General features: G+C 60.2%; 52 protein-coding genes, 1 tRNA gene and 4 pseudogenes (1 of these 57 running past the window's edge). 25 read left to right on the forward strand and 32 right to left on the reverse strand.

The window, feature by feature from the left end; translation table 11 throughout:
- Together AC0L37_RS16795 and AC0L37_RS16800 are read left to right on the forward strand one after the other, a co-directional pair.
- Positions 1–860, forward strand: the 3' portion of a protein-coding gene (locus tag AC0L37_RS16795) for a glycosyltransferase family 4 protein (protein WP_473315447.1). It extends 262 nt beyond the left edge of the window; 860 of the gene's 1,122 nt are visible here — the last part of the coding sequence; its start codon lies off the left edge, out of view; its stop codon occupies positions 858–860.
- Between the two features lie 189 nt (positions 861–1,049).
- On the forward strand, positions 1,050–2,075 hold the full coding sequence (locus tag AC0L37_RS16800) for an MraY family glycosyltransferase (RefSeq protein WP_282222557.1): 1,026 nt from the start codon (positions 1,050–1,052) through the stop codon (positions 2,073–2,075).
- On the opposite strand, the gene AC0L37_RS16805 is transcribed toward AC0L37_RS16800, so the two are convergent.
- The gene (locus AC0L37_RS16805) at positions 2,034–3,968 is read right to left on the reverse strand and encodes a polysaccharide biosynthesis protein (RefSeq protein ID WP_282222556.1); all 1,935 of its coding nucleotides are present in this window, start codon (positions 3,966–3,968) and stop codon (positions 2,034–2,036) included. The two genes, AC0L37_RS16800 and AC0L37_RS16805, sit on opposite strands and share 42 nt — an antisense overlap.
- A gap of 331 nt (positions 3,969–4,299) precedes the next feature.
- Here AC0L37_RS16805 and AC0L37_RS16810 point away from each other — a divergent pair, with 331 nt between their 5' ends.
- Positions 4,300–5,514, forward strand: coding sequence for an O-antigen ligase family protein (locus AC0L37_RS16810; RefSeq protein WP_282222555.1), 1,215 nt, complete (start codon positions 4,300–4,302; stop codon positions 5,512–5,514).
- An 80-nt stretch (positions 5,515–5,594) separates the two neighbouring features.
- Here AC0L37_RS16810 and AC0L37_RS16815 read toward each other — a convergent pair.
- The 3 genes and pseudogenes from AC0L37_RS16815 to gntA form a co-directional block, all read right to left on the reverse strand.
- A tRNA-Arg gene (locus AC0L37_RS16815) sits at positions 5,595–5,671 on the reverse strand.
- Between the two features lie 368 nt (positions 5,672–6,039).
- A complete protein-coding gene (locus tag AC0L37_RS16820) occupies positions 6,040–6,654 on the reverse strand; it encodes an urea carboxylase-associated family protein (protein ID WP_282222554.1) in 615 nt (204 codons plus the stop codon).
- Positions 6,654–7,384 (reverse strand): annotated as a pseudogene (gene gntA, locus AC0L37_RS16825) (guanitoxin biosynthesis heme-dependent pre-guanitoxin N-hydroxylase GntA). Before gntA ends, AC0L37_RS16820 begins: the two are co-directional and overlap by 1 nt.
- Positions 7,385–7,541: 157 nt before the next feature.
- Between gntA and AC0L37_RS16830 the strand changes: the two are divergent.
- Both AC0L37_RS16830 and AC0L37_RS16835 read left to right on the forward strand, forming a co-directional pair.
- A complete protein-coding gene (locus AC0L37_RS16830) occupies positions 7,542–7,778 on the forward strand; it encodes a hypothetical protein (RefSeq protein WP_282222553.1) in 237 nt (78 codons plus the stop codon).
- A 334-nt stretch (positions 7,779–8,112) separates the two neighbouring features.
- Positions 8,113–8,454: pseudogene (locus AC0L37_RS16835) on the forward strand (transglycosylase SLT domain-containing protein); the annotation flags it as partial.
- Here the strand turns inward: AC0L37_RS16835 and AC0L37_RS16840 are convergent.
- Positions 8,440–8,880 (reverse strand): response regulator, encoded by a 441-nt coding sequence (locus AC0L37_RS16840; protein WP_435905162.1) that lies wholly within the window; start codon positions 8,878–8,880, stop codon positions 8,440–8,442. The pseudogene AC0L37_RS16835 and the gene AC0L37_RS16840 sit on opposite strands and share 15 nt — an antisense overlap.
- Before the next feature lie 200 nt (positions 8,881–9,080).
- On the opposite strand from AC0L37_RS16840, the gene polA reads away from it, so the two are divergent.
- Positions 9,081–12,002, forward strand: a complete 2,922-nt coding sequence (gene polA / locus AC0L37_RS16845; RefSeq protein ID WP_282222552.1) for a DNA polymerase I — start codon at positions 9,081–9,083, stop codon at positions 12,000–12,002.
- Between the two features lie 5 nt (positions 12,003–12,007).
- Here polA and AC0L37_RS16850 read toward each other — a convergent pair whose 3' ends face one another.
- The 3 genes from AC0L37_RS16850 to AC0L37_RS16860 are packed head-to-tail and all read right to left on the reverse strand — an operon-like array spanning position 12,008 to position 13,773.
- Positions 12,008–12,454 carry a DUF488 domain-containing protein gene (locus AC0L37_RS16850; RefSeq protein ID WP_282222551.1) on the reverse strand — a complete coding sequence of 149 codons (447 nt, stop codon included), beginning with the start codon at positions 12,452–12,454 and terminating at the stop codon, positions 12,008–12,010.
- Positions 12,442–13,047: a DUF488 domain-containing protein gene (locus tag AC0L37_RS16855; protein ID WP_473313472.1), complete on the reverse strand. Its 606-nt coding sequence runs from the start codon at positions 13,045–13,047 to the stop codon at positions 12,442–12,444. Before AC0L37_RS16855 ends, AC0L37_RS16850 begins: the two co-directional genes overlap by 13 nt.
- Entirely contained in the window at positions 13,048–13,773 is a 726-nt protein-coding gene (locus AC0L37_RS16860; RefSeq protein WP_473313474.1) for a dual OB domain-containing protein, read from the reverse strand.
- Between the two features lie 130 nt (positions 13,774–13,903).
- Between AC0L37_RS16860 and AC0L37_RS16865 the strand changes: the two genes are divergently transcribed.
- Both AC0L37_RS16865 and AC0L37_RS16870 read left to right on the forward strand, forming a co-directional pair.
- Entirely contained in the window at positions 13,904–14,305 is a 402-nt protein-coding gene (locus AC0L37_RS16865; protein WP_282222549.1) for an OsmC family protein, read from the forward strand.
- Between the two features lie 756 nt (positions 14,306–15,061).
- On the forward strand, positions 15,062–15,880 hold the full coding sequence (locus AC0L37_RS16870) for a DUF1206 domain-containing protein (RefSeq protein ID WP_212659333.1): 819 nt from the start codon (positions 15,062–15,064) through the stop codon (positions 15,878–15,880).
- On the opposite strand, the gene tsaE is transcribed toward AC0L37_RS16870, so the two are convergent.
- The 9 genes from tsaE to AC0L37_RS16915 form a co-directional block, all read right to left on the reverse strand.
- Positions 15,877–16,299, reverse strand: a complete 423-nt coding sequence (gene tsaE / locus AC0L37_RS16875; protein WP_282222548.1) for a tRNA (adenosine(37)-N6)-threonylcarbamoyltransferase complex ATPase subunit type 1 TsaE — start codon at positions 16,297–16,299, stop codon at positions 15,877–15,879. The two genes, AC0L37_RS16870 and tsaE, sit on opposite strands and share 4 nt — an antisense overlap.
- Positions 16,299–18,656, reverse strand: coding sequence for a sensor histidine kinase (locus AC0L37_RS16880; protein WP_212659331.1), 2,358 nt, complete (start codon positions 18,654–18,656; stop codon positions 16,299–16,301). Before AC0L37_RS16880 ends, tsaE begins: the two co-directional genes overlap by 1 nt.
- A gap of 421 nt (positions 18,657–19,077) precedes the next feature.
- A complete protein-coding gene (gene ahcY, locus AC0L37_RS16885) occupies positions 19,078–20,478 on the reverse strand; it encodes an adenosylhomocysteinase (RefSeq protein WP_212659330.1) in 1,401 nt (466 codons plus the stop codon).
- 93 nt (positions 20,479–20,571) lie between these two features.
- Positions 20,572–21,084, reverse strand: a complete 513-nt coding sequence (locus AC0L37_RS16890; protein ID WP_282222547.1) for a DUF2937 family protein — start codon at positions 21,082–21,084, stop codon at positions 20,572–20,574.
- Positions 21,085–21,161: 77 nt separating this feature from the next.
- The gene (locus AC0L37_RS16895; protein ID WP_212659328.1) at positions 21,162–21,461 is read right to left on the reverse strand and encodes an HPr family phosphocarrier protein; all 300 of its coding nucleotides are present in this window, start codon (positions 21,459–21,461) and stop codon (positions 21,162–21,164) included.
- A 49-nt stretch (positions 21,462–21,510) separates the two neighbouring features.
- Positions 21,511–21,912, reverse strand: a complete 402-nt coding sequence (locus AC0L37_RS16900) for a PTS sugar transporter subunit IIA (protein ID WP_212659327.1) — start codon at positions 21,910–21,912, stop codon at positions 21,511–21,513.
- A 178-nt stretch (positions 21,913–22,090) separates the two neighbouring features.
- A complete protein-coding gene (locus tag AC0L37_RS16905) occupies positions 22,091–22,561 on the reverse strand; it encodes an HPr kinase/phosphorylase (protein ID WP_212659326.1) in 471 nt (156 codons plus the stop codon).
- A gap of 9 nt (positions 22,562–22,570) precedes the next feature.
- Entirely contained in the window at positions 22,571–24,259 is a 1,689-nt protein-coding gene (locus AC0L37_RS16910; protein WP_282222546.1) for a sensor histidine kinase, read from the reverse strand.
- 134 nt (positions 24,260–24,393) lie between these two features.
- Entirely contained in the window at positions 24,394–25,110 is a 717-nt protein-coding gene (locus AC0L37_RS16915; RefSeq protein WP_212659325.1) for a response regulator transcription factor, read from the reverse strand.
- A gap of 255 nt (positions 25,111–25,365) precedes the next feature.
- On the opposite strand from AC0L37_RS16915, the gene pckA reads away from it, so the two are divergent.
- The gene (pckA, locus tag AC0L37_RS16920) at positions 25,366–26,952 is read left to right on the forward strand and encodes a phosphoenolpyruvate carboxykinase (ATP) (RefSeq protein WP_282222545.1); all 1,587 of its coding nucleotides are present in this window, start codon (positions 25,366–25,368) and stop codon (positions 26,950–26,952) included.
- 354 nt (positions 26,953–27,306) lie between these two features.
- Here pckA and AC0L37_RS16925 read toward each other — a convergent pair whose 3' ends face one another.
- Both AC0L37_RS16925 and AC0L37_RS16930 read right to left on the reverse strand, forming a co-directional pair.
- Entirely contained in the window at positions 27,307–28,206 is a 900-nt protein-coding gene (locus AC0L37_RS16925) for a cell wall hydrolase (protein WP_282222544.1), read from the reverse strand.
- A gap of 351 nt (positions 28,207–28,557) precedes the next feature.
- A complete protein-coding gene (locus tag AC0L37_RS16930) occupies positions 28,558–29,253 on the reverse strand; it encodes an HAD family hydrolase (RefSeq protein WP_282222543.1) in 696 nt (231 codons plus the stop codon).
- 104 nt (positions 29,254–29,357) lie between these two features.
- Here AC0L37_RS16930 and AC0L37_RS16935 point away from each other — a divergent pair.
- From AC0L37_RS16935 to AC0L37_RS16955, 5 genes and pseudogenes are all read left to right on the forward strand, one after another.
- Positions 29,358–30,763 (forward strand): annotated as a pseudogene (locus AC0L37_RS16935) (protein adenylyltransferase SelO).
- 11 nt (positions 30,764–30,774) lie between these two features.
- Positions 30,775–31,329, forward strand: coding sequence for a gamma carbonic anhydrase family protein (locus AC0L37_RS16940; protein WP_282222542.1), 555 nt, complete (start codon positions 30,775–30,777; stop codon positions 31,327–31,329).
- Positions 31,329–32,105 (forward strand): DeoR/GlpR family DNA-binding transcription regulator, encoded by a 777-nt coding sequence (locus AC0L37_RS16945; RefSeq protein ID WP_473313481.1) that lies wholly within the window; start codon positions 31,329–31,331, stop codon positions 32,103–32,105. The genes AC0L37_RS16940 and AC0L37_RS16945 overlap by 1 nt, the downstream gene beginning before the upstream one ends.
- Before the next feature lie 82 nt (positions 32,106–32,187).
- Complete coding sequence (locus tag AC0L37_RS16950) at positions 32,188–34,884, forward strand: bifunctional diguanylate cyclase/phosphodiesterase (RefSeq protein ID WP_282222541.1); 2,697 nt, start codon at positions 32,188–32,190, stop codon at positions 34,882–34,884.
- 66 nt (positions 34,885–34,950) lie between these two features.
- Entirely contained in the window at positions 34,951–35,985 is a 1,035-nt protein-coding gene (locus AC0L37_RS16955; protein ID WP_282222540.1) for a Gfo/Idh/MocA family protein, read from the forward strand.
- Positions 35,986–35,992: 7 nt separating this feature from the next.
- On the opposite strand, the gene AC0L37_RS16960 is transcribed toward AC0L37_RS16955, so the two are convergent.
- The 6 genes from AC0L37_RS16960 to AC0L37_RS16985 form a co-directional block, all read right to left on the reverse strand.
- A complete protein-coding gene (locus AC0L37_RS16960) occupies positions 35,993–37,027 on the reverse strand; it encodes a YihY/virulence factor BrkB family protein (RefSeq protein WP_282222539.1) in 1,035 nt (344 codons plus the stop codon).
- 53 nt (positions 37,028–37,080) lie between these two features.
- Positions 37,081–37,911 carry a dipeptide ABC transporter ATP-binding protein gene (locus AC0L37_RS16965; protein ID WP_212659316.1) on the reverse strand — a complete coding sequence of 277 codons (831 nt, stop codon included), beginning with the start codon at positions 37,909–37,911 and terminating at the stop codon, positions 37,081–37,083.
- A complete protein-coding gene (locus tag AC0L37_RS16970) occupies positions 37,911–38,756 on the reverse strand; it encodes an ABC transporter ATP-binding protein (protein WP_212659315.1) in 846 nt (281 codons plus the stop codon). The genes AC0L37_RS16965 and AC0L37_RS16970 overlap by 1 nt, the downstream gene beginning before the upstream one ends.
- Before the next feature lie 3 nt (positions 38,757–38,759).
- Positions 38,760–39,665, reverse strand: coding sequence for an ABC transporter permease subunit (locus AC0L37_RS16975; protein ID WP_212659314.1), 906 nt, complete (start codon positions 39,663–39,665; stop codon positions 38,760–38,762).
- A 1-nt stretch (position 39,666) separates the two neighbouring features.
- Positions 39,667–40,674 carry an ABC transporter permease subunit gene (locus AC0L37_RS16980; protein ID WP_282222538.1) on the reverse strand — a complete coding sequence of 336 codons (1,008 nt, stop codon included), beginning with the start codon at positions 40,672–40,674 and terminating at the stop codon, positions 39,667–39,669.
- Between the two features lie 178 nt (positions 40,675–40,852).
- Positions 40,853–42,448: an ABC transporter substrate-binding protein gene (locus AC0L37_RS16985; protein WP_212659312.1), complete on the reverse strand. Its 1,596-nt coding sequence runs from the start codon at positions 42,446–42,448 to the stop codon at positions 40,853–40,855.
- Between the two features lie 222 nt (positions 42,449–42,670).
- Here AC0L37_RS16985 and AC0L37_RS16990 point away from each other — a divergent pair.
- From AC0L37_RS16990 to AC0L37_RS17000, 3 genes and pseudogenes are all read left to right on the forward strand, one after another.
- Positions 42,671–43,062, forward strand: a pseudogene (locus AC0L37_RS16990) (VOC family protein).
- Between the two features lie 29 nt (positions 43,063–43,091).
- A complete protein-coding gene (locus AC0L37_RS16995) occupies positions 43,092–43,565 on the forward strand; it encodes a hypothetical protein (protein WP_269372014.1) in 474 nt (157 codons plus the stop codon).
- 12 nt (positions 43,566–43,577) lie between these two features.
- Positions 43,578–44,516: an aldo/keto reductase gene (locus tag AC0L37_RS17000; protein WP_282222537.1), complete on the forward strand. Its 939-nt coding sequence runs from the start codon at positions 43,578–43,580 to the stop codon at positions 44,514–44,516.
- Positions 44,517–44,564: 48 nt separating this feature from the next.
- Here the strand turns inward: AC0L37_RS17000 and AC0L37_RS17005 are convergent, their stop codons facing one another.
- The 3 genes from AC0L37_RS17005 to AC0L37_RS17015 form a co-directional block, all read right to left on the reverse strand.
- The gene (locus AC0L37_RS17005; protein ID WP_282222536.1) at positions 44,565–45,503 is read right to left on the reverse strand and encodes a Gfo/Idh/MocA family protein; all 939 of its coding nucleotides are present in this window, start codon (positions 45,501–45,503) and stop codon (positions 44,565–44,567) included.
- A 72-nt stretch (positions 45,504–45,575) separates the two neighbouring features.
- On the reverse strand, positions 45,576–45,923 hold the full coding sequence (locus AC0L37_RS17010) for a VOC family protein (protein WP_212659307.1): 348 nt from the start codon (positions 45,921–45,923) through the stop codon (positions 45,576–45,578).
- A gap of 34 nt (positions 45,924–45,957) precedes the next feature.
- Positions 45,958–47,211 (reverse strand): glycerate kinase type-2 family protein, encoded by a 1,254-nt coding sequence (locus AC0L37_RS17015; protein ID WP_473313490.1) that lies wholly within the window; start codon positions 47,209–47,211, stop codon positions 45,958–45,960.
- A gap of 111 nt (positions 47,212–47,322) precedes the next feature.
- Between AC0L37_RS17015 and AC0L37_RS17020 the strand changes: the two genes are divergently transcribed.
- The 5 genes from AC0L37_RS17020 (at position 47,323) to AC0L37_RS17040 (ending at position 50,117) form a co-directional block, all read left to right on the forward strand.
- Positions 47,323–48,015 carry a DUF1045 domain-containing protein gene (locus AC0L37_RS17020; RefSeq protein ID WP_282222535.1) on the forward strand — a complete coding sequence of 231 codons (693 nt, stop codon included), beginning with the start codon at positions 47,323–47,325 and terminating at the stop codon, positions 48,013–48,015.
- On the forward strand, positions 48,012–49,142 hold the full coding sequence (locus AC0L37_RS17025) for an alpha-D-ribose 1-methylphosphonate 5-triphosphate diphosphatase (RefSeq protein WP_282222534.1): 1,131 nt from the start codon (positions 48,012–48,014) through the stop codon (positions 49,140–49,142). Before AC0L37_RS17020 ends, AC0L37_RS17025 begins: the two co-directional genes overlap by 4 nt.
- 3 nt (positions 49,143–49,145) lie before the next feature.
- Positions 49,146–49,712: a phosphonate metabolism protein/1,5-bisphosphokinase (PRPP-forming) PhnN gene (gene phnN / locus AC0L37_RS17030; protein WP_282222533.1), complete on the forward strand. Its 567-nt coding sequence runs from the start codon at positions 49,146–49,148 to the stop codon at positions 49,710–49,712.
- Positions 49,713–49,777: 65 nt separating this feature from the next.
- Entirely contained in the window at positions 49,778–49,927 is a 150-nt protein-coding gene (locus AC0L37_RS17035; protein WP_212659302.1) for a hypothetical protein, read from the forward strand.
- On the forward strand, positions 49,914–50,117 hold the full coding sequence (locus AC0L37_RS17040; RefSeq protein ID WP_269372000.1) for a hypothetical protein: 204 nt from the start codon (positions 49,914–49,916) through the stop codon (positions 50,115–50,117). Before AC0L37_RS17035 ends, AC0L37_RS17040 begins: the two co-directional genes overlap by 14 nt.
- Positions 50,118–50,190: 73 nt before the next feature.
- On the opposite strand, the gene AC0L37_RS17045 is transcribed toward AC0L37_RS17040, so the two are convergent.
- Complete coding sequence (locus tag AC0L37_RS17045) at positions 50,191–50,412, reverse strand: hypothetical protein (protein ID WP_212659300.1); 222 nt, start codon at positions 50,410–50,412, stop codon at positions 50,191–50,193.
- 522 nt (positions 50,413–50,934) lie between these two features.
- On the opposite strand from AC0L37_RS17045, the gene AC0L37_RS17050 reads away from it, so the two are divergent.
- Positions 50,935–51,240, forward strand: coding sequence for a LacI family DNA-binding transcriptional regulator (locus AC0L37_RS17050; RefSeq protein WP_282222532.1), 306 nt, complete (start codon positions 50,935–50,937; stop codon positions 51,238–51,240).
- Between the two features lie 8 nt (positions 51,241–51,248).
- Entirely contained in the window at positions 51,249–51,983 is a 735-nt protein-coding gene (locus tag AC0L37_RS17055; protein ID WP_282222531.1) for a substrate-binding domain-containing protein, read from the forward strand.
- Here AC0L37_RS17055 and AC0L37_RS17060 read toward each other — a convergent pair.
- Positions 51,980–53,797, reverse strand: coding sequence for an ABC-F family ATP-binding cassette domain-containing protein (locus AC0L37_RS17060; RefSeq protein ID WP_282222530.1), 1,818 nt, complete (start codon positions 53,795–53,797; stop codon positions 51,980–51,982). The genes AC0L37_RS17055 and AC0L37_RS17060 overlap by 4 nt on opposite strands.
- A gap of 240 nt (positions 53,798–54,037) precedes the next feature.
- Positions 54,038–54,499, reverse strand: coding sequence for an iron-responsive transcriptional regulator RirA (gene rirA, locus AC0L37_RS17065; protein WP_282222964.1), 462 nt, complete (start codon positions 54,497–54,499; stop codon positions 54,038–54,040).
- Positions 54,500–54,715: 216 nt separating this feature from the next.
- On the opposite strand from rirA, the gene AC0L37_RS17070 reads away from it, so the two are divergent.
- On the forward strand, positions 54,716–55,054 hold the full coding sequence (locus tag AC0L37_RS17070; RefSeq protein ID WP_282222529.1) for an HU family DNA-binding protein: 339 nt from the start codon (positions 54,716–54,718) through the stop codon (positions 55,052–55,054).
- Here AC0L37_RS17070 and AC0L37_RS17075 read toward each other — a convergent pair.
- Positions 55,025–56,239: an ROK family transcriptional regulator gene (locus AC0L37_RS17075; RefSeq protein WP_282222528.1), complete on the reverse strand. Its 1,215-nt coding sequence runs from the start codon at positions 56,237–56,239 to the stop codon at positions 55,025–55,027. The genes AC0L37_RS17070 and AC0L37_RS17075 overlap by 30 nt on opposite strands.
- Positions 56,240–56,473: the final 234 nt, after the last annotated feature.

A 56,473-nucleotide genomic window follows, 5' to 3' on the forward strand; every position in this document is an offset into this window, starting at 1 on the left:
TCGTCATGAAGTGGCGGACAGGTGCTCCGATAGCGCTATGGGTGCTTGATCTCTGGCCCCAGTCTCTCGAAGCTGTCGGCGCAGTCCGATCACCATTGGTCTTGGGCCTCGTGGATCGAATGGTGACCTACATCTACCGCCAATGCGATATGGTGTGGGGCCAGTCGCGGGCATTCCTGGCGGAGATCAACAGGCATGTCGTTGACAGCAACAAGGTGGATTATCTACCAAGCTGGTCGGACAGTCCCATTATGGACGCAGACGTGCTACCCGCTTCGGAGGTGCCGTTGCGCCCCGATTTGTTCAATATTGTCTTTACCGGGAATATCGGGGAGGCGCAAAATTTCCCCGCCGTGCTTGATGCAGCGGCAGAACTGCGTGACGAACCGATACGCTGGGTTATCGTCGGTGACGGTCGGCAGCGCGACTGGCTCATTGAAGAGGTGCAGCGCCGGGGATTGCAGGATCAAGTGCTTTTGCCGGGTCGATTTCCTTTGGAGCGTATGCACTCGTTCTTCTCGCATGCGGATGCGCTGTTGGTTTCGTTGAAGACTGCTCCAGCTTTTGCCATGACCATCCCCGGAAAAGTTCAATCCTATCTCGCTGCTGGCAAGCCCGTCATCGCCATGCTTGATGGCGAAGGCGCCGCGCTGATAGAGCGCTCGGGCGCAGGTATTGCTGTCCCCTCGGGAGACTCGCAGGGACTGGCGAACGCGGTACGCAAATTGAAAGCACTGTCCCCAAGCGAAAGATCAGGCATGGGAAAATTGGGGCCGGAGGTTCTAGCGCGAGAATTTGACCGCCAGAGCATATTGGACATGGTCGAGAACACCCTTGTCAGACTTGCTGGTCGACGCTAGCCGCTTATTGGACAAGCTGCGCGACGCCCGCCCAGCAGAGAAAGAAACCACTGGTGATGGCATCAGGGCTGCTATGGGTCCCCCTCAATTGCGGTCGGCACCAGCTTGGTGCCATACAACTGACGACATGAACTTGATCGACACGCTGCCCTGCGTGTCCGTGATTGAAACGTTTCTCCAGGCGCCGGAGTGAGCACCTTGATTCCCAGCCTTCTCAGCATTCTTTTAGCTGCCTTGACGTCTTACATTCTGAGCATCGTGGTTGAAAGGAATGCGCTGCGTCTGGGGCTCGTGAAGGCACCCAACGAACGCTCATCCCACGTAATTCCGACGGCACGTGGCGGTGGCGCAGGCCTCGCCCTTGTGGGTGTGGTGGGGTGCGGCCTGTTGGCCCTAAACGACGCTCCGCTTCTTGCTGTGGTCAGCGGTTTAGGCGCGATTATCGCCGTTATGGGTTTTATCGATGACCTGCGCGACGTATCCGTTACCATTCGCCTTGGCGTGCAGGCGGCGTCGGTCATCGTTTTTGTGGTGAGCGCTGCATTGCTCATTGGCGACACAGGGGATGCCGTCACCGCTTATGGCATTGCCATACTGTGCCTGACGTCCGTCGCCGGGATCTGGTGGATAAACGCATTCAACTTCATGGACGGCATTGATGGTATCGCAGCCAGCCAAGCCGGGCTCGTCTTGGTCGGCGCTGCACTGCTTTGGCTCTATGCCGATTCAAACGCGTTTGAGACACCTGTGTTCGGGGCGATGATGACCATCGCAGCAGGCACTGGTGGTCTGTTGCTCAGGAATTGGCCCCCTGCCAAGATCTTCATGGGCGACGTAGGCTCGACATTCCTGGGTTTTGTGCTGTTCGCCGTTGTGTTGATCACTGTGACGACCGATGCAATTCCGATGGCGTCATGGATTATCTTGCTCAGTGTGTTTGTCACCGACAGCACCATAACGATCATGCGTCGGACCTGCAGAGGTGAACGGCCATGGCATGCACACCGTCGACATGCCTACCAGCAACTGTCACGCCGCTGGGGACATCAGACCGTAACGTTGCTCTACGCCTCGCTGACAGCGCTGTGGGCATTTCCCCTGGCAGTAGCGTCCCTTGCTAACCCGTCCAGCGCAGTCTGGCTGGTGCTTGCATCGTACATCCCCCTCAGTGGGCTAGCCGTGTGGGCTGGTGCTGGTGCTCGCGACGAGCGTTGAGCGCGCCGGGCTCTTGCTTTCCGCAAACCGCCCGATCATGGCAAACAACACCCGGCGAAGAGCATCTTCGTCGTGATTTTGCGTGTGCTCTTGGAGTTGAGACAGGCCCTCCAGCAATTCTGAGCCTTCTACATAGCCACCGGTCCGCAGGATTTTTGAGTGTTTGGTCGGCTCCGCGCTCGTGGCGTCGTAGAACAGTTCCTCGAACATTTTCTCACCGGGACGCGCACCCACTGTGGTTATCTCAATACTGCCCTCTGGGTTTTCAGCGTCTCGCACCTTGTGCCCAGCCAATTGGATCATGTTCTTTGCCAGATCCTTGATGAGGATGGGGCTTCCCATTTCCAGCAAGAAGATATCTCCGCCATGTGAAAGCGCGCCGGCCTGCACGATGAGTTCTGCAGCCTCATGGATAGACATGAAGTACCGGGTCATTCGCTCGTCGGTTATGGTCACTGGCCCGCCCGCGACGATCTGCTCTTTAAACAGAGGAACCACCGAGCCATTGGACCCAAGAACATTGCCGAACCGCACGGCACAGAATTTCTGCCCTGAACCGGCCTGAGCAGCGCGCAAGGCGTAGTCATGGACGATGAGTTCAGCCCAACGTTTGGTGGCGCCCATCACATTGGTTGGCCGAACCGCCTTGTCGGATGAGATCAGGACGAAATTCTTGACCCCGCATTCATAGGCAACGCGCGTTGTCGTCAGGCTGCCGAATACGTTGTTGCGAACCCCCTCAAACACATTGGCCTCCACCAACGGGACATGTTTATGGGCTGCTGCATGAAAAACCACGTCGACTTGGTTTTCGAGCATCGTCCGCCGCAGCCTGTGCTCGTCGGTCACGGAAGCAAGAACAGCCTTCACATTCCTGACATTGAGCGCCTTCAACGCGCGATCAATATTGTAAAGGGCGAACTCATTCTGTTCATAGAGAACAACCTGGCGCGGCTTCCATTCCAGAACAAGACGACAGAGCTCGGACCCGATCGATCCGCCCGCACCTGTCACCAGAATCGAGCGTCCCTCGATCATGCCCGACAGCAAATTTTGGTCCGCGGGGACAGAAGAACGTCCGAGCAGTTCGTCGATATCGATTTCCCGTATCTGGTTGACCATGTAGTTGCCCGAAAGCAGGTCGGAAATCGGGGGAAGAGTGCGTATTTTTACGGAGTGCCCCGTGAGCTTCTGAACGATCTCCCGGCGCCGCTCTCCGGCCACCGAGGGAATAGACAGGATGACTTCGCGAATACCGAAATTTGCGACCAAGGTCGGAAAATATTCTGGGTCGTAGACGCGGATCCCTGCGACGTCTCGCCCATGGAGCGAGGCGTCATCGTCAAGAAACCCCGCTATGAGCCGGCGGCCTTGCGCTCGCATCGCAGCCGCCAGTTGCACACCTGCGTCGCCTGCTCCGTAAATGAGTATCTGCCCCTCATGAAGCTGATCATCACGAGGTGCCCATATCAGATACTTAGCGGCAAATCGGCTTCCTACAACGACCAGGCCACCGACCAACCAGTAGAGAAACGGAACCGATCTCGGCACCACTCCCCTTCCGGCCAGTTCTGCAACGAATACCAAGGTCACCCAACCCAATGCGGCCAGACTCATGGCTTGCAGCATGGTCCAAATTGCTCGCTCCGGCATATAACGGATAACTGCGCGATAAAGCCCCATCCGAACAAAAATCGGAATGGCGATCACTGGTCCGGCAAATATCAGCAAGAGCTGGCGGATATCCGGGATAAAAATGGCGCTGTACCGGAGACAGTAGCTAAGCCAGATCGCCATCCCCAGACCGACAAAATCAAAGCTGATCAGGGCTATTCGCTTATGTGTCCGCGGAAGCTGGACCAGAACCGTACGCAATAAATTGATGATGAACATATTTGTCAGACCTTGCCACTTCATCCGTCCGCAAAGCGAATTTCAAAGACGATCCCTCTGTAGCGGGGGGGATGCGGATGCAAAAGCCCTTGGAACTCAGAATCATTGGGCGCACCCAGTTATAAGAACCGAGCTGCTGCAAAATGGCATCGCTTGGTCACGATGTTCAAGGTTTGGTCTTCTGATCGATGATCTGTTCCGGGCGAGTACAGGTGACTATTTGCTGGCCGGCACCCGACTGGTGAACTGGCTGAATTGTGGCCGGGCTTGCTTGCTGTGACCGCCATCACATGCCATGAAAAGCCCGTCATCAGAACGGACGCTTGGCTCTATGCGATATTATCTTCTACTTTCCGCATTGGTCGCGGCGCTGGTGATGGCTCCCGTTTCGCCAGAGGCGGGCAACATACTATTTCTGCTCGCTGGTGGCTTGGGACTTTTGCTGTTGCGGACGGCAGACCTTGCTGTCTGGACACGCCCCATCGTCTGGATGCCGCTGTGCGGGCTAGTGCTTCTGTGCATTTCGTTCATTGCCGGCGCTGGGTCAATTGGCGGGCTGGAAGGTGTTCTGGCCTTTGCACCGGTGCTGGCGATCTGGCCTTTGGTTTCCTTGTCGCGCGACAGTACCCCTCCCGATCCGAGTTTGCTGGTCGCCTTTGGACTTCTCGGCACCGCCGGCACAGTAGCGATCGCCCTGAACGACTATCTGCTAACCGGGTCGACACGAGCTGGGGCCTCGGTTGCCAATCCGATACATTTTGCCGACGTGGCACTGCTATCGGGGTATTTTTGCCTTATCGGCATGGTCTACGTAAGGACTTCCTACTGGTATTTGTTTTTGGCCGGGCCCTTGCTTGCAGGTGTATCCGTAACGTTTTCCGGCACGCGCGGTGCTGTTGTTGCTTTCGTCGTGATGGCAACTGTCAGCGTGGCGACTGCCGCATTGATGCGAATGATTAAACTACGAACCCTTGCGGTTGCGGGCGTGTTTGTGGTCCTCGCCATACTGATGGGGTTCGCCGCCGGTTTGGGCCAGATCTCTGGCGTAGAGCGCGTCATGCTCGACTTGGCTGATGTCCTGCAGACCGGCCTGCCCACAGATGAGGCAACATCAATACGCCTGAGCATGTATCAGGGCGGCCTGAACGCTTTCATGGCCTCGCCTATCTTTGGGCATGGACCTCTCGGCTTTGTCGAAGCTGCAGCCGCCAGCATGGAGGCGCCGCTATTTGTCGGGGCGCCCCATCTGCACAATGACATATTCGATTTCGCGGCCAGCGCAGGCATTCTGGGGCTGGTAGCCTACGGCCTTTTCATGCTCGCGCCGCTTGCTGAAGTCATGCGCGCACCACCTTCTGCTACGCGCAACGGCCTGCTTGTGGTGGTGGGCACGCTGATTGCCGGCCACTTCGTGATGGGCCTGACCAATGCCATGTTTGGCATTCTGACGGTCACCGTCTACTTCGCCGCCATCTGCGCGATCGTCGGCGTGCTCGTAGCGCCGTTACGCAGCAGCGCCAAAGTGAGGCTTGGCGCTCAGGCATAAGCGGTCGAGATGCTGCTATTTAGTCAGGATAGCGGCCCCAAGCTAGGAGCGCAGGCGAAGAACAAAAGTTACAGATAATTTGGCGCACCCGACACGATTCGAACGTGTGGCCTCTGCCTTCGGAGGGCAGCGCTCTATCCAGCTGAGCTACGGGTGCATCCGTGAGGCGGGGCAGTGCCCCGGCTGAACGGGCGCAAACTATCCAAAGCTGGCGATCGGCGCAACGGGGTTGGTCGGTTTTGTTTTGCCCGGCTTGAAGGACCATCTGGTGGCTCAAGCGGTGCGCTCCTTGGCAACGGGCTAGCTGTTGACTGAACGAGTAAATCAGCTTTCGGTTCAGGAGCGGATTCCCCTCGGCGCTCACAACCAGTTCTCATCCACCAGCCCCAGCTCTGCCCCTCAGCCACCGGCTCTCTACCCACGGGGCACCCGCACAACTACAGCCCAAGAGCGTACCTTACTGCCGGATTCGGAGCCATCAGACCCAACGCGTTGACCGGGAATTGGGCAGAGCTTGGTGCTCAGTCAGCCCTCCACCCGATAGTGGATGGGCTTGAAGCTGCCGCCATTGCTGGCGGGGGCCGAGCAGGCGGTCAGGGCGATGATCAGGTCGGTGGCGGCGCGGAAGCGGATGAAATCGCCTGCCTTGCTGAGCGGCGGCAGCACTTTGAAGCGCCCGGTGGCGCCGTCCACCGGCACATTCATGAAGCAGTTGAAGGCGACCGGAATGGCGTCCTCGGCAATGCCCCATGGAGCGAGCGCTGCATGCAGATTGCCATGGCAGCCGCGATGGGGCGGCTCATTGTCGTAGCAGAGACGGAAGGTGGCTTCGCTGCACGGGGTGAGCAGGAAATCGTGCCGCCCCACGGTATCCTCGATGATCTCGAGCAGCACATTGGAGCGGTTGGAATAGAGCTTGTGGCCGGTGCTGAGATAGATGGTCTCGGCATAATCGAGTGTGCGCCCCGAAGAGAGCATTTCGTGCGTATCGGCCCTGGCGATCGCCAGCAGATCAGCGACCTGGCCACCCTCGGGGTCGATCACCGTCAGGGTCTGGCCCGCATTGAGCGTAAAGGCGGCGCCCGAGCGGGGCGGGATGATCTGGGTGGTGTCAGGGCGTGTTGCGGTCTCGGTGAGCATTACTTGGCGCCCTCGCTATCGGTTGCCGGGCGGGCCAGCGGATCGGTCGCGCCGGCGCGGTGATAGGGGCAGGACCAGCCATCGGCGACCGCACGGCCGCTATATTGGCGCGCCTCGGAAACGCTGCCATGGCGGGCCAGCATCGGGTTGGGCGTACCCGCCAGAGCCACGTCGCGATCGATAATGGCGCTGCGCAGCTTTTCGTAGCGTCCCAGGGCGCGCAGTGTTTCAAACTGGTCATGCAGATTAAACACCATCACTGGATGGGCAAAGCGGCGCGCCGGGCGGCTGGCGCGCGGGTGCAGGCCGACCACGAAAAACGCCTCCCCCCAAAGCTGAGCGAGAAATGGGGATCATCGGGATCGGCACTGACGCGAGCGTCATGGGGCTGGCCGCGCCAGCTGTCCTTGGCGGTCAGTGACTGGATGCGCGCCCACATATGGCGCTCAAACGCGTCTTCGCCCAGCCCGTCAGGACCCTCGAAAATCACAGCGAAGCTGGTGAACAGGGTGGGCTGATCATGATAGTCCCAGGCGAACTGCATCAGCCGATCCTGAATTTCGACATCGTTCCAGGCACTGTCGATCGAACGCGCCACATAGGTGGTCAACCGCCCCTGCTTGAGCGCCGATTTGGCCCCGACGCAGGGGAATTGCCGGTCATTGATGAAGTGCTGCAGCTGCTGCTCGGGACTGGTTGGTTCGGTGACGACGGTGTCGATTACGGACATGGCACGGCCCTTACTGTTGGGTCAGGACAACCGCGGCAGACGCTGAAGGGTTCCGCCGGTGCGCGTTCCGGCGCGATCACATCGCACCCCCGACACGTTTACTGATCCGGGCCGGGGGCGGATGCGTAAAGACATGGCCCGGCAATGGAGACTGATCATGCGGCGAATTCTACTCAGTGCGGGCGCGGTTCTGGCGCTGACCGGCATGGCCCAGGCCGTGTCGGTGGGTGAGCTGATTGGCAAATGCGGCGATGACGGCAAGGCGTGGTGCGCCGGGGTCGGCTATGGCGATCCGATGCAGGCATGCCTTGAGGACAATTACGCCCAGCTCAGCGCCGACTGCCAGGCAGTGATGGAACGGCTTCGCGGTGGCGAGGGCGTTTATCTGTTCTGAGCGGCCGCAGCTGCTACGGCTTTGCCGTTAACTGCCTTCAAGCTGCCCTGATTGGGCCCTATCGCCGCAAAAGGTGAAATGGGCTAAGGGTGGCCACATGACAAATTCAACCACATGGCGTCGCAGCGCTGGCCTGATGGGCGCGAGTATCGCGCTGGGCCTGCTGGTGGCGGGCTGCTCGATGAGCGGGTTCAAGCCGGCCAGCGGCAGCGTGCGCGCTCCGGCCACCGCGGCGCTTGAGGTCTTTGCTGCCCCCAGCACGCCGGCGGGGCATGTGCCCAAGGCCGCTGACGTGCCGATGGCCACCTCCGCCCTGGGTTATACCGAGGGCTCGCTGGATGGGCTGATCGGCCATTACGCGGCCCAGTATGCGGTGCCCGAGGATCTGGTGCGCCGGGTGATCGTGCGCGAGAGCAATTACAATGCGGGGGCGCGCAACGGGCCCTATTACGGGCTGATGCAGATCAGCCACGCCACCGCGAGTGGCCAGGGCTATCGCGGGGCACCGGCGGGCCTGCTCGATGCCGAGACCAATCTGCGCTTCGCCGTGCGCTATCTGGCCGGCGCCTATGTCACCGCGCAGGGCAATTACGACCGCGCGGTGCAGTTCTATGCGCGGGGCTATTATTACGATGCCAAGAGGCTTGGCCTGTTGCAGAAATCAGGCCTGCGCTGAGCCGGCATTGGCGGGTGCGCGCTCATTGAGCAGCACCATAAGGTGATTGGCCAGATCGGATTGCTGATAGGGCTTGGGCAGCCGCGGCAGGTCGATCTCGATGCCTTCGGGCAGTTCTGAATAGCCCGTAGCGAGCACGATGGGCAGGTCAGGACGCAGCTGGCGCGCCTGATTGGCCAGTTCCACCCCGTTCATGCCGGGCATGGCATAGTCGGTGATCAACAGATCCACGGTCTGCTGGCTGCCCAGAATGGTCAGGGCCTCGGCGCCCGAATAGGCTTCGAGCGCTGTGTGACCAAGCTGCTCGACCATGTCGACCGCGTTCATATTGATCAGCGCATCATCGTCCACCACCAGGATGACGGCAGCCTTGCTGGCCTGATTGTGCATTTTCGAACCCTCTGATGTGCCGGAAATATCGGCCACATTGCCCTCCATGCGTCGCGCGCGCTGCCCATAGCGCGCAAAAACGGCTCAAATGCGTTGTCGCAACATGCCATTTGTCGCCGACAACGGCAATTGTCGCTAACGCGCAAGGTTGTGCCCCGGTTCCCGCCGCGCGACCCTTTTGGCGGACGGCGATCTGGCCTAAAGTCAGCGCGATCTCACCTTCGGAATCGCTTGATATGCATCTGCTGCTCGTCGACGGCTCGGCTTATATTTTCCGCGCCTTCCATGCCCTGCCCCAGCTCAACCGCAAGTCGGACGGGCTCCCCGTGGGCTGTGTGCAGGGGTTCTGCAACATGCTCTACAAGCTCACCGAGGACCTCAAGGGCGAGGATGCGCCCACCCATATGGCGGTGATCTTTGATCATTCGGGCAAGACGTTCCGCGACGATATCTATACCGAATACAAGGCGCAGCGTCCCCCCGCCCCGGTTGAACTGGTGCCACAGTTTCCGCTGACCCGGGCGGCCACCCGCGCGTTTTCGATCCCCTCGATCGAGATGGAGGGCTGGGAGGCCGACGACATCATCGCCACCTATGCACGTCTGGCGCGCGAGGCGGGCGGCAAGGCCACCATCGTTTCGTCCGACAAGGACATGATGCAGCTGATCGAACCCGATGGCTCGGTCCGCATGCTGGACACCATTGCCCGCCCCGGCCAGCCGCCGCTGCGCTGGATCGGCATGGATGAGGTGTTCAAGAAATTCGGCGTCACCCCGGACAAGGTGATCGAGGTGCAGGCGCTGTGCGGCGACAGCGTGGACAATGTCCCCGGCGTGCCCGGCATTGGCGTGAAAACCGCCGCCGAGCTGATCAATACCTATGGCACGGTGGAAAACCTGCTCGAGCATGCCGACGAGATCAAGCAGAACGCGCGGCGCGAAAAACTCAAGGCCAATGCCGATCTGGCGCTGGTCTCCAAGCGTCTGGTGACGCTGAGCCAGGATGTGCCGGTCGAGCTCGATATCGACGCGCTGATCCGCCAACCGATGGAGCCATCCAATCTGTTCCCGTTCCTCAAGGCGATGGAATTTGCCACCATCACCAAGCGGCTGTCGGGCAAGCTTGAGGCCAATCCCGATGATTTCGAGGCCGACCCGGAATATGCCGCGACGGCGGCGCCGGGCGCGGTGGGGTTTGACAATGCGGCGCGGGCGGAAAGCCGGGCAGCACGGCATGAGGCGACCGGGCGCAGCAATGCCGCCACCGTCGCCCATGCAGCGGCCGAGCATGCGCGCGTGCGCGCCATCCCGTTCAAGCCCGAAGACTATGAGATCATCCGCGATGCGGCTGCGCTGCAGCGCTGGATCGACGCCATCGAAATGACGGGCCATGTCGCCACCGATACCGAGACCACCGGGCTCGACAATCAGACCGCCGATCTGGTGGGGCTGTCGTTTTCCATCGCCCCGGGCACGGGCGCCTATCTGCCGCTGGGCCACACCGATGGCGAGGCCGATATTTTTGGCGGCGGCGGGCTGGTCGAGGGGCAGATGGATGTCCGGCTCGCACTGGACATGGTCAAGCCGCTGTTTGCCGACCCCTCGATCCTGAAAATCTTCCACAATGCCAAATACGATATCGGCATTCTGGCGCGCTATGATGTGGCGGTGAAATCGGTCGATGACACGCTGCTGCTCAGCTATGCGCTCGATGGACCGCAGTTCAATACCATGGGCGAATTGGGTGAACACTGGCTGGGCTTTGCCGGCCAGTCGATCAAGGACCTGATCGGCTCGGGCAAAAAGCAGATCACCTTCGCCCAGGTCAAACTCGAAGACGGCGCGCGCTATGCCGCCGAAGATGCCGATATGACCATGCGGCTGTGGCAGGTGCTCAAGCCACGTCTCGTGGCCGAGAACATGACCACGCTGTACGAAACCATCGACCGCCCGCTCGCGCCGGTGCTGGCGCGCATGGAGGGCCGTGGCGTCAATATCGACCGCGCCATTCTCTCGCGCCTGTCAGGCGAGTTCGCCCAGCGCGCCGCCGCCTTTGAGGCGCAGGCCTATGAGCTGGCCGAGCAGACCTTCAATCTGGGCTCGCCCAAGCAGCTGGGCGAAATCCTGTTCGACAAGATGGGGCTTGAGGGCGGCACCAAGACCAAGACCGGCGCCTGGTCGACCGGGGCCGATGTGCTCGAGGATCTGGCGCTCAAGGGCGTGCCGCTGGCGCGCACCATTGTCGACTGGCGCCAGCTCAACAAGCTGCGCAGCACCTATACCGACGCCCTGCCCGCCTACATCAATGAGCGCACCGGGCGCGTCCACACCACCTATTCCCAGCATTCGGTGCTGACCGGACGGCTGAGCTCAAACGATCCGAACCTGCAGAACATTCCGGTGCGCACCGAGGATGGCCGCAAGATCCGCTCCGCCTTCGTCGCCGCGCCGGGCAAAATCCTGGTCAGCGCCGATTACAGCCAGATCGAATTGCGCGTGCTGGCCCACATCGCCGATATCCAGGCGCTCAAGGATGCGTTTGAAGAGGGGCTGGATATTCACGCCATGACCGCCAGCGAGATGTTCGGCGTGCCCGTCGAAGGCATGCCCAGCGATATTCGCCGCCGTGCCAAGGCGATCAATTTCGGCATTATTTACGGCATTTCCGCCTTTGGCCTGGCCAATCAGCTGGGCATTGGCCGCGGCGAGGCCGGGGACTACATCAAGACCTATTTCGAGCGTTTCCCCGGCATCAAGGACTATATGGAAGAGCAGCGCCGCAAGGTGAAGGAAGATGGCCACGTCACCACCATCTTTGGCCGCCGCATCAACTTCCCCAATGCCAAATCGCACAATCCGAGCGAACGCGCCTTTGTCGAACGCGCCTCGATCAACGCCCCCATCCAGGGCTCAGCCGCCGACATCATCCGCCGCGCCATGATCCGCATGGAGCCCGAGCTGAACAAGGCCAGGATCGACGCCGACATGCTGCTGCAGGTGCATGACGAGTTGATCTTCGAAGTGCCACTAGGCACCGAGAGCGCCGCAATCCCGGTGATCAAGCGCGTGATGGAAGGCGCGGCAGAACCCGCCGTGCGGCTGACGGTGCCGATCCAGGTGGATGCCAATGCGGCAGGGAACTGGGACGAGGCGCATTAGGAGGACTAGATATGGCGAATATCTAGCGCGCCCTTCCATTTGTCATTCAGGTACTCGACGACCAAGCGCCTGTGACAGTGATGTGCTTGGTCTTCAGAGCATAAGAGACAAGAATCGGCAAAAGATTCAGGGTTGAGCTTTGATTCAATACGCCTAGTCTCCATAAGCTCGAGAAATCTGTCACTGTACGCCGCCCAAGTCGCTGCGCCATTCCTATAATCTTTCAACATAGAATTTTCTGGAGCGAGAATTGGCAGATGTTCATAACTTATGCCGGATATCTCCTTCAAGAAAAACTTAAGGTCAACAGCCTTAGCAAATCCAGAAAGTTGAGATGTATTATTCAATCGAACATCAATCAACTTTTTTACACCAGCATTTCCAAGTCTTTTGAAGAATTCATGTGCGCTTGTTTTCGTAAACCCTATAGTATTTACTTTTAGCTTCTCCATTTCTTCACTTCCATCCCTGCCCGAGAGTAGGCATATCGTTGGTTTCGACGGCGATATGCCTCCTCCAGTCTGTCTTCTTCACTAGCGAGAAGGTCTTGGACATCGAGTTTGTCCTCTTTTAGCATGCGGTCTTCTGCGTCTGACTGAGTCTCAATGCGTCCGTCGTGTAAGATATGACATATCTTGTGGCCGCAGTCCTTCAACGCTCTACCAACAAGCAAACATCGATGGCAATGTAGAGGATCTCGCTCCGAGCACATTAGGGCTATTTTGTACTCTCTGGCGCCACCAACAACCCTATCTATGCCGCTTAAAAATCCAAGTGTTTTAGACATTCTCTCATAGTTGGCAGTTCCCGCCTCAAAAAGGTCGTCACTTGCTGGTCGCCCGCCCAGTTCGCGACCCAAAAATACATACTTAATTGAGTTAAGCGCCAGCTCGGCTCTCAATTCGTCTTGACTGAACCAAGGTGAGCGCCTTGAGAACGGCGAGGATCTCACATCAGCTATCGCTGATATTTCCCAAAGGCGCAGTAGCTCTATGAACCTTCCGATCTCCAGATCGGAATGCCCTATCGAGAATATTTCAAGCATCTAACTAATATAGGCTCCATTCAATTGGACGTAGCACCTGCCTTCTGGAAAAGGGCGCGCTAGGCCAGCCCTGATATGAACGAGACTAGCTTGCGCGCACATCTCGTTTAGAGACGCCACACCCGAGGTCCGCCACAACGATCTAAGCTCGTCCGACGTTACTCCCAAATCGTAGCTTGCGACATCGTCTTGAATTTTCACTCGGAGTTTTTTGCTGCCGTTGAATTCATTCACAAAGAACTTCACCCTAGACGAATCCAGTTCTATCGCCCCCAAAGAACTACCAAGCGTACCGCCCGGCACAAAGGCCTTTCCATTTGCCTGCCGTTGAAAACCATTGAACATAGCCGGCAAAGAAGTGCTCACGCTACCCGCGACTGCACTTATCATTTTTTTGGCTGATACCTGCGCTTCAACTGTTACCCCCGCTGCGGTGACGACGCGGTCCTCCGTCGCGTGCGGATACGCGAAAGTCGCCGGTGGTGAGTCGGCGTCAAACCTAACGATGTTGCCAACCGCTAGAATCCGGTCCGGGCCGGCCATCTCAGCACTCCAAAATCGAGATGCCTCTTGATGAGCATTGGATCCCTGTGGCTCAGGCCTTATCATTTCAGAACGACCAATATCCCACCCAGCGACACAGAATAGAGTTCCATAATTGGTCACTTCGGTGACCAAAACTCTGTAGGTCATCATCCCCTCCAGTCTATCTTTTTCTTTTACCACAGACAGATAACGCCTTTTTGCCGGCAATTAACAGTGGTTTGGCCCCACCACGCTCCCCAAAATTGCGCTCGATCAAAGCCCCCCCGCAATCTCCCCTACACTCCCCCCAACAATCCGGGAGACCCACGCCATGCGCACCTACACCATCACCGCCCGCCGCGATGACGAGCACGGTAGTCATGCCGGGGTGCGTGAGGGATTGGTGGTGCTTGATACCTCGCTGGCGGGGCGCGCGAATGCGCTCAATCCGGTGGAACTGCTGCTAGCCTCTCTGGCCGCCTGCATGATCAAGGGCGTGGAACGCTCGGCGCCGATGCTGAAATTCGGATTTTCCGGCGTAACGGTATCGCTGAGCGCCGAGCGCCAGGATGCCCCGCCCAAGCTGACCGCCATCACCTATGAGCTGGTGGTCGACACCGATGAGAGCGATCATCGGCTTGAGCTGCTGCACACCAATGTGCGCAAATATGGCACCATCTCCAACACGCTGGCCGATAGCGTCGCCCTGACTGGCACGGTCCGTCGGGGCTAGTTCTTTCTCGCGCGCGCTGCGCCAATGCGACAACCGGTATCACAGCGAAATGCGCCCTGTTGCGCGCCCCAGTGCCGCTCGATGTGCACAGTCTGTCAGCCGATAGTCCTGTCGCGGTGCCTCAAGACTGCCGATCAGCCAGCGCAAATCCGTTCATCAATGTGCAGATCCGTTCATACAGCCCCCAAAAGGCCGTCAGAAATGGCGGCGCGGCGTTCATCGGCTTGAACGGATTTGCCCCGATTTATCCCCGCACGCGCCCGGGCGCCCATAATGGCGCCATCCCGCTGGCAGGACGCGATCATGACGAGTGATGCCAGTGGGGGCCGGGTGGCAGAACGGGTCGCCGTCTGCCGGACCGTGCCGGATGGGGTCTGCTGTTCCAAGGGTGGGCAGCGGGCTGAAATGACCGCCATGCGGTGCTGTTGCGCTGCGTGATCTTGACGGGCCCGACTTCCCCTCTCGCCAGGTGCGGTGGGGAGCGTCAGCAAACAGGGGCCTTTGCGGCGATGGGCGATCCTTGATGATAAGCCCGCCCCATGCGTGCGCGGTGCGCCACACCCGGCGTGTGGGCGAGGCGTGACCTCACCTTTTGTGCTGCGGACGACCCGCGCGAGGAAGCCCTCGCCCACGCAGCGTCGCCTTGGGAAAACCGGACGCCAGCGCGGCGGGCCGGGACTTTGGCGCGGGCTTTGCACCCTGCGGCGGGAACGCAGGCGCGTCCTGTCTCGTTGCTGTGCACACAGGAGCGTCACCATGGATAATTCATTCGAGACCCTTGCCCGCGCCGGCTACATCGCGCGCGGCGTCGTTTACCTGCTGCTGGGCGGGCTGGCGCTGAGCTCGGCCATCTGGGGTGGCGAGGATGCCGAGGGCTCCTCGGATGCGCTCTCAAGCCTGTTGGGCCTGCCCTTTGGGCGGGTGTTGCTGGCGCTGGTGGCCGTGGGACTGCTGGGCTATGTGCTGTGGAAACTGGCGCAGAGCCTGCTCAATGCCGATGATCGCGATCATGACCTCAATGACTGGGCGACACGGGCGGGGCAGTTGATCAGCGCAGTGGCCAATCTGTTCCTGATGTTCACCGCAGCCCGCATGGCCCTGGCCATGGGGGGCGGCGAGGGTGGCGGCAATGGCGAGGAGACCGCCTCGGCCTGGTTGCTGCAACAGCCCTTCGGGCCCTATCTGCTGGGCGCCGTGGGCGCTGGGGTGATCGGCTTTGCCGGGGCGCAGTTCTGGTATGGCGCCACAGGTGGTTATCGCAAGCATCTGAGCCTGCCATCCGGGCATGGGCCGTGGCTTGATCGCATCTGCGCCTTCGGGCTGATGGCGCGCGGCGCGGTGTTTGCCATTATTGGTGGCTTTGTGCTCTACGCCGCCTTCACCGTTTCGGCTGAACAGGCTGGCGGCACGGCCGACGCGCTCGATTATGTGCGCCGCCTGCCCTTCGGCGCCTGGCTCTATGGCCTTGGCGCGCTGGGGCTGGCCGCCTTTGGCGCCTATGGCGTCATTCAGGGGCTGTATCGGCATGTCGATGCGCCCGATATGGGCGATGTGCGCGCGGCCTCGCCGCTCTAGCGGTGGGTCAGCGTGGCGCTGCGGCCATCGCCGCCGGGCGGAATGGCAAGGCTGACCACCAGCGTGGCGGCGGCAGTGATATCGGGGCTGCGCTCAGCCCATTCGACCAGCACGATGGCGGCCAGATTGTCGCTCAGCCCCAGTTCGTCGACCTCGCGCGGATCGCCCAGCCGATAAAGATCGGCATGCAATACGGGCGCCTTGGGCGTGTCATAGGGCTGCACCAGCGCAAAGGTGGGTGAGGGTACATCAAGCGCCGGATCGCCTGCCAGCGCGCGGATAATGGCGCGCGCCAGTGCAGTCTTGCCGGCGCCCAGATCGCCCTCAAGCAATACGACATCGCCGGGCTGGAGTTCCTCGGCCAGGGCTGCGCCCAGCGCAGCGGTGGCGTCGTCATCGGGCAGGAACAGCCCGGGCATTATTCGGCGACAGCGGCCATGGCGCTGTCCCGCGGCAGGTTGACAATGATCTTGGAGCCGCGCGGTTCGCGGCGCTCGGCGCTGATGGTGCCGCCATGCAGGTTGACGAAAGTCTTGACGATGGCCAGCCCCAACCCAGCCCCGCGCTGGCGTCCGCCGCCGGGATTGTCGAGCCGGGTCAGGATGGCCGATTTCATCTCATCGGTCAGGCCGGGGCCTTCATCCTCGATGACAAACAGCATGCGTTCGCCGCGATGGGCAATGGTCAGCTTGATCTCGCCGCCGGGCGGGGAGAAGCGCGCCGCGTTGGAGAGCAGGTTATAAAGCACCTGCACGATGCGGGTGCCATCGGCGATGAAGGGGGGCAGTGCGGGATCGATGTCGACCACCAGATTGATCGGCTTTTCGCCCGAGATCTCGGGGAAGCTGGCCGACAGACCGGCGCGGGCCTTTTCGACCAGCTTGTGCACGTCGAGCTGTTCGGGCCGTAGTTCGGCAATGCCGGCATCGACCGAGGCGAGGTCCAGAATATTGTCGATCAGAACACCCAGCGTCACCGAAGAGGCGCGGATATAATCGATATAGGATTTCTGACGTTCATTGAGCGGGCCGGCATCGCTGGCCAGCATTTCGGCAAAGCCGATAATATTGGTCAGGGGTGAGCGCAGTTCGTAGGAGACGTTTTCGACAAAGGCATCCTTGAGCACGTCGGCGGCGACCAGGGCGTCATTGCGCTCCTTGAGCACTTTTGAGTAGCTGGCGCTTTCGGTGACATCGAGAAAGGTCATCATGGTCTGCCCGTCGGGCAGCCGCGTGATGGCATAATCGAGCAGGCGGCCATCGGAGCGATTGATGCGCCCGGTCTGGTCCGAGCGGGTCGGATTGAGATCGATAATCCCCCGCTTGAGATCACGCCATATACTGGCACCATCTTCGGGAATGGCGCGGCCACTGGCCTCGGCGATCTGGTCGATATGGGGGTTCTGGCCCAGCTCATTGGTGGGCAGTTTCCACAGCGCGGACAAGCGCGGATTGGACAGGGTCAGCCGGCCATTGGTGCCGAACACGGCCACGGCCTCCGAGAGCGAGTTGATGGTCTCGCGCTGCACATTGGAGAAGGCCTTGTTGGTGGATTCCAGCTTGAGGCGCTCGGTGATGTCGTCAAAGACGTAGATCACGCCACCGGTGGCGCCCGCGGGGGCCGAGATCACCTTGATAGTGCGGCCATCGGGCAGGTGCCAGGGCTCGTCTTCAAACGGTTCGGTGCGGCTATAAGCCTTGAGATGCTCGTCGCGCCATTTGTGGTAGTTCACCTGCGCGGGCAGCATGCCTTCGGTGCGCAGCTTGTCGAGAATGGCGCGCTCATCGAGGCCCAGCGTCAGGAACTTTTCGGACAGGCCCCACAGCCCGGCATAGGCCTGATTGAACTGGATCAGCTCGCGCTTGGCATTGAAGATGGCAATCGGGGTGGCCAGCGTATCGATGATACCGGTGATGTGCGCGACGGCGTCATCGCCAGTATTAACGTCTTGATCCTCGATGGGACGCAGCATGCCGGCGCGCCCGCCCGAAACGGGGAATTCGACCAGCTCGAAGGCGCCCTGCCCGCGCCAGGCGACCGAGAGCTTAGCGGGTTCTTCGTCCGCCTCACAGGCCTGCAGGTGCTGGCGCAACTGATCGGGATCGAGCAGTTCAGGTGGCGCGGTTTCGCTGCCGGTCTTGCCCAGTGCGCGGGCCAGTTCGAGATAAGGCCGGTTGGCATAGATCAGGCGATCATGGCCATCGCGGGCAAAGGCCGGCTTGGTGAGCGTCGCCAGAATAGCGCGCACGCTGGTCAGATCGGCGCTGGTGGCGACAGCCGCGGCGGTCAGATTGGGATCAGTGTCGGGCTGCATGAAGGCGGGGCGTAGCCGCATGGCGGTACCGCCACCGAGCACCCAGCCATTGGCACGTACCAGCCGCCCATCCAGCGCGTTCAGGCTGACGGCAAAGGCGTGTCCGTGCACGCGCAGGTCTTCGAGCAGGCGCGCCAGCCGATCGGCATCGGCATCATGCAGCCAGCTCTGGAAGTTGAGTACGCTTTCGGGCTGACGCCCGACGGGCAGCACCGCGGCGGCCTGTCCGAGCAGTTTGGGCGCGCCATCATCTGTCCACAGGACCGTGACTTCGCGGGTGCCGGAGAGCAGGGCTTCATACTCGTCGACCAGGGCGCGCAACCCGGCAATCTGTTCGGCGGCCTTTTGACGGGCAGCCTTGCCGTCGGCCAGCATGGTGCGGATGACGGCCATGGACAGCAGGGCAAAAGCCCCTGCGCCAGCGGCGATCGCGATTGGAGCTGCACCGGCGAAGCTTGCCACCTGGGTTCCCTGTGCGAGAGCGGGGACCGCCGTCAACAGAGTAAGAGGGGCTGCCGCGATTACCGCGAATCCCCAATGCTTCCGGAAGTGATCCGGCGCCATGCGCTGCCCTCTAGGTCAAAGATGTTGGTTGCCAGGCCGGCGCCGCAAAGAGCCGGTACGCAGTCACTCAAACAGAACGGCATACGCGACCCAAAAAGATCTTTGCCAGCTCCGAACCGGCTGCGTGTCCCCCAGCAGCCGAATCACCCTGACCATAGCGGTCCGTCGAATCGCCTAAAAGAGTCTTAATGGCCAAGCATGGCAGGCAAACTGTCGATATCGGGGCTTGACCTGAAACGAAACAGGAACATCCAAAAGCACAAAAAATGCCCGCAGCGCGACGCTGCGGGCATCATGTTGGATCGCTCGAGCGGAACGCCTAGTAGCGGTATTCGCCCGACTTGAAGGGGCCTTCGGTGCTCACGCCGATATAGTCGGCCTGGGTCTTGGTCAGCTTGGTCAGCGTCGCGCCCAGCTTGGCCAGGTGCAGCTCGGCAACCTTCTCATCGAGATGCTTGGGCAGAACGTGCACTTTCTTCTCGAGGTTCTCGCCATTGGTCCACAGTTCGATCTGGGCCAGGGTCTGGTTGGCGAAGGAAGCGCTCATCACAAAGCTCGGATGACCGGTGGCATTGCCCAAATTGACCAGACGGCCTTCCGAGAGCAGCAGCAGGCGCTTGCCATCGGGCTTTTCAATCAGGTCGACCTGTGGCTTCACATTGGTCCACTTGAAGTTGCGCAGGCCGAGCACGTCGATCTCGTTGTCGAAGTGGCCGATATTGCAGACGATGGCCATGTCCTTGAGCTTGCGCATGTCATCGACCATGAGCACGTCGCGGTTGCCAGTGGCCGTGACAACGACGTCGGCGCGATGAGCGGCATCGGCCAGGGTCACGACCTCAAAGCCTTCCATGGCAGCCTGCAGGGCGCAGATCGGATCGACTTCGGTGACCAGCACGCGGGCGCCAGCGCCACGCAGCGATTCTGCCGAGCCCTTACCCACATCGCCAAAGCCGCAAACAATGGCAACCTTGCCGGCCAGCATGACATCGGTGCCGCGACGGATGGCATCGACCAGGGATTCACGGGTGCCGTACTTGTTGTCGAACTTGGACTTGGTGACCGAGTCATTGACGTTGATGGCAGGGAACGGCAGCTCGCCCTTGGCGTGCAGCTGATACAGACGCATCACGCCCGTGGTGGTCTCTTCGGAGACGCCGCGGATGGCGTCGCGGATGCGCGAGAAGAAGCCAGGGCTCGAGGCCAGACGACGCTTGATGGTGGCAAAGAAGATTTCTTCTTCTTCATTGGTGGGCTTTTCAAGGAAGGAGGGGTCGATCTCGGCCTTGGCACCATTGAGGATGTACATGGTGGCGTCGCCACCATCATCGAGGATCATGTTGGGGGTCTGGCCATCGGACCAATCCATCATGCGATCGGTGAAAGCCCAATATTCTTCGAGCGTTTCACCCTTGTGGGCGAACACGGGAATGCCGGCGGCGGCAATGGCTGCAGCAGCATGATCCTGGGTCGAGAAGATGTTGCAGCTGACCCAGCGCACTTCGGCGCCCAGCGCGACCAGCGTCTCGATGAGAACGGCGGTCTGGATGGTCATGTGCAGCGAGCCGGCAATGCGCGCGCCCTTGAGAGGCTGGGCAGCAGCATATTCCTCGCGGATAGCCATCAGGCCGGGCATTTCGACCTCAGCGATATCGAGTTCCTTGCGGCCGTAATCGGCCAGCGAAATGTCTCTAACCGCGTAATCGGTGAATTTGGTCATGGGTGTACTCCGGGAGGTGTAGCGTTGGCAAAGCTATACGCAAGGCCGCTCACAGGATCAACCGGAGATATAAAGATAAGTTTATATCCCCTTTCAGCGCTGGATGCGATAGACGGGCCGCCGGCGCCGGAAGGGCATGGTGACGAAGCGCCAAAGCCCTGAAAGCACCAGATAACCCAGCATGAAGCCGCCGCCCGCATAGAGCACGCCTTCAATGGTAACGGGCACGGCGGGTTGATAGTTTTCCAGCGTGCGGCGACCGATATCGCTGTCGAGATAGGCTGGAAGCGTCTGAAAACGGGTGATCGGGTCGGCGTTTTCAATGCGCTGCAACGTGGCGCTGAGCTGTTCATAGCGGGCGAACGTTGCGGCCATGGCGGTGCCGCGCTCGGCCAGAAACCCATCAGCCGAAGCGCCATAGCGTTGCAGGGCCTGGGTGCGATCTAGCCCACCGAGCTCAGCAGCACGGTCGAAGTCCTGCGTGATGACGCGGAGTTCATCGACGGCACCGCCAAGGCGCTGCGTATATTGCTGGGCATATTCAGGAAACTGGCTCAGCGTGAGCGCCAGACCCAAACCGCCGATACCGGCAATGATGCGCCGCATGACCTGACCACCCCTCCTGCTGGTGCAGCGGACGGTGTCCGCTCATGGTCAACGTGCGGCGCAGCAGTGTCGTTGCACTATTCCGGAGCGCCGTCGCTGTCTTCGTCGAAGCCATTATTGACCAGTTCAACAATCGCTTCGAGTGCTTCGCGCGCCTGCTTGCCGCTGGCCTGCACCAGAATGGTGCTGCCGGGACCGGCGCCGAGCATCATCAGCCCCATGATGGAGTTGCCAGCAACCGAATTGCCGTCCTTGATGACAGCGATGGTGGCATCGAAACACTCGGCAGTGCGTACGAAACGAGCCGAGGCGCGTGCATGAAGGCCCTTGCGATTGACGATGGTAAGTTGCTGGGCCACGGCACGGCTGGCATCCATCAGATGGTTCTCCCCGACATGCCCCGATCCAGCACCGCAGCAACCATGATCAGTCGGCTCCCAGAATGGAGTTGGCGACCGTGATGTATTTTCGCCCGGCTTCCTGCGCCATGTTCACAGCATCCTTGATGCTCATGTCGTTGCGTACGCGGCCCAGCTTGACCAACATGGGCAGATTGACCCCGGCGATGACTTCGACTTCGCGGTTCTGCATGACGGAAATAGCGAGGTTGGATGGGGTGCCGCCGAACATGTCGGTCAGAATGATCACGCCCTGGCCATCATCGGCGCTGTCCACAGCGGCAAGAATGTCGTTGCGGCGGTCTTCCATATTGTCTTCGGGACCAATGGCGATGGTCTCGCAATGCTCTTGCGGACCGACGACATGTTCTAGCGCCGCCTTGAATTCATTGGCGAGCGCGCCGTGCGTCACCAGAACCAGACCAATCATGCAAAGTCCCCAGCATGTCGAGATACGCCTGCGACGTGGCGCCGACAGCTATCCAATGTAATTTGTCTCATGCCGACGCGGTCACCCCAGGGCAGCGCGCACATGTCTGAGCTCGCACCAATCGGCCGAACGAGCGCCAGTCTTGTCCGGTAGCGGACACGATTCAAGTGGTATTTTGTCACGGCCCGTCGAGCGCAGAAATGGCTTCGATCACCAGCAACATCTGATGACCAAGGCTGATTACGCTGCCAAAGGGCACCGGCGCGCGCGGCACTGTCGTGCCGGCGATGTCGGTAACGAATTCGTCCTCTTCAAGCATGCGCACCATATCGGGCACCATGTCGATCACCAGATCGAGCGAGACCAGGGCCTGATGGGGCCGACTGACAATGCCGCGACCGCGCAGTTCGATCAGGCCAGCCAGGTTCTCAGGTGCCTGCATATCGACCTGACCATCGGCCTGGATCAGATCAACACGGTCATCGGAGACAAGAAAGGCGGGAAGGCCGCGCAATGCCCAGCGGTCAAGCAGCGTCAAGGCCAGCACCGACTTGCCGGCGCCGGATGGACCGCGCAGCAGCACCCCGGTGGAACCCAGCAACAGTCCGGTGCCATGCACATTTTGCGGCGCGTTCTTTGGCTTGCTCATCGCGCCAATCTATTTGCGTGCGCGCGGCAACACAACCGAGAAGACAGCACCGGAATGATCGGAACGGTTATGGGCCTTGATAGTGCCCTTGTGCGCATCGACGATCTGCTTGCTGATCGAGAGACCCAACCCGGAATGGTCGCCAAAGCTCTCGGTGTCGGGGCGGTCAGTATAGAAACGCTGGAAGATCTTGTTGAAATCGCCGGTAATGCCGCGCCCCTGATCGGTCACCGTGATGGTGACATCCTCAGCGTCGGTGCTGAGGGCGACATGCACAACGCCACCTTCGGGCGAGAAGGAAACGGCGTTGTCGATGAGGTTGGCGAAGACCTGTGCCAGGCGGCTTTCATGGCCGTTGACGATAGCCGCGCCCTTGCCGCTGCGCTTGTCCATCTCGACGGTTACACCGCGCCCCAAGGCCATGTCTTTCTGGATCGAGACAATGGCCTCGGCCAGTTTTTCGACATCAACCCGTTCCGAGCTTTCGCGCGCCAGTTCGGCATCGAGCCGGCTGGCGCTGGAAATGTCGGTGATAAGCCGGTCGAGGCGTTTAACGTCATGCTGGATAATGGCGTTAAGACGCTCCCGATCTTCGGGCCGCTTGGCCAGTGGCAGGGTTTCGACGGCGCTGCGCAGCGAGGTCAGTGGGTTCTTGAGTTCGTGCGCCACATCGGCGGCAAAACGTTCAATCGCTTCGATGCGATTGTAGAGTCCGTCAGTCATGCGACGGAAAGCGTCGCTGAGATGGCCGATCTCGTCAGGGCGGTCGGTAAAGTCGGGGATTTCAGCACGGGCATTGCCAGCGGTCTGCACGCGTTCTGCTGCCGCAGACAGGCGCCGCATTGGCCCCGCAATGGTGCCAGCTAGCGCAAAGGACAGCACGATCTGAACCGCCGCGGCGATCATGGCGATACGCAGAATGCCCCAGCGCTCCTGGGCGACGATGGAATCGATATCGCCCGGCGCCGTGGACAGCAGAATGGCGCCAACGACCGCGCGCAGGCGCTGCACCGGCACCGCAACCGAAACCACCAGCTGGTTCTGACCGTCAACGCGCACGAAATCGGCTGCCGCCCCCTGCAAGGCTGAAGCGACCTCAGGATATCGGCTGCCCTCATCGACGCCGTATTCCTGATATTTCGGGAAATTGTCGCCCGGCACCCAGTTGAGCACCGCATTCCACCAGTCCCACAGGAAGAACTCATCGGCCTGCTTGGTCTCGATGATCTGCCGCATCACCTCGCCGCGCGCATAGATATTGTCGCTATCAAGGATCATCAGCCCGCCCTGATCATAGATGCGGGCACGGGTGCGGGTGGGGGTGATCAGATTGCGCAGCAGCGGCGCAACGCGTTCGGGATTGATGGGAAATTCGAGCGTCGGGTCAAAATAGGAGAGCGAGGATACCGCGCCATCACCCTGCAATTGCAGCAAACGATCGGGATTGACCGAGATCACATCGCTATCAACCGTGGCGGAGGCCGCGACCGCCGCAGCGATGATTTCGCCCTGCACGCGCAACGACTGCACACGGGCATCAATCAGCCCGGCCCGCCACTGGTTGAGGTAGAGAATACCAACCACCAGCACCAGCAGCCCCGCCATATTGAGCACGATGATGCGGCGCGTCAGGCTGGCGAAAATTGTCAGATCGAGAAAGCGGCTGATGGCCCCCGCAACCTTGTAAAAAGGAGCCAATAGCGGACGCCAGCGCCGCCCCGCACGCAGCTTATCCTGGCGGGGGGTACATTCTCGTCCGCGCCCGGCGCGCGCCATTCGGGCGCGGCGTCGGACTGGTGCTGGCGTTCAGGCTCGAGAATGGCCACAGGCGCTTATTGCTCCTTGAAGCGATAGCCGACGCCATAGAGCGTCTCGATCATTTCGAAGTCGTCATCGGTCGCCTTGAACTTCTTGCGCAAGCGCTTGATGTGGCTGTCGATGGTGCGATCATCGACATATACCTGATCATCATAGGCCGCATCCATCAGTGCATTGCGCGACTTGACCACGCCGGGGCGCAGGGCCAGCGACTGCAGGATCAGAAACTCGGTCACGGTCAGGGTCACACGCTGACCTTTCCAGGTGCAGGTGTGGCGCTCTTCGTCCATCACCAGCGCGCCACGCTCGATCAGCGCCTTGCTTGGATTGGCTTCGCCGCCTGGACCAACGGGCGCAGAAGGGTCGCGCGGCGCTGAGCGGCGCAGGATGGCCTTGACGCGTTCGACCAGCAGACGCTGGCTGAATGGTTTGGTGATGAAATCATCGGCGCCCATCTTAAGCCCGAACAGTTCATCGATCTCCTCATCCTTGGACGTCAGGAAGATAACTGGAATGTCGGATTTCTGGCGCAGGCGGCGGAGCAGTTCCATGCCGTCCATGCGGGGCATCTTGATATCGAGAATGGCCAGGTCGGGCTTGTCAGTGGTCAGACCCTCCAGGCCCGAAGCGCCATCGGTATAGGTGGCGACCTGATAGCCTTCGGCCTCCAGTGTCAGGGACACTGAAGTCAGAATATTGCGGTCGTCATCGACGAGAGCGATCTTGGGCATGAGCTGCCTTTCTGGTTTGGACGCTTTCAAACACACGGCACGATTGGCCGTAGTCATGCTTGCAGGCGACAATTACGCGTTAAATAAGGCGCGGCCAAGGGCACTACAAGCCAAGGAGGCCAGCACGGGCTGTCAGAAGGCGCGATGCAACTTCCGTCTTACGACCGATTTCGGGATGGTTGTACGACAAGTTGAGCCTTTATTTTGACCTCCATAGCGGACGGCTGCACCAGCCTGCGAGCGACGGAGTTTATGATGTTCGACCATGAGAGCCTGAGAACCACAATCGCTGCGCGTGCCGGTTCGGTATCCACTAACGATATCGCCCCCGTGCTGGTTGCACGGGCGCTGCAGGGCGAAGAGTGCGCGCTGACCGCCGATGGTGCGGTTTCAGTTCGTACTGGCGCGTTCACCGGTCGCTCGCCCAAGGACAAGTTCATCGTGCGCGATGCGCTGACGCAGGACAGCGTCTGGTGGGACAATGCGGGCGCCATGAGCCCCGAACATTTCGATGTGTTGCTCAACGACGCGATTTCCGCCCTGGGCGGCTTGGGACTGTTCCGGCAGGATCTGCTGGCGGGCGCTGATCCAGAGAACCAATATGGTGTTACCGTACTGACGCCAAACGCTTGGCATGCGCTGTTCATCCGCAATCTGCTGATCCGTCCCGGCGAGATGGTACCGACAGGCGCTGCCCCCACAGACGTGACGATTGTGCATGTGCCTCATTTTCAGGCCGACCCCAAGCGTCATGGCAGTCGCACAGACACCGTCATCGCACTCGACATGAGCCGCAACATCGTGGTCATCGCCGGCACGCTCTACGCCGGCGAGATCAAAAAGAGCGTGTTCTCGCTGTTCAACTTCCACGCCCCACAACAGGGCGTTCTGCCGATGCATTGCTCAGCCAATCTGGGCGCTGAGGGCGAAGCGGCGCTGTTCTTCGGGCTTTCGGGGACGGGCAAGACAACGCTGTCCAATGATCCCGACCGCCCGCTGATCGGCGATGACGAGCATGGCTGGAGCGCAGACGGCGTCTTCAATCTTGAGGGGGGCTGCTACGCCAAGACCGTCAAGTTGAGCGCCGACGCCGAACCGGAAATCTTCGCCGCGACCAAACGCTTCGGCACGGTGCTCGAAAACGTGGTGCTCGACGACGCCCATGTGCCCGATTTTGACGATATTTCGCTGACCGAAAACACCCGCGCCGCCTATCCCATCAATGTGCTACCCGCCATTGCCAAGGGCAGCGTTGGGGGCACGCCCAAAACCGTGGTGTTTCTGACAGCAGACGCGTTTGGCGTCTTGCCGCCGATCGCGCGCCTGACGCCAGATCAGGCTGTCTATCATTTCCTCTCGGGGTACACTGCCAAGGTGGCTGGTACCGAGCGCGGCGTCACCGAACCACAGGCAACCTTTTCTGCTTGCTTCGGCGCGCCCTTCATGCCGCTGCACCCCACCGTCTATGGCGACATGCTGGCAGAAAAGCTACGCGCCAGTGGGGCCTCAGCCTGGCTGATCAACACCGGCTGGACCGGTGGCGGCTATGGGGTGGGCAAGCGTATCGACATCGCTTCGACACGACGCCTGCTTAGCGCCGCATTGAACGGTGACCTTGATGATGTCGGCATGCGCACCGATGAGCTGTTCGGCTTTGAGGTCCCCGTGGCCGTAGCGGGCGTAAACAGCACGCTGCTGACGCCGCGTCTGACATGGGCCGACGCAGCGGCCTATGACCGGCAGGCCATGCATCTGGCCGGGCTGTTCCGTGCCAATTTCGAGAAGTTCGGCGACGCCGCGAATGCGGCACCCGGCCCGCAAATGGCCCAGGCGGCGGAATAGCCGCCCCGCATTGCGCATCACCCCCAACCTCCCCCATCAAGGGGGAGGGCTGGCCCCGATGTGTGAATCTATCCCCTTTATTCCAACCCCAAAACAGCGCTCATACTCCCCCATCTCTCCCGCACGGGCGGCCTGCAGGCGACAGTGGCGGAGAGCTTGGGCGTGCGGCATTGCCAGTAGTATGGGTCTGAACTGGGTCGCCAGTCTGCGAGCGATCGGTTTGGCCATACGGTCTGGGCAAAAACCGGTGCCCCCGAGACGGTCTCCAGGACCGTCCCGTTTTGCAGCCGCGCAGCGCAAGCCAGGCGGCGTAGGGTCGCGTGCGTCAGTCAGACAACAATGAGAAGGATTGCCCTAGTTGGGCGAATAGAAGATGTGCGAGCCAATCTGGGCGACGGCATTGTAGGTATTGGCCCAGTTCGGACGGACATTTGTGGTGTGGTAGTACAGGGTCGAGCGAGGCACGGCGCCAAGCGTTTCGCCCTTGGCAAATTCGGCATAGACCGTCTGTGCAAGGGCGGCAGAACGGGCCCAGGCGCGACGTTCACCCGGCGCATCGGTGCGACCATCACAGGCGAAGGTGAACTGGCAGCGATAGCGGCCCTTGTCGGCGTTCTGGTAAATCACGCCACACAGGGTGGACGGGAATTTGGAAGAGCGGGCCCGGTTGACGATGACGTTAGCCACCGCGAGCTGGCCGGCGGCACTCTCGCCACGGGCCTCATGGTAGATAGCCTGCGCCAGACAATCGCGCTCGGCATTGGCCTGCTCGATACGGCGACCGGTAGGCTGATAGCCCGCGTCGATATAGGCGGCCAGCGATGTGGTGTTCAGGGCTGGCTGCGGCGTGACCGGCGCAGAGGTGAAGCTGGCAATGGCTGACACGGCGCTATTGCCACCCATTGGGCCGCGAGCGATGTAGCCCATCAGCACATCGGTGTTCAGCGCACCCTGAGGGCCAATACCCAGCACGTCGACGGCGCGCAGTTCCTTCTGGCGCTGCACGTAATTGGCAAGCAATGCTGGCGTAAGCGCCTGCTCGCCTGGCGCCAGGGGCACCAAAGTAGGGCCGATTGCCGGCTGTGCGCGCACAGCAGCAAGATCTTCGGGAACGGGGAGCGGTGTTACCAGAGCGACCTGGAGCGTCTGGGCGTGTGCGGGGGCGAGAGTCACAAACAGCACGAGCGCAACTGCGCCCAATGTCAGCACGTGCGATACTGCACGTACAGCCTTTTGCTGCCAGGATTTCGTCATGCCCCGTCCTTACCCCTGAGTGCATCCGGTCGTATCCGGTGCACCTTCGTCCGGACCCGCAAGCAGGCCCTTGGTCACTTCCGGGCGCACACTAGCCAAGCTTGGCCGCCCTGGGAAGTCGAAATTTACAGCTGGTTAACCATAGCCGTTAGCTTCTTAAGTTACGGTTAATCGACCAGCCATGAGATGAAAACCCTTGAAATGCAAGGCTTTGACGCGTGGTGAAGGTGCCATGGGCGAGAAAGCTAAAAGTTTACAGATGTCGGAAAGGCGGCCAAGCCGCGCCGGCGCGTTAATCAATGCTAACGCGCAGGTCGCTGCATCCGGCCTGCCGGACGCATCAAAAGCAGCTCAGATCGAGCGCTCACGAAGCTCGAAAGCGGCGCGACGGACGTGGTTGAGACTGTCCATGACGGCGATGCCCAGGGCGCGGATCTCTTCACTGGGGTGGACCAGATCGGGCACCATGACGGTCTGCATGCCTGCTGCGTGCGCGGCGCGCACTCCGGCATGGCTATCCTCAAGGGCAAGACAATGCTGCGGCTCAACACGCAACCGGGTAGCAGCGGTGAGGTATGGCTCTGGATGCGGCTTTGGGTTGGTGACGTCATCGCGGGTGACGATGGTGTCGAACAACTCCAGCAGTCCTGCGGCACCAAGGTGGTGCTGGGCATGAGGATTGCGCGAGGATGTGGCAACGCCGGTGGGAATGCCCCGCTCCCGCAGTTCGCCGACCAGCTCGCGCGCCCCCGGCTTGACGGGTACGCCAGCCTGACTGCGTTCGTTCATAATGATGCGGCAGCGATGATCGAACTGGGTGTAGGGAAAGGCGACGCCGTAGGCCTCAACCAGCAATTGGTTGGTGCGTTCGTGGCTGCCGCCGATCATGGACAGATGCACGTCATCGGTCATTTCAAAACCGAGTTCGTCACAGACTTCAAACACGATCGTGCGGAAAACGCTCTCGGTGTCGAGCAGCGTGCCGTCCATATCAAAGATTACCGCCTGGAACGGGGTGAGGCGCAAAAGATCATTCTGGAGTGTCATCATGAGCCGATATAGGGCGATTTGCCTTTGGGTGCTAGGCAAATGGACGAAAGGCAGGGTTGCGCGCTGGCGAACGCAAATGGCTGTGATAGCGTTGTGCAACCATGACTGATTTCAAACCTGCCCGTCACCACGAAACCCTGGGCGATGCGTTCTATGATCGCGTTGCTGCAGCCGATTTTCCCCAAACCATATTGCGGCATCGCGATCAGCGCTGGGCCGCACGCATGGGGCTTGATGGGCTGAGTGAGGTGGACTGGCTAAGCCATTTTGGTCGTTTCACCCCCTACCCGGTTCACTGCCCGAGCCGCTGGCGCTGCGCTATCACGGACACCAGTTCCGCAGCTACAATCCCGATCTGGGTGATGGGCGCGGTTTCCTGTTCGCCCAGGGCCTTGATCTGCAAGACGGGCGGTTGCTCGATTTCGGCACCAAGGGAACCGGGCGTACACCATGGTCACGGGGTGGCGATGGGCGGCTAACCCTGAAGGGCGGGATGCGCGAGGTCCTGGCCACAGAGATGCTCGAGGCCATGGGTGTTTATACCTCAAAGAGTTTTTCGCTGGTAGAAACTGGTGAAGAACTGCAACGGGGCGACGAGCCTTCGCCGACGCGATCGGCGGCGCTAGTCCGACTTAGTCACAGTCATATCCGCATTGGCAGCTTTCAGCGTCTGGCTTATCTGCACGATACGGACGGTCTGCGCCAACTGCTCGATTATTGCATCGACACCTACTATCCCGAGTTCGCCGAAACCGAGGATCGTGCGGCGGCGTTCCTGACCGCTGTTGCGCGCAATGTCGCGCAACTGGGCGCACAGTGGATTGCGGCAGGCTTTGTGCACGGCGTGCTCAATACCGACAATATCAACATTACCGGCGAGAGCTTTGACTACGGCCCCTGGCGCTTTATCGAGCGCTATGACCCGAGCTTTACCGCCGCCTATTTTGATGAGACCGGGCTCTATAGCTTTGGCCGGCAACCTGATGCGCTGGCGTGGAACCTGACCCGGTTGGCCGAAAGCCTTGTGCCGCTCTCGAGTATTGAAGCGCTGGAGCCAGCCCTCAATACGGTGTGGCCGGCATTTCGCGCAGCCCTACCCCAGAGCATGCTGCGCCGTCTGGGACTGAAGCCAACCGACATTGAAAGCGATGGGACCTTCATCACCACCCTGTTTGAGTTTCTCGGCGCCTCACAGGCACCCTATGAACAGTTCCTGTTTGACTGGCGCGGCGGCAGCCTGAGTGCCGAACGCGCTGCAGCCAGCCCAGCGGCGGAGCACTATACCAGCGCGTCCTTTGTGCCCATTGCTGATGCCCTGGAGTCCTATGAGCCCAGCGACGACGTGAACCTGGACCACGCCTACTTTGCTCGATCACGCCCGCGCACCATGTTGATCGACGAGGTTGAAGCCATCTGGACGCCGATTGCGCAGGATGACGACTGGACGTTATTTGAAAAGACACTGGAAGAGATTGCCCAGATGCGCCAAGCATATGGCGTTGGCTGAGGAGACACGAGATGACGCTTTACGCGCTGGACGGCATCGCCCCCGAGATCGACCCGGATGTGGGCTGGATCGCGCCGACGGCCGTTCTGGTCGGGCGCGTCGTTGTGGGGGCTGAGGCAGGCATCTGGTTCGGCGTGGTCGCGCGTGGCGACAATGAAGCCATCATCATCGGCGCGCGCACCAATGTGCAGGAAAACACTGTGCTGCACACCGATATGGGCTTTCCACTGACCATCGGAGAAGGCTGCACGATTGGCCACAAGGCCATGCTGCATGGCTGCACCATTGGCGACAATACGCTGATCGGCATGGGCGCCACGGTGCTCAACGGCGCAAAGATCGGCAAGAACTGCCTGATCGGGGCCGGCGCGCTGATTACCGAAGGCAAGGCAATTCCCGATGGCTCACTCGTTGTCGGTGCGCCGGGCAAGGTCATTCGCGATCTGGACGAAGCTGCCATTGCCGGGCTGCGCAAGTCAGCCGATGCCTATGCGCGCAATGCGCGGCGCTTTGCATCCGGACTTGTCGAGGTGACAGCGCGTCCCAACGAATTCGAGCCTGCTTGATGGCCAGTGAAACAAGTGAACGCCATCGTGAGATTCTCGAACTCGCCCGGCTGCATAACCGGGTGACAGTTGACGCATTGGCGGCGCATTTCGCTGTGTCAGTGCAGACCATCCGCAAGGATCTCAACCAGCTCTGTGATCAGCGCCAGCTCAGCCGCATTCATGGCGGGGCAACCCTGCCGTCAGGGGTTGAGAATCTGGAATATGAGGCACGCCGGCGCATCTCAGCCGAGGCCAAGGATGCCATCGGCAAGGCTGTGGCCGCGCTCATACCCAATGATGCCTCGCTGTTCATCAATATCGGCACCACTACCGAAGCTGTGAGCCAGGCCCTGCTTGATCACTCCGGGCTGATGGTGGTCACCAACAATATTAATGTGGCCAATCGAATGCGGGTCTATCCGCGCTTTGAGGTGGTTATCGCGGGGGTTGTGCGGCCTTCCGATGGCGGCGTCGTGGGTGAAGCCGCCGCGGGCTTCTTCTCGCAGTTCAAGGTGGACTATGCGGTCATTGGCGCCTCGGCACTGGACGAAGAAGGTGCCCTGCTCGATTTCGATTATCGCGAGGTCAAGGTCGCGCAGGCCATCATTGCCAATGCCCGGCACGTGATCCTGGTGTCGGATCAGGGCAAGTTCAATCGAACAGCGCCGGTGCGGATCGCCCGCATCGACCAGATCGGCAGCTTCGTGACTGATCACTGTCCCTCAGAGCGCTTTCGGCAACTGTGCGCAGATGCCGGGGTCGAACTAATCGAAACCACCCGCGAACCACGTTAACCGCGCGCTAACCATGACCCCACCTTCCCCGCGATAATTAGCGAAAATCAAGGTCCAGGCCCCACACTCAGTACAGGCCAGAATGGCCATTGGGACTAGCGTTGCCGTGACCAAGACCGGGAAAATTGTGGGCGAGTATCGACATAGCTGGTTGCGGCCGACGCTGCTGCCCGCCTTGCTGGCTCTTGTGGTCTTGATAATCGGCGGTGTTTATCTCGACGCGCAGAGCACAACCATTAATCGAGAGCGAGCGCGCGCGGCAGTTTTGACCGAACTGGCGTTGATCCGCGCCAAGCTCGAAGGCAATATCAACGCCAATATCCAGTTGGTACGCGGGCTGGTTTCGACGATCTCCACCGAGCCTGACGCGATGACGCCGGAGCGCTTCGAGAAGTTGGCGCAGCACCTGTTTGCCGAGCAGAGCCAATTGCGTTCTGTAGCCATCGCTCCGGACATGATCATCACCATGACCTATCCGCTTGCCGGCAATGAGCGGGCCATCGGTTTGAACTATCGCGAGGTACCAGCGCAACGGGGCGCGGCTTTTCTTGCCCGGGCCACAGGCCGCCTCGTTCTGGCCGGTCCGGTTGACCTGGTGCAGGGTGGGCGCGGATTCGTCAGCCGCTTTCCCGTCTATGTCGACAGCGTCAATGGCCGCCGGTTCTGGGGTCTGGTCGCCGCAGTGGTTGATGTCGATGAACTCTATGCCGACAGCGGGCTGACCGATGCCGGCCTCGATATCCAAATTTCGCTGACCGGCGAAGATGCTGCCGAGCAGGGGCTGCCACCGTTCTTTGGACCAGATTTGCGAACAGCGACCGCGGTGACGGCCGAAATCGCCCTGCCCTATGGCTCCTGGACGATATCTGCAGTGCCCAAAGGCGGCTGGGATGCCGCGACCGGCGACAACTGGCTGCTGCGATTGGCCATTATTGGCGCGGGCCTTCTGATCCTGGTGCCCATTGTCGTCACCGGCCATCTGGTGGGCGAGCGTAAACTGCATTTCTTCGCGCTCAAGGGACGCGAAGCCGAGCTGAGCCGCATGTCGCGCCGCCTGGAACTGGCGCTGGACGTCTCCAAGGTGGGCGTGTGGGAACTGGATATGGCCAGTGGGCAGGAAACCTGGGACGATCGTACCAACGAGCTTTATGGCCGATTGTCAGATGGCGGTCCGCGCACCCACGAAGACTGGAAAGCGGTGGTGCATCCGGATGATCAGCAACGTGCGGAAGACGAATTCCGCCGCATGATCGATGAAGACGGCCGCTATGAGTCCGACTATCGCGTGATGCTTGCCGATGGCAGCGTGCGCCATGTGCGCTCAGTGGCCAAGCTATACTGCGCGCCTGGTGCACCCAAGAAGGTGCTGGGTGTGAATTGGGACGTGACAGCCGATGTCGAGTTGAACCTCGAGCTCAAGCGCGCGACGGCAATGACCCAGGCGCGCAATGCGGAGCTGGAATCGGCACGCGTGCGTATCGAGCACAACGCGCTGCACGATAGCCTGACCGGCCTGCCCAATCGCCGCTATCTCGACGAGATGCTGAATGGGCTGACCAATAAGGGGTTCGCCAAAGATCAATCGGTGGCGCTGCTGCACATCGATCTGGATCGCTTCAAGCAGATCAACGACACGCTGGGGCATGCGGCAGGCGACGCCATGTTGATTCATGCCAGCGCCGTACTGCGCGCCAAGTGTCGTGACAATGATTTCGTGGCCCGTATCGGCGGCGATGAGTTCGTGGTGCTGACTACGGTTGATGACAGCCATGACGAGTTGGCGGCGTTAGCGGATCGCATTGTGCGCCAGATGCGTCAGCCCGTCACCTATGAGGGTCACGAGTGCCGCTTCGGCGTCAGTATCGGCATTGCCAAGGCGTCTGGAAGCGACCTCAAAGGCAAGCAATTGCTGATCAACGCGGATATTGCGCTGTATCGGGCCAAGGCGCGCGGACGCAATTGCTTCGAGTTCTTCTCGGATGCTCTTCAGGCCGAAGTGGTCAACACCAAGCGCGTTGCCGACGAAATCCTGACCGGGCTGGAGCGCAATGAGTTCATCGCCTTCTACCAACCGCAGTTTGATGCCCGCACGCTCGACGTCGTCGGCGTGGAAGCGCTGGCCCGGTGGCAGCATCCGACCGAAGGCATCAAAGCCCCCGACAGTTTCATTCCGGTGGCTGAAGAGCTCAATGTCATGGCGACGATTGATCGGTTGATCCTGGAACAATCGCTGGCCGCACTTGATGCCTGGGAAGCCAAGGGGCTGATCGTGCCGCGCGCCTCGGTCAATGTCTCGTTGCGCCGGCTGCATGATGAAGAACTGATCACCAGTCTGCGCAAACTCGACATCACGCCCGGTCGGATTTCGTTTGAACTGGTGGAGTCGATCTACCTCGATGACAATGACGCTGTAGTCAGTTGGAACATCGACCAGATCAAGGATCTGGGCATTGATGTCGAGATCGACGACTTCGGCACCGGCTATGCCTCAATCGTGTCCCTGCAGAAACTGCGCCCGACCCGGCTCAAGATTGACCGCCAACTGGTCATGCCCATTCTCAAGGACCTGCCGCAGCGCCAATTGCTGACCTCGATCATCGACATCGGTAAATCCATGGGCATCGAGGTTGTCGCCGAAGGCGTTGAAACCATGGAGCATGCCGCGATCCTGCGTGATCTGGGCTGCGATATCCTGCAGGGCTATGCCTTTGCTCCTGCGCTCAGCGCGAAGGATCTCGAAGCGTTCCTGACCAAACAATCCTGGCGTCAGGCATCCTAGACCCTTCTCAAAACGGCTCCCATGGTCCATTGATCGCCCCAAACAGGCGTAGTGGAGGAGAGCCGGATGAGTGATGAACAGGGACGTTTCGCGATTGGTGTGATCGGCGCAGGCATGGGCGCAAAGCCACATGCGCTGGCGCTGCAGTCACTTTCCGATACCATCAATGTGCTCGGTGTGTACCGCCGCAATCGGGCGGAGCTGGACAGTTTCTGCTCGACCTATGGCTTCCCTGCCGCCGAGAGCTATGAGGCGTTGCTGGCCGATCCACGACTCGATGCCGTTCTGGTGCTGACCACACCCAATGCGCGTGAAGAGATCGTTGCCGCAGCGGCCGCAGCGGGCAAGCACGTGCTGCTAGAAAAACCTGTCGAACGGAGCGTGGCAGCTGCTGAGCGGATCGTGGCAATGTGCGACGCTGCCGATGTCAAACTGGGCGTGATCTTCCAGCACCGGTTCCGCCGGGCGTCACGCATACTGGCAGAGGCCATTGCCGAAAATCGCTACGGCCGACTTGAGGCAGTACACCTTGTGGTGCCTTGGTGGCGACCGCAGGAGGGTTATTATGACCAACCCGGCCGCGGGACGCTGGCGCAGGATGGCGGTGGGGTGTTGATCACCCAGGCGATCCACTCGCTTGACCTGATGCTGAGCCTGTGTGGTGAAGTCAAAGCCGTTACAGCCATGGCTGCGACAACGCGGCTGCACCAGATGGAAACCGAGGACTTCGTGTCAGCGGGGCTGGAGTTCGACAATGGCGCGGTGGGGGCGATGATGGCGACCACGGCCAATTTCCCGGGCGGTCCAGAAAGCCTGACGCTGAACTTTGCCGACGCCTCGGCGACGCTGACAGCGGGTAATCTGACGGTGCAGACCCGAAGCGGTGAAACCATCACCGAAGGTGAGGCCAGTCAGGGTGGTGGCGGGGCCGATCCGATGGCGTTCCCCTTCGACTGGCATGCCGCACAGATCGCTGACTTTGCCGACGCGGTACACCATGATCGTAACCCAGTCTCAACCGGTCACACCGCAATGCATGTGCACCGGCTGATTGATGCGCTGATGCGCTCTTCAAAGGAAGGCAAGCGCGTCACCGTCTAAAGGCAAATCAATTGCGGGGCGGACGCTCGTCGTCGGGAACATCCCCGCCGGCATTGCCGCCCCGCGCCGGCCAGCGTTCACCTACTGTATCGGCAACAAATGCACCGCGCTCGCCGATCGGCCTGACGGCGCCGGTGGTTGAATCCGTGGTTGTCTGGTGCTCGATCTCGGAATTGAGCGAGCCGCCCAGAATGATGATCGTGACCGAAAGCCAGATCCAGGTGAGCATACCCACAACAGCGCCGAGCGAGCCGTAGGTGGCGCTGTAATTGGAGAAATTGGCGGCGTACCAAGAGAACAGCAGCGAGGCCGCCATGATGCCCAGCGCGGCGAAGGCACTACCTGGCGTCACCCAGCGCCAGCGCGCCTCCTGTCGGCTCGGTCCCCAGCGGTAGATGGCGGACAAGGCCAACAGCAGGAAGACCAGCAGCACAAAATAGGCGCCCATCTGCACAAGGCCGTCAAAGCGGGAAAGCGAGAGCAGGCTAAGCACCACGGGCAGGACCAGCACGACGCTGACCATAACGCTGGTCAGCACCAAGCCCCCCAGAATGAAGATCAGCGCCAGCAGATTGACGGCAAAGAAATTGCGCTTCTCCTGCTCGCCATAGACCACGTTCATGGCTTCGAACAACGCCTTGATACCCGCCCCGGCGCCCCAGAGCGCGACGCTGAGCGACACCAGCAACGTAATACCAAGAGAGCGATCATCCTGGCTGGTCAGACGCACCAATTGGTCACGGATGATATCGAGTGCGCCGTCCGGCACCACGCCGGTGAGCAGGTTGAGTTGCTCGACTACGCCCGTGGCGTCGTTGAGCATTCCATAAAGGGTGACAAACAGGCTCAGAGACGGCGCCAGAGCCAGCAGCAGGAAATAGGTGACACCTGCCGCCGTCAGCAGAATGCGGTTCTCGTTGAAGCCTACAACCAGCCGATAGACGATATCCTTCCACCCTCGCCAAGGCATGGACGCGGGCGTCAGGGCGTCCCGCCCGCGATTGGGCTGACGGGCGCGATCTTGCTGGCTGGTCTGGGTCATCACAGCCCAACGCATGAAACCGGGTTAGGGCTCCATGACGCGGGGTTAGACTATCACGCCGGGATGGCGGCCTTGGCGGCGAGACGGCGACGAATGCTGTCGACATCGGAACGCGGCGTCGCAGCAAACAGGGTCTGGGTGTATTCGTGCTGCGGGTTCTGGAAGACCGCGTCGCGGCTGCCGTGTTCCACCACATCACCGAAATACATCACCATCACCTCGTCAGCGATGTAACGAACGACGCTGAGATCATGGCTGATGAAAACATAGGTCAAACCAAACTCGTCCTGGAGATCCTTGAGCAGGTTGAGAATCTGGGCCTGAACCGACAGGTCGAGTGCAGAGACGGGCTCATCCAGCACCAGAAAGCTCGGATTGAGCATCAACGCCCGGGCGATGGCAACGCGCTGGCGCTGCCCGCCCGAGAACATGTGCGGATAGCGATTGAAGTGCTCTGGCCCCAGACCAACCTTGACCAGCATGGCCATCGCCTTGTCCCGACGATCGGCAGCCGACATTTTGGTGTTGAGCATGAGCGGCTCGGCCAGCACGTCGCCGATTTTCTGGCGCGGATTGAGCGACCCATAGGGGTTCTGAAAAACGATCTGCACCTTCTGGCGCATCTGGTGGGTGACGTGGCGGGCATCAACGGCTTCACCATCGATCAGGATTTCGCCCGAGGTCGGTGGATCGATCAATGTGATCATGCGGGCCAATGTGGACTTGCCACAACCGCTTTCACCGACCACGGCCAGCGTCTTGCCCTTTTCGAGTGTGAAGTTCACGCCCTTTACGGCATGAACGACCTTGGCGGGCCGCAGGAAGCCACCGGAGCTGACATAGTCGCGCTTGAGATTGCGGACTTCGAGAACGGGGGCAGCCATCAATTCACTCCCGGAGCGGGTTCAAAGACGAAATCGGATACCGTCGGCAAACGATCGCCAACGGCGTTTTCCGGCAGCGCCGAGAGCAGCGCCCGCGTGTAGTTCGATTGCGGGTTTTCGAACAGCGAAAGCACGTCGGCTTCCTCCATCTTGTGGCCCTTGTATTGCACGATGACGCGGTCGGCCGTTTCTGCAACCACGCCCATATCGTGGGTGATCATGATCAGCCCCATGCCGTGCTCAACCTGCAGGCTGACCAGCAGATCAAGGATCTGTTTCTGAATGGTCACGTCCAGCGCCGTTGTGGGTTCATCGGCGATCAGCAGCTTTGGATTGCAGGCGATGGCCATGGCGATCATGACGCGCTGGCACTGGCCACCGCTCATCTGGTGGGGAAAAGCGCCCAAGCGTTCAGCCCCATCGGAGATGCCCACAAGCTGGAGCAATTCAACAGCGCGATCACGCGCAGCCTTGCCATTGAGCCCCATGTGCATGCCGAGAACTTCTTCGATCTGGAAGCCGACGGTGAAGCAGGGGTTCAGACTGGCCACAGGCTCCTGGAAGATCATCGCAATATCCTTGCCAATGATCTTGCGCTTGTCCGCGGCATTCATTGACAGAAGGTCGAGGCCTTCAAATTCCATTTTGTCAGCAGTCACTGTGGCTGTTGAGGGCAAAAGACCCATCACCGCCAGCATGGCCACGGACTTACCCGAACCCGACTCGCCAACGATGGCCAGCACTTCGCGCGCATCGACAGACACATCGATGCCATCGACGGCCTTGAACAGGCCAGCGGAGGTATCGAAGGAGACCGAGAGATTTTTGATTTCAAGCAGGGCCATGGATCAGCTCCTCTTGAGCTTGGGATCAAGCGCGTCCCGAAGGCCGTCGCCGATCAGATTGATTGCCAGAACGGTCACCAGAATGGCCAGACCGGGGAACGTCACCACCCAGGGTGCGCGCAGGATGAACTCGCGGGCCGAAGCCAGCATCGTGCCCCACTCAGGCGTTGGTGGCTGCGCCCCCATGCCCAGAAAGCCCAAGGCGGCCGCTTCCAGAATGGCGTTGGAGAAGCTCAGCGTGGCCTGCACGATCAACGGCGCCAGGCAATTGGGCAGGATAGTGATCAGCATCAGGCGAATGTGGCTGGCGCCAGAAAGCTTGGCTGCCGTCACATATTCTCGGTTCTTTTCAGCCATGACTGCCGCGCGGACCAGTCGGGCAAAGTGCGGTTGCAGCACCAGAGCGATGGCGACCATGGCATTGAACAGGCCCGGCCCGAGAATAGCCACAAGCACCAGTGCCAGCAGCAATGAGGGGAAGGCCAGGATCACGTCCATGACGCGCATGATGGCAGCATCCACCCAGCCACCGAAATAGCCGGCCAGCACGCCCAGGATGACACCGACAAACAGCGCGCCGGTGACAACGAACAGACCGATGAACAGGGAATAGCGCGCGCCATAGATCAGGCGGCTCAGCATGTCGCGCCCCACAGGGTCGGTACCGAGCAGGAAGCGGGGATCGCCCATGGCATCCCAGACCGGTGGGGTCAGGATAGCATCGCGATATTGTTGATCGGGCGAATAGGGCGCCAGCAAGGGAGCGAAGATGGCCACCAGGACGAGCAGCACAAAGACGACCAAGCCAATGACGGCACCGCGATTGACGGCGAAATAGTGCCAGAACTCACGGAACGCAGCCGCATTGCTGACCTTGGTCGGGGTGGGAGTGGAAGTTGCCTCGGTCATGTTATTTCACCCTGATGCGCGGATTGATGACCGCATAGAGCAGGTCGACCAGAAGGTTCACCGCCATGACGATCAGTGCGATGAGCAGCAGTCCGGACTGCACCACCACATAGTCGCGCTTGGCGATGGAATCGATCATCCACTTGCCGATGCCCGGCCAGGAGAAGATGGTTTCAGTGAGGATGGCGCCGCCCAGCAGCAGACCAACCTGCAGACCTATGGTGGTGACCACCGGGATCAGTGCATTACGCAGGGCGTGCACATTGACCACCCGACGGGGCGACAGGCCCTTGGCGCGAGCGGTGCGGACATAGTCCTCGCCGAGCACTTCAAGCATGGCCGAACGGGTCTGGCGGGCGATCACTGCCAGCGGGATGGTGCCCAACACCACCGCGGGCAGGATGAGATGGCGCAGCGCCGAAACAAAGGCTGGCCAGTTGCCGTACAGCAGGGTGTCGATCAGCATGAAGCCGGTGATCGGGCGCAGGAAGAACATCAGGTCGAGACGGCCTGAGACCGGGGTCCAGCCGAGATAACCCGAAAAGAAGATGATGAGCAGCAGGCCCCACCAGAAAATGGGCATGGAGTAACCCGTCAGGGCGACACCCATGGTGAGCTGATCAAACCAGGAGCCGCGATTGACGGCAGCGAAAATGCCGGCCGGGATGCCAATGCCGACCGCCAGGATCATTGCGACCGAAGCCAGCTCGATCGTGGCGGGGAACAGGGTCAGGAATTCGGTGATTACGGGTCGCTTGGTGGACAGCGAGATGCCGAAATCGCCCTGCAGCACGCCCCAGACATAATTGAAGTATTGCTGCCAGATGGGCAGGTTGTAGCCGAACTGTTCTTTGAGAATTTCGTAGCGCTCAGGCGTCACGCCGTGCTGGCCAGCCATGGCCAGAATGGGGTCGCCGGGCAGCACACGCACAAAGGCGAAGGCGCAGATTGAGATGCCAATAATAGTCGGCAGGATCAGCGCAAGTCTGCGCAGAATGTAAGTGAACATGAACGGGTTTTGCCCTGGTGCAGCGATCAGCGGATGCTGTTTCGCCTGCGTTTCCTGATGTGGCGGGGGCTTTGTCGGGGGCCGTTGATCGGCGCCTCCTGCCCTGCACTTAATCCAAAGGGGAGCCCCGTTCCGGTGACCGGATCGAGGCTCCTGATTGTGACCGTGAGGCCTTGGCTTATTCGGCGATATCGACGCCGACGAAGCTATGGGTACCCAGCGGGCTCATCTTGTAGTTCTGCACCTTGTTGCTCATGGGCATGAACACACGGCTGTGGGCCAGGGTCATTGCAGGCTCATCAGCCTTGAAGATTTCCTGAGCCTTCTTGTAGAGCTCGGTGCGCTTGGCCGGATCAGAAGTGGTCTTGGCTTCCTGAATGACAGCCTCGAACTCTTCATTGCACCAGGACGAGTAGTTCGACACGCCGATGGCCGAGCACGAGAACAGGGTGGCGAAGAAGTTGTCTGGATCACCATTGTCACCAGTCCAACCGATCTGGAATGGACCCTTGCGGTCTTCCAGCTTGCCGCGTGTGCGGTACTCGGTCCACTCGTAGGAGACGATGTTGGCGGTGACGCCGACAGCAGCCCAGTCAGCCTGAATCAGCTCAGCAATACGCTGGGCATTGGGGTTGTATGGGCGCGACACGGGCATGGCCCACAGATCGGTGGTCAGCTCGGTGACGCCGGCATCAGCCAGCATCTGCTTGGCCTTTTCCGGATCATAAACGTCAGCCGGGATCGAGTCGTCATAGGACCACATGGTGGGTGGGATCAGGTTCTTGGCGTCCTGGCCAGCACCCTGATACACGGCTTCGATGATCGCAGCCTTGTCGATCGCCATGGTCAACGCCTTGCGGACATTGACGTCGTCGAATGGTGCTTCGGTCACATTGTAGGACATGTAGCCGATGTTAAGGCCTTCCTGCTCCATGACGGTCAGGTTGTCATCACCCTGCAACATGGCGATATCGGCTGGTGCCGGGTACGGCATGATATCGCATTCGCCGGCCAGCAGACGCTGGGCACGGACCGATGGATCGGTGGTGATCGCGAAGATCAGATCATCGATTGGCTGCTTGCCATCCCAGTAGTCAGGGAAAGCGGCATAGCGGATGACGGTGTCGAGCTGGTAATCAACGAACTGGAACGGACCAGTGCCGATTGGCTGGGTAGACAGCGCTGCCATGTTGCCGTCAGCTTCGAGCTTGTCAGCGTATTCCTTCGACATGATCGAAGCAAAGTCCATGGCCAGGTTGGCGACCATTGGTGCATTTGGTTCGTTCAGCACAAAGGTGACCGTGAGGTCGTCATCCTTGCGGATTTCCTTGATGAAGCTGGGCATGTCCATGCCCTGGAAGTAGTCCCAGCTCATGCCGTCGAGGTAAGCGAACCAGGCGTTGTCTTCCTTCCACTGACGCTCAAACGAGAAGATCACGTCATCGGCGTTCAGATCACGCGTTGGCGTGAAATATTCAGTGGTGTGGAACTTGGCGCCAGCACGCAGGTGGAAGGTGATTTCCGTGCCGTCTTCCGAAACGTCCCAGCTCTCAGCGAGACCGGGAATGACGTCCGTGCTGCCGGGAGCGAACTCGACCAGGCGGTTGTAGATGGTGCGCGAAGACGCGTCAAAATCGTTGCCACCAGTGGTTGGACCTGGATCGAAATGGGCAGGCGATGCTTCGGAGCAGTAGACCAACTGCTTGGCCTGCGCTGCGCCGGCAGCGAGCGCCAAAACGGCGGTTGCTGCGAGCAGCGTTTTCATCAATTTCATGATTGTTGTCTCCCGATTAGTTTATGCACCCGGCTTCCCGACCGGGGCTTGGGCGTCAACAAAGCCTAGAATCTAAGGGAGTGCAATGGGGGAGTTTGACCATTTGGTCAATTTGATGACGGGTAGAACACGATTCCATGACACTGGACGGTTCTTGGATGATCCGTTCGGCAAGCGATCAACGGCCTTGACCCTCCACAGGCGCTGGTGATCCATAGCGATATGACACAATCCATCGCCACCATGACCCTCGTCGTTGCAGATTATGATGCAGCGATCACTTTTTACCGTGAGCAACTCAGCTTTGTCCTGATTACCGATACCGATATGGGCGACGGCAAGCGCTGGGTGCTCGTTGCGCCCGAGGGTGGACGCGGCACGCGACTGCTATTGGCCAAGGCGGACGGCGCCGAGCAATCGAACGCTGTCGGCAACCAGACCGGTGGTCGCGTGATGGGCTTTCTCGAAACCGATGACTTTGGCACGGACCATGCGGCCATGGTCGCCCGCGGCGTCAAGTTTCTCGAAGCCCCCGATATGAAGCGTATGGTTCGGTGGCGGTGTTTGAAGACCTCTATGGGAACAGATGGGACCTTATCGAACCCAAGCTCTGATATCGGGCATTGTCGCTATGGGCCTGCTGATGGCGGCGTCCCTACGGGCTCAGGAAGCGGGCTGGCACTATTCTGCGCTGCCCGGGGAAGGCGACCGCGCCACCATGGGGTGCGATCGCGATGCGTCGCCAGCGGCATTTTCATGTCTGGTCGTGCGCTGCGAGGACGATTTCAGCACCGGTGTTTACGTTCACACCAGTCGGGTTGAGGACAGCGGGCGCTGGGAGATGACGCTAGACCGCGAAAACCGCAGTCCCGTCGCCGAAGCCACCGCAGCCCCTTATGGGGCACGGTTTGGTTCGGATGCCGGCTGGCTGCTGGAACGCCTTGAGCAAGGCAGCTTTGTCTATCTGCGCCACAGTGACGATACGAATGAGCCGTTCCGATATATCAGCCTGTCGGGTTCGCTATACGCCATCAACCACGCTCTGGCCTGGTGCGCGCCGCGCGCGCCAGCAGCCGAACAAATACCCGCGCCAGACGTTACCCCCGTCGAACCATAACGGAGAATCATCATGGACCGCCGACCTCTTGGACGCAGCGAACTCGTTATCGAACCTCTAGTTCTGGGCGGCAACGTCTTTGGCTGGACCGTTGATGAAGAGAAGGGCTTTGAAATACTGGACGCCTATGTCGAGGCAGGCTTTACCGCCATTGATACCGCCGAGGGTTATCCCAATTGGGTGCCAGGCAATCCTCCGGGCATGAGCGAAACGATCATCGGAAAGTGGATGAAGGCCCGCGGCAATCGCGACGCAGTGCAGATCTTCACCAAGGTCAATTCGGGGCGTGCGGCAGGTGGACTGAGCGCACAGGCGATCCACGATGGCATCGAGGCGTCGCTCAAACGGCTGCAGACCGACTATATCGACCTCTATTTCAGCCACTGGCCCGATGCAGAAACCAGCCATGAGGAAACGCTGGGCGCCTATGATCCGCTAGTGCGGTCTGGTCGTGTGCGGGTGCTAGGCGCCTCCAACTACACGGCTGAAATGGTGCGCGCCGCCGAAGAGACATCGGTCATCAAGACCCTGCCGCGCTACGAAGTGCTGCAGCCGCGCTATAATCTCTATGACCGTGAAGAGTTTGATGCCCTGCGCGAAGTGGTGCTCGAAGAAGAACTGGGTACCATCGTCTATTTCAGCCTCGCCTCGGGCTTCCTGACAGGAAAATATCGCAGCAAATCCGACTTCAGCAAATCGCAGCGTGGCGGCGGGATGGAGCAATATCTCGACGCCAAAGGCGAGGCCATTCTAGCGGCGCTGGACACAGTGGCAGCGGCCAATAACGCCACACCAGCCGAGGTTTCGCTGGCATGGCTGGTGGCGCAAAAGGGCGTCACAGCCCCAATTGCCTCGGCCACTTCGGTCGAGCAGGTAAAGAGCCTGGCCAAGGGCGTCCGGCTCAAACTCAGCGATGCCGACCTCAAGACCCTGACGAACGCAGGCCACTAACGCGGCCGGAACGAGACCTTCCTGTCATGGAGGGTCTCGTTGTTCGGGCTACCAATGGAAATCGGGACCGTTGACGCGCGCGCCCATCAGGAACACGTCCGACATCAGACGGAATGGCGTGGCGTCGACATCGCTGTTGTGAGCGTCGAGCAAGTCAGCGAAGCGGTCATACATGGCTGCGTATTCACCATCGCCATGTTCAAGCACGACCGTATCGTTGATCTTGAGCGTGCGTCCGCCACCCTCAAGCTTGACGATGTCGCCGGTGCCAGTTTCGAAGCGGATGGTCCAGATCTCGCCACTCTCTTCGAGCCAGTTGAAGCCAGCTGAAAGTTCTGGTTTGTGCGCCTGGCCGGATTTGAAGGTAATCTCCACATCGATAGGCGTCTGCCGATTGGCCGGAAAGGTGAGCGTGCTGGACTGCACAAAGACCGGATAGGGCATGACCTTTGTAAAAATCGAAAAGGCATTGATGCCGGGATCGCAGACACCAAAGCCACCGGGCTCCCAGACCCAATCCTGACCTGGATGCCATTTGCGCACGCTTTCGCGCCAATCGATGCGGGCGGCCGTTACACCCTGCTCGGCCAGAATCGCCTTGGCGCGATCCACTGCCGGATTATATTGGCTGTGCCAAGTCTGATACAGAACCCGGTCGAGCCGCTTGGCATGGGCGACCAGATCATCGAGTTCAGAGACTGTCGTGGTCGGCGGCTTTTCCATCATCACATCCTTGCCAGCGTCGAGCGCCTCGCGGACATATTGATGGCGAATGCCGGGCGGCGTGCAGATCGAGACGATCGCAATTTCAGGCATGGCGGCATAAAGCTCGGCAGGCGTCTTGAACACGGGCAGGCCGTTATGGGCCAGACCACGAGTCGAAACGGTCGCGGCCAGTTCAAAGTCCTCGGAATTGTCGATCACCGGCAGGTGCTGGTCCTGGGCGATCTTGCCGACACCGATAACGGCGATCTTGCGTTTGGCCATGATCTGGCTCCTCCGGAAAAGTCGCGGCTATAGAACAGAGCAGCCCCGGTTCTGCCAAGAGGAATTGTATGATTATTTTGGCGGCTGCCAGAGTTCGATGGGATTGCCTTCCGGGTCTTGAATGCGGGCAAATCGGCCCGTCTCGGGAGCATCCCATTCCTCGGGCCGGGTTTCGACCGCAATATCCGCGGCTTTCAGGCTCGCCATCAACGCGTCCAGATCATCGACACGCAGGTTGATCATCCATTGCCGGTCGGCTGGGAAATAATCGGTATCGGCTTTGAACGGCGCGAACACGGTAGGGCCCGCCGCCTGCGTCCAGAAACCAGGAATACCCAAGTGTTCCTGATACCACTGGGTTAGCGCCTCGGTGTCCTGCGCGCGAAAAAATACTCCACCTATGCCTACTGCCTTAGCCATCGCCGCCTCTCTCCGATTTAGAAATTCGGTACTGCTATCGCACCAGGATGGCGCGGAAGTCGTTGACATTTGTGCCTGTTGGCCCGGTGACCAAAAGGTCGCCTATCGCCTTGAAGGCCGAATAGGCGTCATTATTTGCCAGAGCTGCAAGAGGGTCGATACCGGCGTGACGCAATCGCGTTGCCGTGGTGCCGTCGACAAAGGCGCCGGCATTGTCCTCGGAGCCATCAATACCGTCGGTATCAGCGGCCAGCGCCGTGACCCTTTCGCTGCCATCAATGGCTATGGCAAGGGCCAGCAGAAACTCCGCATTGCGACCGCCGCGACCTTTGCCGCGCAGCGTGACGGTGGTCTCGCCGCCCGACAGCAGCACCACCGGCTTGGAAAAGGGTCGGTTGCGCGTGGCAACCTCCTTGGCAATGGCGGCATGGACCTGCGCCACGTCGCGCGCCTCGCCTTCAATTGAATCAGATAGAATGGCCGCTTCAATGCCCTGCTCACGGGCCTGGGCGGCAGCGGCTTCAAGCGAGAGGGCCGCCGAGGCAATGGTGCGCACGCTATTGCGGGCCAATGCCGGATCCGTGGCAAGCGGGGCCAGATTATCGTCACCGGCCAGCAGGGCTTGAGCGTGCGGCGGCAAATCGATGCCGTAAAGGGATACATATTTGCGTGCCAGCGAACGCGTGCCCGCCAGCGGAATGGTTGGGCCGGACGCGACCACCGCCGGATCATCTCCCGGCACGTCGGAGACCACCAGTGTTGCGACGCGTGCTGGCGCGCAGCGTGCCGCCAGGCGCCCACCCTTGATGGCCGAGAACTGGTTGCGGATCAGGTTCATCACCGAAATGGGCGCGCCGGAGGCCAGCAATGATCGATTGATCGCCTGTTCATCGTCCAGCGTCAGACCAGGAGCGGGAGCCGGCAGCAGAGATGAGCCACCGCCGGAAATCAGCGCAACAACGAGGTCATCGGGCCCTAGCCCCGAAACCGTTTCCATAATGCGCCGTGCGGCGAGGAAGCCCGCTTCGTCGGGTACCGGATGCGCCGCTTCGACAATCTCGATGCGCTCACAGGCCTGGGCATAACCATAGCGCGTCACGACCAATCCGGTGATCGGACCATCCCATGCCTGCTCGAATGCGTGCGCCATTTGGGCCGAGGCCTTGCCGGCGCCAATCACGACCGTGCGGCCCTTGGGGCGCTCGGGCAGGTTCTGGGCGACAGCCAATGCCGGCTGCGCCTGGGCAACGGCAGTGCGAAACATCTGCTCAAGCAGCATAGTGTCCATGGATTCTCTCGGCTTGCGATTCGGCGCGGGCACAGGTAGCCAGCATCAAGAACGTGGCCACTGTCAAACGACCGACACATACTATGACTAGCGGCAGGTCAAGGAGTTCCGATGACAGAACGATTCGCGATATATTACGCCCCGTCCGCCACCAGTAATCTGTGGGAGCGGGCAGCCACCTGGCTGGGCCGCGATTCCAATGATGGCGATCTGTTTGATGGGCCAGTCGCGGGTATCGATCGAGACCGCCTGCTCAACATGACCCAGTCCGCCAATCGCTATGGCTTTCACGCTACATTAAAAGCCCCAATGGCGCTGGTGGATGGTGCAAGCGAAGCCGATCTGCGCGCCGCCATCACCAGTTTTGCCAGCGAGCATCAACCTCTTGATCTCGGCAAGCCAACGCTGGCATCGCTGGACGGGTTTCTGGCGCTGATGGTTGAGCAGAACGACGCCTTGCAGGATTTTGCGGCGCATGTGGTGGAGCGCTTCGATGTGTTTCGCGCACCCATGACCAACAAGGACCGGGCGGCCCGTGCCAATCGCAATCTGAGTGAACGGCAGATCGAACTGCTGGATGCGTATGGTTATCCCTATGTGTTCGACGAGTTCCGCTTCCACATGACGCTGAGTGATCGGCTGCCCGAAGCCGATCAGGCCGAAGTCAGCAAAGCGGCCTCGACATGGTTCAATCCGGTGCTTGATGAGCCGCTGGTGCTGGACCGGCTATCGCTCTACCGCGAGCCTGATGCAGGCAAGCCGTTTGTACGTTTGGCAGATTTCAAGCTGGGCCTGACCGCATGAACCAAGGTGCCTTCCGCAATGCGCGCATTGTCCTGCCGGACAGCATCGTCGAGGGCAGTCTGAGCTTTGACGATGGCATGATTGCTGGGATCTCTGATGGCCCTGCCAACACCGGGCTGGATCTGGAAAGCGACTATCTGATTGCCGGCCTGGTCGAACTGCATACCGACCATCTGGAAAATCATTATCGCCCCCGCCCCGGCGTGTTCTGGGATCCACTGGCTTCGCTGCACGCCCATGATGTGCAGATCGCCGGCTCGGGTATCACCACGGTCTTTGATGCTGTTCGCATTGGCTCGGACGCTGACGTCAAGGATATGGCGCCCCATATCGCAGCGCTGACGGGCGCCATTGCCTCCGCTCGAAAGGATGGATGGCTGCGCGCCGAACATTTTGTGCACCTGCGTTGCGAACTCCCCAGCCATGACGTGCTGGAGCATTTTGAAGCCTATGCGACGCACCCGGAGACCCGCCTGGCCTCGATGATGGACCACACGCCGGGGCAGAGACAATTTCAGTCGCTCGATGCCTATAAGCAGTTCTACCAGGCCGGGCGAACCCCGGCCGAACTTGAGAGCTTCATAACAGACCGGCTGGACGATCACGCCCGCTACTCGGGGGCGCACCGCGCCCATATCGTGCGCCGCGCACATGAATTGGGGCTTGCGCTTGCCAGCCATGACGACGCTAGTCTGGCCCATGTCGAAGAGGGCATTGCCGATGGCGTTGCGATTGCCGAGTTCCCCACGACGCTGGAAGCAGCCGCGGCAGCCCATGATGGTGGCTTGGCGATCCTGATGGGTGCACCGAATGTGGTGCGCGGCAAATCGCATTCTGGCAATGTCTCGGCAACTGATCTGGTGCGCGCTGGCCTGTTGGATATTCTAAGTTCGGATTACGTGCCATTTGCCATGCTGCAGGCCGCCTTTGTGCTGCCACAGCGGGTGGCGGACCTGACCCTGCCCCAGGCGTTGGCCATGGTCACCAGCAACCCCGCCAAGGCTGCGGGCCTGACAGACCGCGGCGAACTTGCCGTGGGCAAGCGCGCCGATCTGGTCAGGGTCGCAATGGTCGGCGGACTGCCCGTGGTGCGCGGCGTCTGGCGTCAGGGCAGCAGGGTTAGCTAGTTCATGGCACGATCGCTTGGCTCACTGGTTCTTGTGGTTGGCCCCTCCGGGGTGGGCAAGGATACGCTGATCGGTGGGGCCAAGCAGGCGCTGGAGAATGACAAGCGCTTCACCTTTGTTCGACGCGTGGTGACACGTCCCGCCGAGTTCGAGGTGGAAGAGCACGACACCATGGAGCCCCAAGCCTTTGCCAGGGCCGAAGCCATGGGCCGGTTCTGCCTGAGCTGGGACGCCCACAATCTGCGCTATGGCCTGCCGATCAGCGTCGAGACAGATCTGGCGCTGGGCAAGGTGGTGGTTGCCAATGTCTCGCGCCACGTCGTGAGCGAGGCCAGACGCCGCTATCCGGGCTGCGCCGTGGTGCTGATTACCGCAGAAATTTCCCGGCGCGCCGAAAGGCTGACCAATAGAGGGCGCGAAAGCGGGGATCAGATCACGGCACGACTGGCGCGCGAAAGCGCGCCGGTGCCCACTGGCATTAATCCGATCATCATCGACAATTCAGGCGGGATCGCCATCGGCGTAACCGCTTTTGTGATGGCGCTGCGAACAATAGCGGCGCAGGAATGACAGCGAAGTGAACCAGAGAGCCTGCTGTGCGTTGTTCCATTTCGAACAAGCGTCAGGAGGGCTCAATGAGCCGCAATGGTCTATATGCCGTAATCGCGATCTTGCTGATCGCCGTGGTCGGTTTTGGTATCTACAGTTATCAGCAGCAGCAGGCCCGCCCGGGTATCGAAGTGCGCATGGATGACCAGGGGATTTCAATCGATGGCAATGGGTAACCAGAACGCGTTGCGGCACCGGGCGATAGCGACCGCGCTTGCCGCTGAATTGCAGCGACAGGCCGATAGTGGCTCATCGCGTATTGACGTTGAAGCGCTGGCCAGCGCCGTCGATGACGCACTGGATCCGGGAGCGCCGATTGCCGAAGGCAAACGCCCCGCCGAGCTCAACTCGACCAATGACGACTAAAAAACGCCGGTGACCTAGGTCACCGGCGTCATCATTTTGGCCTCCAAGAGGGGCTATTCCAAGCTTTGCCGCACTAGGCAGCGTCGGCGCCGCCATTGCGGACGGCCTGGGCAACGGCGAAATGTGCCTTCTCGACCGTTTCGAACTGCTGGCCATCAATCGCGAAGGCGGGCAGTTTTACGGCCAGAAACCGGTAACCATTGGCATGTGGCACAACGACACCGAGCGGCTCTCCACCGACCTCAATCACCACGGGCTTGTGGGCCTTGGCCCGATCTAAACTGTTTTCCTGCATGGTAGAATCTCTACTTGCGCGTCGATGCGACAAGGCGGAAGGGCAAAATTGCTCCATCCGGGCCGGCGACGCTTAGGGTCTATCGAAGTTGTGAGACGAACGCGTGACGGATCACATTCGTTTCGAGCGACAGGCCTCTGGCCAGCGTTTTACGCTTTGCAGGTTGATGCGTACGAGGCGCGAACCGGCAATCGTCAAGGTATTTGATGGGGTCATCTTCATTCCTTTCCTGCGGGTTGGCGACGACACAACATCGGCGTTTACCGATGCAACGGGTCGAACATAGGGCCGTTCTCTGCGTAAAGCCAGCGCGGCAGGCACCATAAAGTGCAAAAAATCAGAAAAAACCTGCTCTACTTTCGTCGCACGACAGAAATATGAGGCCAAAAGTCCGGATTGACTGGGGTTGCCGTGCGACCTTAGCAAGGCGCTCAAAAGCTTGTGCTTTGGCCGACAATCTGGTGATGTCGCGCCCCTATAACATGTCACGCCAGTCCATGGCGGGACCGAGAGGTATCGAAAGTGTCCGAAGACGAGCTGCCCAGCGCAAAGGGCAAGCGTGGCGTCAAGCCATCCGGCAAGCCAACGCTCAAGACCATTGCGCAAATGACCGGCTTTGCCGTTACCACGATTTCGCGGGCACTCAACAACGCGCCCGAGTTGTCGCAGGAAACGCGCGACCGAGTGCAGAAAGTCGCTGCCGAAGTTGGCTATTTGCCCGATCGCGCGGCGCTTCGTCTGAAGACTGGTCGTACCAATGTAATTGCGCTGGTTCTGGAGCCGGACGAACAGATTTACGGGTTTGGCTCGTCAATTGTGGGGGGCTGACCGAAGCCATGCGCGGCACCGCGTACCATCTGGTCATCACACCACTGTTCCGCAATGTGGCGCCTATCGAGCCCATCAAGCACATCGTGCGCAACCGCATGGCGGACGGGGTGGTGTTCTCAAAGTCCGAAGCGTTTGACGAGCGGACGCGGTTTCTGATCGACAATGACTTCCCCTTCATCAGCCACGGCCGCAGCAACTGGCCGGAATCCCATCCCTGGGTCGATTTCAACAATGAGGCCTATGCCTATGGCGCTGTGCAGCGGCTGGCTGCCAAGGGCTGCCGCCGTGTGACCACCGTGCTGCCTGAAAGCACGCTGACCTATACCGACCACATCAAGACTGGTGTGGCCCGCGCGGCTTCAGAGGCGGGCATCGCGCATGAGTTCGCGGCCGACGTCAACCTGGGCAGCGCCGCCGATGCCATCCGCAGCTATGTGATCAAGCGTTCCAAGCGTCCTGACAGCCCTGATGGCTGGGTCTGTTCGTCAGAGGTCTCGGCCCTGGCCGTGATTAGTGGCCTCAACGAAGCTGGTCTGAAAGTAGGCCAGGACGTTCACGTGATCACCAAGCAATCCACGCCAATGTTTGCCCAGTTCCAGCCGGGAGCCGAGACAGTGGCTGAGGATTTTGCCAGTGCCGGGCGCGCATTGGGCAGCCTGCTGCTGCGCCGCATAAGCGGCGAAACAGAAGGCCTGCAGTCCCTGACAGAGCCCATGTTTGACTGGAAGGACGAGGGCTAGCCCTCGATTTCCTCGCGTAACAACTCCAACTCCATCCACTGCTCTTCAGCCTTGGCGCGCTTGGCTTCAGCGGCAATGAGATCCTTGGACTTCTTGGCGAAACCGTCCGGATCCCTGGTGTAGAAATCGGGCGCTACAAGCGCGGCATTGATCGCGGCAATCTCGATCTCGAGCTTTTCAATCTGCCCTGGCAGGGTTTCGAGAGCGTGCTTTTGCTTGAATGACATCTTGCGTTTGGGCGCATCAGCGGTTGGCGCAGCAATGGGCGCCATGGACGTCTTGCCGGGGCGGTGCGCCTTGGCGGCGGCGCGGGCCTGCACGCCCTCACCACGCTGAATGACCATGTCAGAATAGCCACCGGCATATTCTGTCCAGTCGCCATTGCCTTCGGCGATGATCACCGAGGTGGCGACACGATCAAGGAAATCGCGGTCATGGCTGACGACGACAACAGTGCCCGCATATTCGGAGACCATTTCCTCAAGCAGGTCGAGGGTTTCAAGATCGAGATCGTTGGTCGGCTCGTCAAGCACCAGAAAGTTTGATGGCAGCGAAAGAGCGCGGGCCAATGCCACGCGGGCGCGCTCGCCACCCGACAGCTTGCCGATTGGTGTGTTGGCCTGTTCGGGGGTAAACAGGAAGTCCTTCATGTAGCCCACCACGTGCTTGGGCTGACCATTGATCTGCAGCGTGTCAGAGCCACCACCGGTCAGGGCATCACGCAGACGCGTATCGGGATCGAGCTTGGCCCGCCCCTGATCAAGCATGGCCAGTTCGAGCGCGGAGCCGAGCTTGATGGTGCCGCTATCAGGTTTGAGCGTGCCGGTGAGCATTTTGATCAACGTGGTCTTGCCGGCACCATTGGGACCAACAATACCGATCCTGTCGCCCCGCAGAACGCGGGTCGAAAAATCGCCGACAATGGTGCGATCGCCATAGACCTTGGAAATGTTTTCCGCTTCCACCACCAGCGCGCCGGAGGTGCGGCCTTCGGAAACCTGCATATTGACCGATCCAGTAACGCTGCGCTGTTCGCGCCGGTCCTGGCGCAGGCCTGCCAGACGCTCCATGCGTCCAACATTGCGCTTGCGGCGCGCGGTTACCCCATAGCGCACCCAATGTTCCTCGCGCACGATCTGGCGGTCGAGCTTGTGGCGGTCGCGTTCTTCTTCTTCAAGCACCTGATCGCGCCAAGCCTCGAAATTGCCGAACCCCTTGTCGAGCCGTCGTGTCACACCGCGATCAAGCCAGACGGTGGAACGGGTCAGATCGCTGAGGAAACGACGGTCATGGCTGATCAGAACCATGGCCGAGCGCAGTGAATCCAGTTCGGACTGCAGCCATTCAATAACGGGAAGATCGAGATGGTTGGTGGGCTCATCGAGCAGGAGAATATCGGGCTTTGGTGCCAGAACGCGGGCAAGGGCTGCGCGGCGCCCCTCACCACCAGAGAGTTTTCTGGGATCTTCTGCGCCGGTCAGGCCAAGCGAGCTGAGCAGATATTGCGCGCGGTACTCGTCATCGCCCGGCCCAAGGCCCGCTTCGACATATTCCAGCGTTGTGGCAAACTCTGACAAATCGGGTTCCTGCGGCAGATAGCGCAGCGTGGCCTTGGGTTCGACAAAGCGGACCCCGGCATCATGGGTGACTTCACCCGAGGCAATCTTGAGCAGAGTGGACTTGCCTGAACCATTGCGACCGACCAGCGCAATGCGCTGTCCGGGCGATACAATGAGTTCGGCGCCTTCGAGCAGGCGCGTGCCGCCGAAGGTCAATTGAATGTTTTGAAGCGAGAGAAGGGGTGCTGCAGCCATGAGGCGGATAGAGCATAGGCCGCGAATAAAGGAAAGGCTGTCGATTGCTCTGCCAGCCCTGCAATGAAAAGGCTGGTCAGGGCGTTGAGGACCCTGACCAGCCCGGGGAGACGGTAGCAGCAAGCACCGTCATCTCAGCGCAGTTGTGATTGGCCAGACCCCTCTTGCCAACCGCAGCCCTGCATGCGGCGACAAAACCATATTATAACATGAGTGTCAAACTCATATTAAAGATACTTACTAGTGAAGCGGCTCAGCCACGGCTTCGGCTGCACTCAGGCCAAGACGATCGCGAATAGAGCGCTTCTTGCTGGCGAGATCAGCGATGGTGTAGCCCGCCAGCACTTCAAAGAATGCGCCGAGCGCCTCGCGCAACGCGCCATTGAGGTCGCACTCACCGATCAGCGGACAATCAGCGCCATCTTCAAAGCATTCGGCCAGGGCGAAGTTCTCTTCGGTTAGCCGAATAGTGTCGAGCAGCGTAATGTCTTCGGCCTTCTTGCCCAGCTTGATGCCGCCATGACGCCCGCGAACCGTAGCCAGCAGGCCATTTTCGACCAGTGGCTTGATTAGCTTGAACAGGAAGAGTTCAGAAATATTATAGGCGCGCGCGATGTCGGCAACACGGCTCAGCCCCGGCTCGTTGACCGCGCAATAGACCAGGGTGCGAATGGCATAATTTGATTGGCGAGTCAGGCGCACAGCGGGACCTTTCTGGTGACGCCGCGCATTGCTGCATACGCTGGCAGTCGAGAAATCGAACATGGGCCGAATGATCAAACCCGGCCGTAACTTATAACCATTCTAAAATAAGTCAACTAAACATGAGCACATCGTTCATGTTTGAACGCAGCACTCAAACTCTGGACAGCGCTTTAAATTCTCCCTATGAACTTAAGAATATGGGGAGCAGCAATTGTGACTAAAACCATCACCCGCGCCATGCTCGCCGAAGCGGCGGCACGGAAAACTGAACTGAACAAGGCTGACGTTACGGCCGTTGGCGAGCAGATGTTCGCCATGATGAGCACAGCTTTGATGGCCGGCGAAAACGTCAAGCTGACCGCATTCGGATCATTGCAGGTCCGCGAACGTGCTGAACGGCTGGGGCGCAATCCACGCACCGGTACAGAGCATCGCATTTCGCCGCGTAAGACCGTGGTGTTCACGCCCAGCGCACAACTGCGCACCGCTCTTGACGAAAAAGCTAACGGGCGGAAACAGCAATCAGCTAGCGATGTCCACGAGCGCGCGTGAGAAATATCGTCGGTAAAGTGGCAATTCGGCGGCCCCGATAGCGGGTGCAAGCACGCCGAGATGGCCGGCGACCACTTCAGGCTGTTGATAGGATGCCACTGGCAATTGGCTCAACGCGAAGCTCAGACGGTCGATCAAGCGCCCGGTGATAGCGTCGGGGATTATGCTGTCGATCACGACCAGACCGCTTTCAATGACTGCTGTGGTGTTGAACACCACGCGCGCCAGCACGACGGCGCAGTCCTCAATCCACTGATCAAGCACCGACCCAAAGCTGGACCAGTCCCAGTCCTCGAGTGTGTCTGGTGTTGCTGTGATGCCCGCTTCGGCCAGTCGATTGATCAGTGAGGTGATCGAGGCCACGAAGTGCGCGGCCTGCAGGTGACCAGCACTGTCCATTACCAGCATTGAACCCAGATTGGCCGAGTTGCCTGTTGGCCCCTCCCACAGCGAGCCCTCAGAGACAATGCCAGCGGCGATATGGTGGGAAATCAGAAAATACACAAAGGTCGCCGGCCGGGGCCTTGGGAAGGCAATCAATTCAGCCCAACACGCCGCATTGCCGTCATTGAACAGGCTGATTTCGAGCCCGGTGCGCTGCGCCAGTTCGGCCGCAATGTCGATCTCCTGCCAGAGCGAACGCTGCTCTTCAGGGGCCTGAACAAGCTGCAGATTGCCAGGCAGGTTGGAGGGCATCGAAACGCCCATATCGACAAGCCGCACGCGGTCCTCAGGCTCCATCTCGGCCACCAGCGCGTATGTCATCTCCCCAATGTCATCGATGAGGGTGCGGGCATCGGGGTAGTCATAGGCGCGGCGCTGCTGACCAACGACTTCGGCGTGCATATTGAGCCGGACTACGCTGACGTGGCGCCAGCCAATTTCAACGCCAATTGAGAAGGCGCCGTCTGCCCTGAGATAAATGGGGGTGGCGGGCTGGCCGCGGCGGCCACGCAGTACTTCGCCCCGGGTGATCATGCCAGCACGATCAATGTCTGCAAGGATGGCCGAAACCGTCTGAGGCGCCAGACCCGACAATCGAGCAATATCGGCGTTGGACACACCGGGATTGAAACCAACCACGGTCAGCACAGCGCGCTCATTTGCACGTCGCAGGCCGTGATGTTGCAGTCCCCGCGTCCCGGCATCGAAAATGTCGCGGGGCGGCTCAGTGGTGGACGACATTGCTAAACCTTGCCGGCACGCCGCTGTATCAAAAACTGCCTGCTTGGCGAGATGATCGCCGCGGCCCAAGGGTGGGCGCATGAGCAGGCTGTCCCGTTGGGAGGGAGACCCCAGCCGCGTGATGATTCGAAAAACCCTTATGAGCCATCATGGCAAGCAACGCCCGCCACGCCAAGCTCTATCACCAAGGACCAAGAAACAAGGCATTGTGTCTATTGGGAGATTTGCCAATTG

Source organism: Devosia sp. J2-20 (assembly GCF_055808475.1).

Excerpts from the sequence above, each read along its gene's own strand:
- AC0L37_RS16995 (WP_269372014.1), top strand. The coding sequence starts at position 43,092 with ATGGCGGCGTCCCTACGGGCTCAGGAAGCGGGCTGGCACTATTCTGCG.
- AC0L37_RS16830 (WP_282222553.1), top strand. The coding sequence starts at position 7,542 with ATGCGGCGAATTCTACTCAGTGCGGGCGCGGTTCTGGCGCTGACCGGC.
- AC0L37_RS16900 (WP_212659327.1), bottom strand. The coding sequence starts at position 21,912 with ATGATTGGTCTGGTTCTGGTGACGCACGGCGCGCTCGCCAATGAATTC.
- tsaE (WP_282222548.1), bottom strand. The coding sequence starts at position 16,299 with ATGCCCGGGCTGTTCCTGCCCGATGACGACGCCACCGCTGCGCTGGGC.
- AC0L37_RS17040 (WP_269372000.1), top strand. The coding sequence starts at position 49,914 with ATGGCAATGGGTAACCAGAACGCGTTGCGGCACCGGGCGATAGCGACC.
- AC0L37_RS16855 (WP_473313472.1), bottom strand. The coding sequence starts at position 13,047 with ATGCTTGAAATATTCTCGATAGGGCATTCCGATCTGGAGATCGGAAGG.
- AC0L37_RS16945 (WP_473313481.1), top strand. The coding sequence starts at position 31,329 with ATGGCCAGTGAAACAAGTGAACGCCATCGTGAGATTCTCGAACTCGCC.
- AC0L37_RS17025 (WP_282222534.1), top strand. The coding sequence starts at position 48,012 with ATGAACCAAGGTGCCTTCCGCAATGCGCGCATTGTCCTGCCGGACAGC.
- AC0L37_RS16870 (WP_212659333.1), top strand. The coding sequence starts at position 15,062 with ATGGATAATTCATTCGAGACCCTTGCCCGCGCCGGCTACATCGCGCGC.
- AC0L37_RS17060 (WP_282222530.1), bottom strand. The coding sequence starts at position 53,797 with ATGGCTGCAGCACCCCTTCTCTCGCTTCAAAACATTCAATTGACCTTC.
- AC0L37_RS17015 (WP_473313490.1), bottom strand. The coding sequence starts at position 47,211 with ATGGACACTATGCTGCTTGAGCAGATGTTTCGCACTGCCGTTGCCCAG.
- AC0L37_RS16895 (WP_212659328.1), bottom strand. The coding sequence starts at position 21,461 with ATGGATGCCAGCCGTGCCGTGGCCCAGCAACTTACCATCGTCAATCGC.
- AC0L37_RS16810 (WP_282222555.1), top strand. The coding sequence starts at position 4,300 with ATGCGATATTATCTTCTACTTTCCGCATTGGTCGCGGCGCTGGTGATG.
- polA (WP_282222552.1), top strand. The coding sequence starts at position 9,081 with ATGCATCTGCTGCTCGTCGACGGCTCGGCTTATATTTTCCGCGCCTTC.
- AC0L37_RS16915 (WP_212659325.1), bottom strand. The coding sequence starts at position 25,110 with ATGCCCAAGATCGCTCTCGTCGATGACGACCGCAATATTCTGACTTCA.
- AC0L37_RS16960 (WP_282222539.1), bottom strand. The coding sequence starts at position 37,027 with ATGACCCAGACCAGCCAGCAAGATCGCGCCCGTCAGCCCAATCGCGGG.
- ahcY (WP_212659330.1), bottom strand. The coding sequence starts at position 20,478 with ATGACCAAATTCACCGATTACGCGGTTAGAGACATTTCGCTGGCCGAT.
- AC0L37_RS16905 (WP_212659326.1), bottom strand. The coding sequence starts at position 22,561 with ATGAGCAAGCCAAAGAACGCGCCGCAAAATGTGCATGGCACCGGACTG.
- AC0L37_RS17045 (WP_212659300.1), bottom strand. The coding sequence starts at position 50,412 with ATGCAGGAAAACAGTTTAGATCGGGCCAAGGCCCACAAGCCCGTGGTG.
- AC0L37_RS16865 (WP_282222549.1), top strand. The coding sequence starts at position 13,904 with ATGCGCACCTACACCATCACCGCCCGCCGCGATGACGAGCACGGTAGT.
- AC0L37_RS16955 (WP_282222540.1), top strand. The coding sequence starts at position 34,951 with ATGAGTGATGAACAGGGACGTTTCGCGATTGGTGTGATCGGCGCAGGC.
- AC0L37_RS16985 (WP_212659312.1), bottom strand. The coding sequence starts at position 42,448 with ATGAAATTGATGAAAACGCTGCTCGCAGCAACCGCCGTTTTGGCGCTC.
- AC0L37_RS17020 (WP_282222535.1), top strand. The coding sequence starts at position 47,323 with ATGACAGAACGATTCGCGATATATTACGCCCCGTCCGCCACCAGTAAT.
- AC0L37_RS17035 (WP_212659302.1), top strand. The coding sequence starts at position 49,778 with ATGAGCCGCAATGGTCTATATGCCGTAATCGCGATCTTGCTGATCGCC.
- AC0L37_RS16925 (WP_282222544.1), bottom strand. The coding sequence starts at position 28,206 with ATGACGAAATCCTGGCAGCAAAAGGCTGTACGTGCAGTATCGCACGTG.
- AC0L37_RS17005 (WP_282222536.1), bottom strand. The coding sequence starts at position 45,503 with ATGGCCAAACGCAAGATCGCCGTTATCGGTGTCGGCAAGATCGCCCAG.
- pckA (WP_282222545.1), top strand. The coding sequence starts at position 25,366 with ATGTTCGACCATGAGAGCCTGAGAACCACAATCGCTGCGCGTGCCGGT.
- AC0L37_RS16805 (WP_282222556.1), bottom strand. The coding sequence starts at position 3,968 with ATGTTCATCATCAATTTATTGCGTACGGTTCTGGTCCAGCTTCCGCGG.
- AC0L37_RS17075 (WP_282222528.1), bottom strand. The coding sequence starts at position 56,239 with ATGTCGTCCACCACTGAGCCGCCCCGCGACATTTTCGATGCCGGGACG.
- AC0L37_RS16965 (WP_212659316.1), bottom strand. The coding sequence starts at position 37,911 with ATGGCTGCCCCCGTTCTCGAAGTCCGCAATCTCAAGCGCGACTATGTC.
- AC0L37_RS16940 (WP_282222542.1), top strand. The coding sequence starts at position 30,775 with ATGACGCTTTACGCGCTGGACGGCATCGCCCCCGAGATCGACCCGGAT.
- AC0L37_RS16820 (WP_282222554.1), bottom strand. The coding sequence starts at position 6,654 with ATGCTCACCGAGACCGCAACACGCCCTGACACCACCCAGATCATCCCG.
- AC0L37_RS16850 (WP_282222551.1), bottom strand. The coding sequence starts at position 12,454 with ATGGAGAAGCTAAAAGTAAATACTATAGGGTTTACGAAAACAAGCGCA.
- phnN (WP_282222533.1), top strand. The coding sequence starts at position 49,146 with ATGGCACGATCGCTTGGCTCACTGGTTCTTGTGGTTGGCCCCTCCGGG.
- AC0L37_RS16930 (WP_282222543.1), bottom strand. The coding sequence starts at position 29,253 with ATGACACTCCAGAATGATCTTTTGCGCCTCACCCCGTTCCAGGCGGTA.
- AC0L37_RS16970 (WP_212659315.1), bottom strand. The coding sequence starts at position 38,756 with ATGGCCCTGCTTGAAATCAAAAATCTCTCGGTCTCCTTCGATACCTCC.
- AC0L37_RS17010 (WP_212659307.1), bottom strand. The coding sequence starts at position 45,923 with ATGGCTAAGGCAGTAGGCATAGGTGGAGTATTTTTTCGCGCGCAGGAC.
- AC0L37_RS16890 (WP_282222547.1), bottom strand. The coding sequence starts at position 21,084 with ATGCGGCGCATCATTGCCGGTATCGGCGGTTTGGGTCTGGCGCTCACG.
- AC0L37_RS16950 (WP_282222541.1), top strand. The coding sequence starts at position 32,188 with ATGGCCATTGGGACTAGCGTTGCCGTGACCAAGACCGGGAAAATTGTG.
- AC0L37_RS16980 (WP_282222538.1), bottom strand. The coding sequence starts at position 40,674 with ATGTTCACTTACATTCTGCGCAGACTTGCGCTGATCCTGCCGACTATT.
- AC0L37_RS17000 (WP_282222537.1), top strand. The coding sequence starts at position 43,578 with ATGGACCGCCGACCTCTTGGACGCAGCGAACTCGTTATCGAACCTCTA.
- AC0L37_RS17055 (WP_282222531.1), top strand. The coding sequence starts at position 51,249 with ATGCGCGGCACCGCGTACCATCTGGTCATCACACCACTGTTCCGCAAT.
- AC0L37_RS16975 (WP_212659314.1), bottom strand. The coding sequence starts at position 39,665 with ATGACCGAGGCAACTTCCACTCCCACCCCGACCAAGGTCAGCAATGCG.